Below are 54,495 nucleotides of genomic sequence, written 5' to 3'. Positions count from 1 at the left end.
CCGCACCGTCCACGCCGTCGTTCGTCGGCATATGGACCCGCTGTACGACGAGGTAAGGCCGGACTTCTGGTATCTCTATGCGCCGGCCGCCAACGTGCGAAAGCGGCTCGAGATCCAGGGTTATACCGCCCAGCTCTGCCGGAAGCTGTGGGAGCACGGCTACCGGGAACACCTTGAGAGCATCGAGCGAATGGCACTGACCTATGAGGAGCATGGCCTCACAGAGGAGTTGGCCGCCTGTCGCTCATGGACCTATGACAGCTGGCAAGAAGACTATTTTCGATCAGCGAGTACCCGATCGATCGACGCGTTGCTCGGACCCTCGGGCATGTTGCGCTATGAGATCAGCGACCCATTTGCCTGCTTGGCGATCCAGATTGACGCGCTTCAGCCGCAAGCTGTTTGGATGGACTTGACCGACCTCTACGAGGGCGAGTTCGACGCCAGCGTCTCACTCACGACCAATCTCGCCAAGCGTTACTCCGACGACCGTGAAGAGGACGGTCCGATCGGGAAGATCCTGATCCTGACCGAGGGCAAGTCGGACTCGAAGCTTCTAGCAGCCGCGCTCGCAGCCCTCTACCCAGAGTTTTGCGACATCTACGACTTCGTCGATTTCGAAGGGTTTAAAATCGAGGGCGGCGCTTCACCGCTGGCGCGTATGGTAAAGGCGTTTGCCGGCGTGAAACAACAGATTCGCATCCTCGCCGTGTTCGACAACGACGCAGCAGGCCACGAGGCCATGATGTCACTGTCCCGGGTACAATTTCCCCGCAACATCCGCTTGATGACATTGCCGGACATACCGTTTGCCCGTCGTTATCCGACAATTGGGCCCGAGGGGTTACGGCCGATGGATGTCAATGGCTCCGCCTGCTCGATTGAACTGTTCCTGGGCAAAGAGGCATTGGTGATCGCCGACCGGGCACTGAGCCCGGTTCGCTGGTCACAATGGAATGCGCGCGCCGAGCGCTACCAAGGCGAGTTGGACCGGAAGGACGCGGTCGCGACCAAATTCTTGGAACTTCTGCAGAGCGGCGACAGCCCGCGGCGCCTCCGAAAGCGCTTCCCCGAAATGCATCAGTTGCTCCAATCAATCTTCCGGGCGTTCGCGCCAGCGACGTAGGATCCCGATGGTCGGCTTCCGGCGCGGTTTTCGTATCGAGCCGGATTTTCCCTGGTAGGGCGCCAGGACACGCGCCGTTGAGGTATCGAACCAAACCCACGTGTCCGAGTAGCCGAATGCGCAGCCTTCCCCACTCGAAATCGGTCCATGGACCCAGCTTGCCGAGGCCGACCTCCTTCTCCGTTCGTTGGGCGGCCGCGAGCGCCTGCTCCCACACGGTGTCGAGGTTCTCCCCTGCCTTGTAGGGCGCGCGCGAATACTCGGCTCCAGGTACGACTTTGTGCCTGCCGTCCTCGATCGCGATGCGCAAGTTGCAGTGCCGGTTGTACCAGATCTGCCGCCACAGCAGATCCAGCGCCTCCACGATCTCGGAGAGGCGACGCGGCTCTTCCTCGTACTCGAACTCGGCTTGAAGCTCATCCAGCCACTCCGGCGCCTGCTCGTTCAGCAGCGCGTTCAGATTGAGCGAATAGATCGACCGATCACCGGTAAACAGGTCGGCCAGGTCAGGGTGCGGCCGACGCTCGTCCCCAATGGCCGCGCTGAAGTCGTGCTTGTTGTGCGTCACGAACGCGAACACGTCCCTACCGCCGCTTTCGTCCTCGGCCAACGCTCGGGCGTACAGCTCGATCAGGATCGCGTCGCCCATGCTGTTCTTCGGCTTGTGGAACGGAGCCCGCTTATCGACCGCCCGCTGCGCAGCCGCCAGCATGGTCGTGTCGTCCGTCTCTATGATCTCAGCTCCAGCGAACAGCGCCTCGATCCTGCCGATGGCGTCGTTCACGGCCTCTCCGAGGATGGCGATGCGGTGATCGACGTCGCTGAGTTGCTGCAGGATCTCGTCCCGGCCGTCATCGCGCCCGAACTGCTTTAGAGCGTCCTTCACCCGACGGAACGTGCTGGCGAGGCTCTGCCCGCTCTCCTTGATGATCCGCTCTTTGTTGCGGGCGAACTCGTCGATAACTTGCCGCGGGACGATGAAATGGATGACGTCCGCCTTGACCAACTCCTCGAGCGCGCTGAGCGTCGGACGTTGCCGATAGTCCTTTGCAACATCGAGCCAGACGCTAGTGTCAATCAGCAAACGCAGCTTGCACGAATCAAGCTCTTTGCCCACCTTCATCACATCTGACATTCCGCTTCCTTGATTTCGGCTATCCGAAGATCGATCGCCATATTGCTTCGATCCAGTCCTATAGCAGCAAGAAGATCGCTCAAGAGGTCAGTAGGACGACTTCAGGCATGCGGGTCGCTTGAGGAAGTGCTCGCGAGCGACCGCGATGCGCTCGCGCCAGTTCCCCATCACCGATGAAGGCCCACGACGTTGTACCACGTTGTTCCGGATGGCTTGACGAGCGCTAAGTTGCATGTCAGACGACATTTGGAACAACGGGGAACAACAATGTCAAAAATCTACACCGCGTCGAAGTCGCGTGCCCAGGGAAGGCCTGGATGGGTCGTCAGCTTCCGCCACCCACTCCGCAAGGACTCCCGGGGGCGTCCAGGCTTAAAGATGCGCCGAGGTCTTGGGACGGTTGACGCCGACGAAGCGGACGGTCTCGTAGAGCAGTTGAACTCAATCCTTAGCGATCAGTCATGGTGGAATGCCACTCGCCGTGCTGAGGCCGAGCGCCGCTTCGCGCCAAGCGTAGTCATGGCCTTCTTCGACGAGCTGCAGGCCGGTCAGCCAGATCCATGGGCCGCCCGGCAGGCTCACATTGCGCTTCCTGATCGCGAGGCTGGCTATGCGCGCGTCCTTTTCGTCGGCACTACCGGCGCAGGCAAGACGACGCTGCTACGCCACCTCATTGGTTCGGATCACGAGAAGGACCGCTTCCCGTCGACATCCACCGCCAAGACGACGGTCTCCGGCATCGAGATCGTTCTCGATGAAGGTAACTTCGATGCCGTCGTGACGTTCTCATCGGAACATGAAGTGCTGGCCAACATCGAAGAATGCGTCGCCGACTCGTGTGTGGCGGTGTTCGAGAAGAAGAGGGATGCGGACATTGCAGACAGGCTTCTGAACCATCGCGACCAGCGCTTTCGACTTGGGTACACGCTCGGCAGCTTCTCCAGCGCTGCGCCCATCTCCGTCGTCGAAGACGATTTCAGCTTCGACGATCCCATTGAGGACGTGGCCATGGACGTCGCGGAGGACGATGTTCCGGTGGACGAACGCGCAGCAAACGCTGAGCGCCTTCGCTTGTACGTCAAGCGTTTGCGCGACCTGCATGCCATCGTTGTAGCGAAGGTTTCGGCGGACCTTTCTGAGAACATCGATCAGCTCACCGGAGCCGACCGCGACTCCGCCCAAGAGCTGTTCGAGGGCGAGCTCTGGGAGGTTGAGGAGTTCGGGAACATCGTCCAGGATGTGCTTGCAGACGTGCGGTCCCGTTTCGAGTTTCTCGTTGAGGGCGAGCTAACGCGGAATCGAGCGGGATGGCCGGAGCATTGGACGATGACGAGCGACAATCGGGACGCTTTCATCCGCGCCGTTCGGTGGTTCGCTAGCAATTACGCTCCGCAGTTCGGCCGGCTGCTTACGCCTCTGGTGAACGGGATACGTGTGCGGGGGCCGCTTTACCCGACGTTCATCGAAGACAAGCCCAAGCTCGTGCTGCTGGATGGTCAGGGCCTTGGCCACACGCCGGAGTCTTCCTCTAGTGTGACAACCCAGATCACGCGGCGGTTCAGCGACGTCGACGTTGTCTTGCTGGTGGACAATGCCCAGCAGCCGATGCAGGCGGCACCACTGTCGGTCCTCCGTTCGCTGGCGACCAGCGGCCACCAGCAGAAGCTCGCAATCGCGTTTACTCACTTCGACAGTGTGAAGGGAGCAAACCTGCCTGACTTCCAGTCCAAGAAGGCCCACGTGATGGCGTCGGTGACGAACGGCCTCAGCAACCTGCGCGACGCCCTCGGCGGCGCCTCAATCGTCCGCGCTATGGAGCAGACGATCGCTAAGCGTTGCTTCATGCTGGGCGGGCTCGACCGACGGAGCAAGGATTTAAAGGGCTTCCAGGGCGAATTGCGTCGGTTGATCGAGCATTGCGAGCGGGCCGTCGAACCGCCTGCCGCACCTGCCGCGCACCCAATCTACCACTACGACGGCCTCCCGCTGGCCGTTCAGGCGGCGACACGCGCCTTTCAGCGGCCGTGGCTCGCCCGTCTCGGCTTGGCGTCCCACGACTCCGTGTCGAAGGAGCACTGGACCAGGATCAAAGCGCTCAACCGGCGCATCGCAGGAGAGTTGAGTGATGAGTATGACAACCTGCGTCCTGTGGCGGAGCTTGTCGCACGCCTGACAGAGGAAGTCTCGCGCTTCCTGTCCAACCCTGCAAGCTGGGAGCCACTCATCCCGGAGGAGGCTGAGGCTGAGGCCGCGCTCGACCTCGTGCGGCAGGTCGTCCACACTCGCTTCCACTCTCTCGCAGCCCGCAGGCTCGTGCAGGAGCAGATCGAAACATGGCGCTCTGCCTTCGAGCTTTCGGGCAAAGGCTCCACGTTCGAGCGGGCTCAAGAGATCCGCGACATCTACGAGGATGCGGCCCCGATACCAAATGCTGTCATGACCGATGTCTCCGCTGAGTTCATGGCGGAGATCCGCCGTATTGTGTCGGAGGCCGTCGAGCAGCAGCGGTCCTCTGCCGAAGCGACTGCCGCCTGATTGGCGTTGGGCAGTAAGATAGGCGGCTGCTGACTGGGCGTCATGGCGCCGCCGACGCGCTCCAACCGCCGGCTGAGCCGTAGATTTTGCGGATCATCGCACATCTCCTGGGAGCCGCCACCGTTTCGTAAGGGAGGTGAGCTTAGGCTTTCCTCTAACTCCCCATGAGGGTTGCTGACCGCTCGTTCGCAAGCCTAAAAAATCGTTGGCTATCTTTGGCGAAGGCTGGCAATGATTGTCGTCTTTTACACCTCGGAGCGGTCAATGACGGATGAGATTCTGACCCTCCCAGAGATGGCCCTATTGCTGAAGGTCGCCGAGAAGACCGTCTATACAATGGCTCAGAAAAATGAACTCCCTGCCTTCAAGGTGGGCGGGCAGTGGCGTTTTCAGCGCGCTGACATCGATCGTTGGATCGAAGAAAAGAAGGCGAATTCCCGCAAAGAGGGAAAGAGCTGAAATGGTCCAAACGTGCTTGAGCCAGACCCTTCTTTCTCAGGAGACGGTTCAAATGTCTTGCTCGCGCGGGTCGCATTGAGGGTGGTTGAAGAAATATGAATGCAGAGATCGATTTTGATCGACTGTTGAAATTGCGATTGGTCGTCGCCCGAATTGGTGAGATGGATCTCGCCAGATGGTGGAATACCCGCGGCCAGCTAGGGCGCCTTGGGGCTGCCACGATTCGGCGAGGGTTTCCCCGCACCCATTATTTTGCGCAGGCTCGCTCCGTATTCGCGGTCGCAGCATTTCGCTGCCGTGAAGTCTTCAATCCGCCACATAGTGTCACCCTCTGGCAACTTCCCGAAGCAGTAGAGGAAGAATTCGAGGCGCATTGGGAACGGTGGCTCGACAACGCAGACGAATGGAAGCCATTTTTTCTGGAACTGGAGACGTTGAAAGAAACTGAGCTGAAGACAGCGATCCAGTCATTCAACTTAATCACAGACGAAGAGTCCGAGTTGTTCTCGCGATTAAGGCGCTCGGCAGAAGGCCGCGCAGTGCCTTTGCCTGGGCCGTTCACCAGCACAAATCAGAACGTCGCATCGCTTGCGCTCGGATTCGCGCGTGGGGAGCCAGGCGCACTGGCCGTCCCATACGCGCGTCTGGACAACGCATGAAACCGCCGGCCCGATCCCACATTGCTTCGTCGTTCACCCTCATCAAGGGAGCAATGATCGACGAGACGTATGCGGTCTTTGCCGCATGGGATTTTGGGTTGTCAAAAAAGGAGAATCTCGAACGCCTGAGGCGCGAAAATTTCATTGGCGTTCGCACCGCTGCTCGGCTGCGAGATTTTATCTTTGTGCTGAATCGGCGGTTCGACCCAAATGATCGCGATCGCGCGCTTGTCCTATTGGCCCGAAGCGGCTGCCCCATTGAAGAATGGAAGCCAATTCTTCTGTGGCACATGACGCGGGACGAATTTTTGCTTCGAGATTTCCTCGTGAACTGGCTCTTCCCGACTTATACATCGGGCGCCTATCGCGTCCGCCCCGAAGATCTCTACGAACATATCCGCAGTGTCCGGCTTCGAGGTGGCAAGATTGAACACGTCTGGAGCGAGACCACGCTGAATCGCGTTGCCGCCGCTCTGCTCAAAATAGCGGTCGATTTTGGGCTGCTCCGCGGGAGTGTTGTCAAAGAATTTTCTGGCTACCACCTCCCTGAGCGGAGCTTCCTCTATTTCATCTATGCGCTTCGGGAGCAGACGCAAAGCCCACGCAAAGTTCTCGGCTCGGAAGACTGGCGGATGTTCCTGATGTTGCCCTCGGATGTAGAGCGGGAGCTCCTTCGCCTTCATCAGTATCGGAAGGTGGACTACCAGATCGCCGGCAGCATCATCCAACTCACGCTGCCCTGCGCCAATGCCTGCGAGTATGCGGAAAGGATGGTGGCATGAGCGATCTCATACACCGGATCAAGACGAGCCTCGAACCCATACTTGAGCTGGCTGACCCGCGTGAGCGCATAAGCGCTTACCACGATATGCCTTACGCGCTCTGCCGCTACGAACCCGACGAGGAATTCGAGTTACGCAAACAAATCACCCTGCTTGAGACCCGGCTCAAGCAGAAGGGAAAGCGCGTAAGCCGCATATCGTTGGCGCAGTGCCTGGATGAGGCAATGCAATCTCAAAGACCACTCGATGATTGGTTCGCAGCGGAACGCGAGCAGGGCACGGACACGATCGTCGAGACCGTGCATTCGGTCCTTTCGGAATACGCGCCCTTGGTTGACCTGGTGGCTGCGCGGATGCCTGACGATCCCGACCCGCTCCGCGACGTCGTCTTCATCATGCGGACGGGCGCCTTGTTCCCTGTCTACCGCACATTCTCGTTGCTGGAGCAGCTGAAGGGACGGGTCACCGTGCCAACGGTCTTGTTCTACCCAGGCGATCTGGACGGCGCTGCTGGGCTCCGATTCATGGGCGTGCTCGCTGCCGAGCATAACTATCGCCCGAAAATCTTTTGACGGGATTGCAGTGATGGCCAACGAACCGATCAAAAGTCTCTTTGCGAACGACATCCATCGTCGGATTGAAGAAGTCATCAAGGTCGACCAGACCAGCGACGATATTCTGCGCGACGAGATCAACGAGTACGTGGTTGTTGAGTTGCACTGAGAAGTGACCCGGGAGGGTTATAAGTTTTCACTGAGAATTGACCCATGTTTTCCTCGCCCCTGGCTGACAGTCAGGAGGCATCGGAGTGATCGACATGGACCTACTCAGTGTGATCCGCCGCTGGCATTTTCGGCAAGGCATCCCCATTCGCGAGATCCGGCGGCGGACTGGATTATCGCGCAACACGATCCGCAAATATCTGCGCGATGACGCGGTGGAGCCGACGTTCAAGGTTCCCAAACGGCCGAGCAAGCTTGATCAGTTTGCAGAAAAACTGACGACGTGGCTGCGGGTGGAATCTGGCAAGTCGCGCAAACAGAAGCGAACAGCCAAGCAGCTACATGCAGATCTGGTTAAGCTGGGCTACGAGGGATCATACAGCCGTGTTGCCGCCTTCGCCCGCTCGTGGAAGACCGAACGCCAATATGAAAAGCAAACCAGTGGGCGCGGCACATTCGTACCGCTGATCTTCCAGCCCGGTGAGGCCTTTCAGTTCGATTGGAGTGAAGATTACGCCCTTCTGAATGGCCGGCCTACCAAGCTGCAGGTGGCCCATACCAAGCTCTCCCACAGTCGGGCGTTCATCACGCGAGCCTATCTGCTGCAAACGCACGAGATGTTGTTCGACGCACTGACGCAGGCCTTCCGGGTGCTGGGCGGCGTGCCTCAGCGTGGAATATTCGACAATATGAAGACGGCTGTAGACCGGATCGGCCAGGGCAAAGTCCGACAGGTCAATGCGCGGTTCGCTGCCATGGCCAGCCACTACCTGTTCGAAACGGATTTTTGCAATCCGGCCTCAGGCTGGGAGAAAGGTCAGGTCGAGAAAAACGTTCAGGATGCGCGTCGACGGTTATGGCAGCCAATGCCCAACTTCCCAGATCTTGATGCCCTCAATGCCTGGTTGGAAGAGCGGTGCATCGCACAATGGGGAGAAATCCAGCATGGCGTCCTCCCCGGCACAGTTGCCGATGTGCACGCCGTTGAGATTATCAGCCTGATGCCGATGGGGCGGGCCTTCGATGGCTTTGTCGAACATACCAAGCGCGTGTCGCCGACCTGCCTGATCGCGTTCGAGCGCAATCGCTATAGCGTTCCTGCATCCTTTGCGAACCGGCCAGTGAGCCTGCGGGTCTATCCTGATCGGTTGGTCATCGCGGCCGAGGGGCAAATCTTGTGCGAGCACAACCGGATTATCGACCGTTCTCACCAGAAGCCGGGGCAGACGATCTATGACTGGCGGCACTATCTGGCAGTTGTTCAGCGCAAGCCTGGCGCTTTGCGCAATGGGGCGCCATTCCTCGAAATGCCCGAAGCCTTCCGGCAACTGCAGGGGCATCTGCTCAAGCGGCTCGGTGGTGACAGGGAGATGGTCGAAATCCTCGCCCTTGTTCTACAGCATAACGAACAGGCTGTGCTCAGCGCCGTCGAACTGGCCCTCGAAGCTGGGGTGCCGACCAAAACCCACATCCTCAATGTTCTGCACCGCCTGATCGATGGCAAGGCTCCACCGGCATCCCCAATCGATGCCCCGCAGGCCCTGCGCCTCGCCCAGGAGCCTGTTGCCGATGTCGAACGCTACGACACGCTGAGGGCGTTACGCCATGCGTCATGATCCGGCCAGCGCCGCTGTGGTTGTCATGCTACGTGGCCTCAAAATGTATGGCATGGCGCAAGCCGCTGGTGATCTGATCGAGCAGGGCGCGCCAGCCTTTGATGCTGCCGTTCCGATCCTCTCACAGCTTCTCAAGGCGGAGATGTCCGAGCGGGAGGTCAGGTCCATTGCTTACCAGATCAAGGCAGCCCGGTTCCCGGCCTACAAGGATCTGGCAGGCTTCGACTTTGCCGTCAGTGAGGTCAACGAGGCGCTCGTGCGTCAACTTCACCGTGGTGACTTTATGGATAGCGCCGACAACGTCGTACTGATCGGCGGACCAGGCACCGGCAAAAGCCACATCGCGACGGCTTTGGGCGTCCAGGCGGTTGAGCATCACCGCAAAAAGATCCGCTTCTTCTCCACCGTCGATCTGGTCAATGCGTTGGAGCAGGAAAAGGCCGCAAACAGAGCGGGCCAGTTGGCCGAGCGTCTGTTGCGCCTCGACCTCGTCATCCTTGATGAGCTGGGATATCTACCCTTCAGCCCTTCAGGCGGGGCCATGCTGTTCCATCTGCTCAGCAAACTCTATGAGCGGACCAGCGTTGTTATCACCACCAACCTGAGCTTCAGCGAGTGGTCCAGTATCTTTGGCGATGCCAAAATGACCACCGCCCTGCTGGATCGCCTCACGCATCATTGCCATATCCTTGAAACCGGCAATGACAGCTTCCGCTTCAGAGCCAGTTCCGCCGCCCCAAAATCCAGAAAGGACAAATCACCCGCTTGACCCTGCTCGTCGCAGGCAGCACATCATCCACGCCCACCCGGGTCACTTCTCAATGAAAATCCCGGGTCACTTCTCAGTGCAACTCAACACGTGGTGACCGATGCTATTCGGTCTCACTACACCAGTATTTTTGACGCGTTCCGAGAGACGCCAAACAAGCCGCACGAGGGTATTGCGATATGGGTGTCCGGATTCTTTGGCTCGGGCAAGTCCAGCTTTGCAAAGATGCTGGGTCTATCGATTGAAAACCGTGACGTGGCGGGAATCCCCGCCGGGGATCGGTTCGCCCAACGAGCCGGTGACAACAAGCTTCAGGTGCTTCTGAAGGCGATAAACGAGCAAATTCCAACACATGCAGTCATCTTCGACGTCTCGACCGACCGAGGCATAAGAAGCGGGAACCAGTCTCTCACCGAGATCATGTATGGGCTTTTCCTACAAAGCCTCGGCTACGCAAAAGATCTCGACCTCTCCGAGCTGGAAATCGCCCTTGAAGAGAAGGGGCAGCTTGAAGGGTTTGAGGCCGAATACGGGCGCCTCTTCAAGAAGGAATGGTCATACGAAAAAGGCAAAGTTGCTTTCGCCCTCAGCGAGGCCAGCCGGGTTCTACACAGCCTTGATCCAGAGACATACCCGATGGCCGATTCCTGGGTGAAGGCGGTCAAGAACAAGGCGGATATCTCACCGGGTAAGTTGGCGGAACGGGCGAATGAATTGATGAAGCGCCGGCGACCTGGCCAGGCGCTCATGTTCGTCATCGACGAAGTCGGCCAATTCGTCGCTCGTGACGTACAAAAGATGCTCGACTTGCAGGCCGTCGTTCAGAGCCTCGGCGTCAAAGGCCGCGGCAAACACTGGATCGTCGTCACCTCGCAAGAGAAGCTCGGCGAGCTTGTCAGTGGCCTCGACGACAAGAAGATCGAGCTTGCACGCCTCATGGATCGCTTCCCTCTGCAGGTTCATTTGGAGCCGTCGGATATCTCCGAGGTCACCAGCCGACGGGTCCTGTCGAAGAATGCCCCTGCGCAGAAGACGTTGGGAGAGCTATTTGACCAGCATCGCGGAAGGTTCACGGAACACACGCGTCTCACCGCCGATATCAAGCTGCCCGAGCTCGCGCGTGACAGTTTCATCGATCTCTATCCGCTGCTGCCTTATCAGATTGATCTGATCATCCAGGTCGTCTCGGGGCTTCGGACACAGGGCGGCGCGAGCAAGCACGTGGGCGGCGCAAACCGCACCATCATCAAGCTGGCCCAGCAGCTGCTCATCAACCCGGCCGTCAATCTTGCAGACCAGCCAATCGGCTTCGTAGCCAGGCTCGATCAGGTCTACGACCTCGTCGAGGGCAACATCGGCTCTGAGGTCCGGGCGAAGATCTCCGCCATATCCAAGGAACTTGAACATCCGCTCGCGCAGCCGGTCGCCAAGGTGATTTGCCTGCTGCAATACGTAAAGAGCGTTCACCGCACGGCGGAAAACATCGCGGCAGCGCTGCATCCCGGTGTCGCCGGGGATTCCCAGCTCGCCGCAGTGAAGGACGCGCTGCGTCAGCTCGAGGCTGCCAACAAGGTTCGCCTCGGCGACGACGGATATCGGATCCCGACGCCGGCGGAAGACGACTGGGAGCGCATTCGCAACGGCATCAGCCCCAAGCCGGGCGATGCACATCGAATCTACTCCGAGGTGCTGACCGCTTTCTGGCAGCCGCAGCCGACCCACACGCTCTTTGACACCAAGACGTTCAAAGCTGGCCTCTCCATCCATGGTCGAGAGGTCGTCGATGGCGACTTGACGTTCCACGTCCAACTCGCGGAAGTTGGCGCATCCTTCCAGACACTCGCGACGGAACTGCGCGCCCGCAGCCAACAGGAACGCAAGAGCGTGTTTTGGGCTGTCGCGCTCAACGACGCGATAGACCGAGAGACAGTCGAGCTCTTCCGCTCCAGGGAGATGCTGGCCAGGAAGGAACGCGAAGCCAAAACGGCGGACGAAACCGCGCTCATCGGCGAAGAGAAAATCCGGCAGAGACGCCACCAGGACGAACTCCGCCGGCTCATAAAGGCCGCCTGCCTGGCAGGCGGTGTCAGTTTCCGCGGCAATGACCGGAGCCCCGACGATCGGGCCGTCGACATGGGCAAGAGCGCGGCTGACATCCTGAGCGATGTGCTCCCGGAGGTATTCGATCGCTTCAAGGAAGCCGCCGCCAAGCCTGCCGACTTGAAGAAGGGCGTCGATGCGCTGTTTACTGCGGAGAACCTCCAAGGTCTTCCGTCGGTGTTCAGCACGCTCGGGCTCTTGCGCGACGAAAAGGGGAAGACCGTTTTCCGTGCTGAAAGTGGCGCCTTGGCCGAGGTGCTGTCACGGATCGAGGAGCGCGCCAATTACGGGGATACCGCGAGCGGCCGATTCCTCGCGGACGAACTGGCGAAAGAGCCCTTCGGTTGGGACTTCGAAGTTGTCCGGCTGCTTGTGCTCTCTTTGCTGCGTGCGGGAAAGATTCAGGCGACCAGCAAAGGCCAGACGATCGACTCCGCGACAGGGATCGAAGCCCGCGACACTTTCTCGAACAACAATTTCTTCCGTCAGGCCTCGTTCCGGCCGAAAAAGGGCATTGAGTTCGAGGAACTTGTGAAGGCATCGGAGGCCTTCCGGGACACGTTTGGAAGCGAAGTCCGCGAGCTCAATGCCGGCGCCATCGTGTCCGAGCTTCGCAAGGAGATCGCGCGACATGAGGACCCGGTTGCCTCAGCGCACGGCCAGCTCATCGCATCTCGCCTTCCCGGCGCTACGGTCATCGAGGGGGCCATCGGTCAGATGAAGGCCGTCCTGCGCGGTTCAGAGGACAACGCGATCGCCACGTTCAATGCGTCGCATCGCTCCATCAAGGACGCCATCAAACGCGCGACCGAAATTGAACAAGCACTCTCGGAGCCTCGCTTGCGGGACCTTGATCGGGCGCGAGAGGCGCTAAAGACGGCTTGGCCCTTCCTGCGCGGTGAGTCTGATGTGAGCGATGATCTCCGAGCCAAGGCGGCGGAGCTTGAAGATCTCTTGGCACGCGAGACCTTCTACCGGGAGCTGCCAACGATCGAGCAAAACGCGTCGGCGATCGACGCCGAGTACGAGCGTCGATTTGACGAAGCGTTGGCAGTTCGGATTGCGGCGTACACACAAGCGCTGGACCGACTGGCACATACTCCTGGCTGGGACGGCATCGACCAGGATCAGCAGCAGAGGCTTGCGTCACCCTTGGAGCGCGGAAAGACGCGGGACCAAGAGCGGGTGCCGATTCCTCAGCTCCGTTCGGAGCTGGATGCCTGCGAGGCTCGTCTGCAAGACGCCATCGCGGAGCTGCACCGCATCGTCGACGGCGATCGTGTCGCGACGGTGAGACTGGGCGGCTATTTCTCTGGAGGGGTCGAGACCGAAGAACAGCTCGATTCCGCCCTCGCCGGCATTCGGGAAGAGTGTTCACGCCTGATCGGCACTGGCAAAAAGGTGATCGTCCAATGATCGGCGCGCTCCATGGATAAGGCGAAGCGCAACGCCATTGAACGAGCGACCCAGCAAGCGCGGAAGCTGCTTGATGAGGATTTTTCGTCGCAGCTCGAAGGGACATTCGACGTATTGCGAAGCGGCGTCATCGCTCCGACCGGCGGCGCGCATCTTTCAGCCCGCCAGCAGTTTCAGCGGGACAAGATCGTCGCCACCATCGAACACAAACGTGCCGCTGGGACGGCCGTCGTGGAGGCGGTCACGGACTATGTGCGGGATTCCGCCTTCACGACGCTTAATCGCTTTGTCGCGCTCAAGATGCTGGAGGCGCGCCAACTGGTCCAAGAGTGCATCACGAAAGGCGAACAGTCCGCCGGTTTCAGAGAGTTCTGCGGAATGGCACCAGGGGTGGCCTTGCTCCCCGATGCCGCAGGCTATCGCCTCTATGTTGAGAACCTCTTCGACGAGTTCTCAACCGAGATAAAGGTCCTGTTCGACCGCCGCGACGCCGCGTCCGTCCTGTGGCCCAAGCGGCAGACATTTGAGGCGCTGCTGGCCATCCTCAACGCACCTGATTTATCGGGGGTTTGGGGTGAGGATGAGACGATCGGATGGGTCTACCAGTTCTTCAATAGCGGCGAAGAACGCAAGAGAATGCGCGAAGAGAGTCAGGCCCCGCGCAACAGCCGCGAACTGGCCGTGCGCAACCAATTTTTCACGCCGCGATATGTGGTGCAATTTCTTGTCGACAACACGCTTGGCCGCCTCTGGCTTGAGATGCATGGCGAGCAAACGCGGCTGATCGAGCTCTGTGAGTATCTAGTGCGCTCCGCAGACGGCCCTATTCAGGCACGCCCGCGGAAGGATCCGCGCGACCTCCGCGCCCTGGACCCCGCCTGCGGCTCGGGACACTTTCTGCTCTACACCTTTGATCTCCTGCTGGTGATCTACGAGGAAGCCTGGTCGGCTGGGGGTGTCGGTCCCATAAGTGAAGTGACGGAACGTTCGCTGTGCGAAGACTATCCGGAGCTCGCCGATCTGCGCCGAGCAGTTCCGAGGTTGATCGTTGAACATAATCTCCACGGCGTGGACATCGACCCGCGCTGTGCGCAGATCGCGGCCTTGGCGCTCTGGCTGCGGGCGCAGCGCGCTTGGAAAGATCTTGGCATTATAGCAGCCGATAGGCCGCGCATTCAGCGCACGCATATCGTGGTGGCAGAGCCGATGCCGGGCGACGCTGGACTGGTTGAGGAATTCGCTGCGCGGCTTGATCCACCGCTACTACGAGACCTGTTCAAGAAGATGGTCGGCGAAAGCCGCTTAGCAGGCGAGCTTGGTACGCTCCTTCGTGTGGAAGACGGTATAGCGGCAGAGCTGCGCCGGGCTCGCGAGCAATTTGTAAAGCAGCGTCAGGCTACCGCTTTTCTGCCAGGCATGGAGCCCGTGCCAAAACAGGGCTCGCTGGATCTCTCCGGCATCGATGACGACGGCTTTTTCCACGAGGCCGAGGCTCGCATCGCAGAGGCATTGTACACGTTCGCGGAGACTGCCACCGGCAGTGCAAGCGTCCGCCGGCGGTTGTTCGCGGGCGATGCAGCCCAGGGCGTCGCACTGATCGATTTGGTACGAACTCGGTTCGACCTGGTGTTGATGAATCCCCCCTTCGGGGCCTGTAGTCTCGGGGCGAAGGCGGAATTCGAGAAGAGCTTCCCGCGCACGAAGAACGACGTTTACGCCGCATTCGTCGAGCGCGGGATTGAGCTTCTCCACCCACATGGCCTGCTTGGCGCGATCACTTCGCGAACTGGCTTCTTCTTGTCCAGCTTTCAAAAATGGCGCGAGGAAATCCTGCTGAGGGAGGCACCACCTGTCGTCTTTGCGGATCTTGGCTATGGAGTGCTGGACAGCGCCATGGTTGAGGTCGCGGCCTACTGCCTCGAGAAGAGCAAGGAGGTGGTGGCATGAAGACGGTTTTCTTGCGAGCTGTGGAAGCCGATGACAAGGCGGCAGCCCTGCGTACAGCCATCACCGATCCTGCCGCAGCGTTAGGAAGAATTCGGTTCGATGTGGACACGGAGAGCTTCGAGCTAGTTCCTGGGGCGCCCTTTTCGTACTGGGTCAGTGAGAAGATACGACGTTTATTTGTCGATCTTCAGCCGCTTGAGTCTTCTGGGACGGTAGCGAGACGTACAAATGGTACCACCGATGACGGTCGTTGGATTCGAGCGGCATGGGAGGTGCCATTCCATTCGGAGCGTGACGATTGGAGTTGGGTTCCACACCTCAAGGGTGGTTCATTCTCGACCTACTATTCAGACGTACATCTGGTGATTCATTGGGATCGTCTGCGGCTGACTTATCCTGGGTATTTGGGTACGGTTCACAGGCCGGACGTTCGGCCCGCTTCATTGCAATATTTCTTTCGCCCAGGGCTCACTTGGCCGCGACGAACGAATGGTCTCTCTTTTCGTCTGATGCCTTCAGGCTGCATCTTCGGGGATAAAGGGCCCGCAGTATTTGTCTCGAATGATGCGCCAGATAATCTGTTAGCAATTTGCGCCGTCGTAAACTCAGCCGCATATTGTTCGCTTGTCGCGCTCCAGCTTGCGCGTACCGAGCTTGCCCAGTCATTCGAGGCAGGACTTATACAGCAGACACCTGTCCCCTACCTCTCGGAAGAGGAGCTTGCCGGTCTTTCTCGCCTTTCCCACCAAGCATGGTCTTTGAAACATAAACTTGATACCCGCACAGAGAACTCTCACGCCTTTGTGCTGCCTCCGTTACTTCAGGCCACGGGTGAATCGGTGGCCGCGCGAACCAACAATTGGGTTGAGCATGTGCGTTCGACTGAGGCAGGACTGGCTGCAATCCAGGCGCTGATCGACGTTCGCTGCTTCGACCTATACGGAATACACGAAGAAGATCGGCGCACTATCACTCAGGGCTTTGGCGCTCAGGCCCCCGAAATCGCCGAAGCCGAGACAGAGAACGACACCGAGGAGGAGACCGCGTCTGACATAGACGAGAATGACGATGGTGGGGGCAACGCCGATGCAATGAGCCTTGCGGCCGGATTCGTCTCTTGGGCGGTTGGGGTTGCGTTTGGGCGCTTCGACATGCGCCTCGCCATCGATGCGCCTGTCCAGCCGCAAGAACCGGATCCCTTCGAGCCGCTTCCGGTCTGTTCGCCAGGCATGCTTACTGGCGATCACGGCCTGCCGGTCGCGAACCAGCCGGAGGGATATCCAATTGCATTTCCGGGAAACGGCATTCTCGTCGATGACCGGGGACATAGGCATGACCTCGCCACGGCGGTGCGCTCAGTGTTTGATGAGGTCTTTAAGCCGAACGCCGATACGTGGTGGAATCAGGTTGCTGCCCTGCTTGACCCAAAGAATCACGATTTGCGGCAATGGATGGCGTCGAGTTTCTTCGAATATCACCTGAAGCGTTACTCCAAGAGTCGCCGCAAGGCTCCAATATATTGGCAGCTTGCGGTTCCCTCTGGCCAATATAGTGTTTGGCTCTATTCACACCGACTCACCCGCGATAGTCTCTTTCAAGTTCAGAACGACGTGGTGATCCCCAAACTCGCTCACGAAGAGCGACAGCTCATTAGCCTCGTTCAAACTACCGGTTCAAATCCCTCAGCGAAAGAACGCACGGAAATCGCCGAACAGGAGGCCTTCGTCGGAGAGCTTCGTTCTCTCGTCGAAGAGGTCAAGCGCGTTGCCCCGCTCTGGCAATCAGCGCTCGACGACGGCGTGGTGCTGACTATGGCGCCGCTCTGGCGACTCGTGCCGCAGCACCGGTCCTGGCAGAAGGAGCTGAAAGGCAGGTGGGACGAACTTGCGTCGGGGAAATACGGTTGGTCGCACGCTGCCATGCATTTATGGCCCGAGCGCGTGATTCCGAAATGCGCGACGGACCGTAGCCTCGCCATCACCCACGGACTTGAGGATGTTCTTTGGGCGGAAGGGGATGATGGGAAGTGGAAGCCACGACCAACTCCAAAGCGCCCTGTCGATGAGCTTGTCCGTGAACGGACCTCAGTTGCGGTCAAAGCGGCACTAAAGGAGCTTACCGAAGCCTCAGCACCAAGCGGTCCGAAGGAAAGAACAAGGAGATCATCGCCGTGACGATCTCCGAAGACACCATCAAGAACGCAGTTCTCCGCTATCACCGCGAGTACGACAGGTATCTGAAGCTCTCGGCGCGCGTCGCGGAGATCTGCAGGTTTGAGATCGTCGAGGGAAACGCGATCCGCGCGCAAGTGACCTATCGCGCGAAGAGTCCCAAAAGCCTTGAGGGCAAACTCCGTCGCTTTGCGGCGTCTGGAAAGAAGGATCTGCCGAGTGTGCAATCGGTATTTGACGCGGTACGCGATCTCGCCGCCGTGCGGATAGCCACCTACGAGCAGAGGCATGAGGACCAAGTCGTACAGTTGGTATGCAAGCGGTTCGTGGATTTGCGTGGCGCTTCGCCGAACAGCGAGAGGAAAGACAAGAACGCGGCTGACAATAGCAACTTCTACAGGGCCACGCATATCGAGGCTTTTTTACCAGAGACCGATGTGATCGGTACTTACGCGAATGTCTCGGACGTCCCTTGCGAAATCCAAATCTGCAGTATGATGGCCCATGTGTGGAATGAGGTCGAACACGACCTTGGCTACAAGCCCCTGACAGGTTCGCTTTCCGAGCAAGAGCGCAGTCTCCTAGTCTCGCTCGGATTCGCCGTTCGGCAGGGCGACATAACAATCGGCAACTTGTTCTCTGAAACCGAGCGGCGCCAGCGCGAACACGGTGGCGTTTTCACGGACGTCTATGACTTTGTCGCGCGAGTCCGCGGATGGTTTCCCGATATCGATTTTGGTCGAAACGCCGGCCCACTCTACGAAGCGCTACAGCCGATTCGATTAGTTTCCCCGGAAGGCATACGCCGATTGATAGCTGCTCCGGAGCCGATGACAGAGCCAGGGCAGAAAGCTCTCGATGAGTTCACCGCAAAGCTAGCGGTGAAAGGTGAAGCACGCTTCACGCTCGACAGGAATTCGTCTGATCTCCTGCTGGTTCTGCTTTTGCCGCAGCTTGCGAGGCACATCATTTCTTCGTCCGGCGATGCGGTGTCCGACGGCATTGCGCGCCTGCGCTGGTTCGCCTCCCGCTTTCAAGAATTGTCCAAGGTGGAAAGCGGAGGTCTCAGCTGATGCACCCCTTGCAAGACTATATTTCGAATCAGCTCGCCGAGAGGCTCAAAGCCAGGAAGGTAGTTGTCTGGTACGATGTTCGCCGCGAGTTCGCGTCGTTCATCGCTGAATTGCGGGGTAGCGCGCGGACCAGCGATGAGGCTGTGCCGGTGACCGTTAGCGGCACTGCGGCGCGGTTGACGGAATATGACGGCTCGATGTTCGAGCTTCGGACGGTCGTAGAGCCCTTTGTATGTGGGGATGCGCCGTCCGAGTGCATGATCGTTTACCTGCCCGGCTGTGAGCGTGATCGCCACGGCTCGGTCCTGATGGAACTGGAAAAGGCTGGCGACTGCTATGAGCCGCAGCTGAAGCGGCTCGCGCGCAATGTTCTGCGCCAGCGATACACCGACGGCGTCATTGATGAGATGCTTGCACCGGAGCGTGTGTCCTATGAGGACCTCGCGCGTGCATCGTCGGACACCTCGTCGACCGAGCCGCCATCGGTCTTGAAGTCGATCTTCCACAGCACGTCGGGGAACGAGGGCATCATCGCGGCATGGCTCGCAAGCGACGAGCGCGATGCCGAGATCGAGGCAAAAGAGGCGACTCGTGAGCTGGTGAAGCTTGTGCGTTCGAAGCTCGGGCTGGAGCTTCCTGACGACGCCGCATTGTCAAAGCTGCGATCCATCACCTTGCGGTATGGCCTTGCAGGTGAATTCAGATGTGATCTCAGCGGCACCCCCCCTTCGGTTCTTGACGCTATCCCAGCGCCGAAGTCCAGGGATGAGGAAGGAGCGGTTCGGGAGCTCGCCCATCAGCTTCGCTCGAGGTTCTCCGACGTCTATCCCGCGATGGCAGATCGCGTGGAGGCCGAGCTGGGGCTTTGCGACGCCGTCGTCCCCGCCGGGACTCTCGGGTCGATCGACACGTTCCGCTTTGAGGAACGCGTGCTGCTGGCCCATTGCGGCGACCTGGTCGCGGAGAGGAAGTTCGATCAGGCACTCGAAATCATTGGTGGGCGTGAGCATAGCTTCTGGCTAGATCGTGATGTCGGACGGAAGGCCCAGTGGGAGGCGTGTCGCCGCATGGCCGAGCTGGGGAGCCTCGGTGTGGCTGTGCGCGCCGCGGTCGGGAAAGCTGGTGGCGACGCCAATGCCTGGATTGGCGCATACGCAGCCAAAGACGGCTGGTTCAAATTGGACCAGGCTCAACGCCGCCTTGAGGCATGGGTCGCGAATCTCGACGACGAACCGGAGGAGCGTCCGCTGGGGGTGGTTCGGGGCGTCTACGAAGACGCCTGCCGCGCCATGGCCGATGGCTTTACGAGAGCTCTTGTCGCGGCAAAATGGACGGTCTCGCCGTCGTTGCACCAAACACGAATATACAGCGAGATCGTCTCGGAGCAGCCCAAGCCCGTAGCGTATTTCTTCGTTGACGCCATGCGTTTCGAGATGGGCGTCGAACTCTCCGAGCGGCTTCCAAAGTCCGTGGAAGTCAGCGTGCGACCTGCTGTCTGCGCGCTGCCGAGCATCACGCCGATTGGTATGGCCGCACTTCAGCCGGGGGCATCGTCAAGCTTCAGCGTTGTCGAGCAGGCCGGGATGCTCGGTGCAAAAATCGACGACGCTTTCCTTCCCGACCTAGCCGCGCGGAAGAAATTTGCCGCCTCGCGCGTGCCCAAGCTTGCCGATATGGCTCTGGACGAACTGCTCAGTCTCCAACCCTCCCGGCTTGCCAAGAAGATCGAGGACGCCCAGGTCATCATCGTGCGGTCTCAGGAGATCGATCATGCTGGCGAGCGGGGATTCACCTTCCAGGCTCGTCAGGTGATGGATACGGTCATCGACAATCTAGCCCGGGCCATCCGCAAGCTTGCCGCCGCCGGCGTCGAGCATTGCGTGCTGACCGCTGATCATGGGCATCTGTTCTTCCCATCGGACCGCGACGAGTCCATGCGGATCGACGCGCCGGGGGGCGACGAGATTGACCTCCATCGTCGCTGTTGGATTGGGCGCGGCGGCGCAACCCCGGCTGGTTGCGTTCGGGTCACCGCCTCGGCGCTCGGGTATGAATCCGATCTGGATTTCGTGTTTCCCATCGGTAGCGGGGTATTCAAAGCGGGCGGGGATCTTGCCTTCCACCACGGCGGCCCCTCCTTGCAAGAAATGGTCATACCTGTGGTGACCGTCCGCATGAAGGCGAGAAAGGCAGAGCATACGGCCGCAGGACCGGTGACGGCGACGGGCCTGCCTGTCGCCGTCACGAACCGCATATTCAGCGTGACGATCCAACTCGACGGTAAAAATCTCTCGCTCTTCCCGAACGAGTTGGTGGTCCGACCGCTCCTGATTTCAGCCGGAAAGCAGGTTGGCGGAGTGGGTATGGCCGTCGATGGCGACTTTGATCGCGCGACAGGTTGCGTGAGGCTTCAGGCCGGTAAGCCCGTCACGGTCGCGTTCCTGCTGAGCGACGAGAGTTCACCATCTCTCCGGGTGGTCGTTCAAGATCCGACAACGGACGCCGAGCTGTACCGTTCACCCACCGACATCCCGGTTCGCCTCGGAGTTTGAGCATGAGCAACGGATCACCACCGACCCGCGACGCACTCGACAATAAGGCGAACCAACTGTTCGCTGGAAAGGTCGTCCGCAAGGATCTCGTTCGGAAGGTTAAGGTCGGGGCGAACGTCCCCGTGTTCGTGCTTGAGTTCCTACTGGGAAAATACTGCGCCTCGTCAGATGAAATTGCGATTCAGATGGGCTTGCAGGTCGTCAATGACACGTTGGCAAACAATTACATCCGGCCCGATGAGTCTGCGAAGGCGCAAAGCAAGGTCAAGGAGAACGGAAAATACTCATTCATCGACAAGGTTAAAGTTCGCCTGGTGGATTCTGATTACTGGGGAGAGGGTGTTAATTTTAACAACAAATTTCTTCATATCCCTAGTCAGTACGTGCGTGATTACGAGCGCCTGCTAATGGGCGGTGTCTGGGCTCAAGTCGATATGCGGTTTGAATCTGACGAGGAGACGAGAGGGAAGAATCCGTTCTGGATCGACAAGCTGGTCCCTATTCAAATCGCGACGTTCGACCTTGATGAGTACCGCGATGTCCGTAAGCAGTTTACGACCGACGAATGGATCGATCTCATCGTCCGAAGCATGGGGTATGAGCCTGGCGAGATGTCTCGACGGCTGAAGCTGCTGTTCTTGGTGCGGTTGATCCCGCTAGCGGAGCGAAACTACAACCTCGTGGAACTCGGTTCACGTGGCACCGGCAAGAGCTATGTCGTCCAGGAGGTCTCGCCTTACACCGCTCTCCTGACGGGAGGGACTACGGTCGCCAATCTGTTCGGTCACATGTCTGGGCGCCAAAAAGGCATGGTCCAGATCTGGGATGTCGTCGGTTTCGACGAGGTCGCTGATCTCCAGAAAATGCCGAAGGAAGTCATCACGACGATGAAAACCTACTGCGAGTCTGGCACGTTCCAGCGGGGACAGGAGGCTGTCGCAGGGGACGCCAGCATTGCGATGTTCGGTAATACCAATCTGCCGATCGACGTTATGGTTCAGACCGGCCACCTTTTCGCGCCGATGCCGGACACCATCCGCGACGACATGGCGTTCATCGATCGCCTGCACTTCTATCTCCCGGGTTGGGAGATCCCGCAGATGCGGAACGACCTGTTCACAGATCACTATGGGTTTGTCGTTGATTATCTCGCCGAAGCACTGCGCGAGATGCGCAAACACAATTTCACGGAGATCAGCGACAGGTACTTTTCAATGGGCGCTCACCTCAACGCCCGCGATCGTAAAGCCGTCCGGAAGACGGTGTCCGGTTTCATGAAGATTCTGTTTCCACATGGGGACGTGACCCAGGAAGAACTAGCGGAAATTCTTGGATTGGCTCTTGAAGGGCGCCGCCGCGTGAAAGAGCAGCTCAAGAAGATGGGCTCCTTCGAATATTATCAGACATCGTTTAGCTACACGCTCCAGGAAACAGGGGAGGAAAGGTTCGTAGGCGTGCCGGAGCAAGGGGGACGTGACCTAATCTCCCTGGATCCGCTTTCTCCTGGGACTGTATACACAGCCGGCGTGACATCCGACGGAACGGTTGGACTCTACCGCTTAGAGGTTTCGATTTCGAGCGGAGCCGGGAAAATGAAGTTGGCGGGCGGAGTTTCGGGAGCGATGAAGGAATCGGTTCAACGAGCTTTCAGCTACGTCCAGTCGAAGAAGGCGGAACTCGGCGTTGGACGCGAGCTTGAGACGTCGGATATGCATGTCGAGGTGATTGACCTATTGGGCAATCGTGTAGAGGCAGAGATTGGAATCGCGTTTTTTGTAGCGGCCTATTCTGCACTTCGAAAAGCACCGGTCAGTCCAGCATTGCTCGTACTCGGTGACATGAGTGTGCAGGGAAACATCAAACCGCTTCGATCGCTCACAGAGCCCCTTCAGGTCGCGATGGACAATGGGGCAAAGCGGGCTCTTATCCCCATCGAAAACAAGCGAAGTTTCTTGGATGTCAGTGCCGACATCATGGAACGTGTCGACCCGATTTTTTATGGAGATCCCAAAACGGCAGCCATGAAAGTCATAGGCGGTGTTTAATTCGTGCGCGGCCTTCATGATCAAGGGGGTGGATGAGGTATACGGCGGCACTTGATCCCCAGGAACTTGCGCGACGTGTCCAAGCGATGTCGGACGAGGGGCTGGTTCGAGCCTTCGTGCTTGGCGAGCTCGAGCGTCGCGAAACCGACGCTGCAGCAGCCGAGATCGAGCGCCGCAATTCGGACTTGTAGCTTAGCGCCGCGCGCCGAGAGCGTGGGCAGCTTGCGGGGTCAGCGTGTAGACCGCTTCGCGCTGCGCACCTCGATTTTGATGGTCGACGCGGTACCCTTGGTAGTGCCGGCGAACGAGCCCTGCCTTCACCAGATCGGAGACTGCCCGACTGACACTGCATCGACCCGATCGGAGCACACGGCGCCGCACCTCGGCGTCGATGATCGCATGGGCCTCAGCGGGATCGGCCGGCAGATCACCACTGCGGGAGAGTTCGTCGCGCACAGCGGCTGTCGTCGCGCGGCGCTTGGGATCACGCTGCGCCATCGGGACCATGGCATCCGAGAGCCAGTCCCGGACAGGAACACGGCGATCGGCATCCTTCACGTAGGGACCCGCACGCCCAGATGGTCCCGCCGCCTTAGCGATCAGGTTGAGCACCATGAACGTGTATCGAGGGCGGTCTGAAATGCCGGCCAGGCGCTCAAGAACCGCCGGCAGATCTAGGACCGTGCTGCCTTCGTCGCACACAAAGAGATCCGGTTGAAACATGGAACATTACAAGCACATCGGGTGCTCAGTGTGAATCCCTATTCGCACCCTTGCGAGCGAATTTCCGGCTATGGCACTTCACCGGACGCGCCAGATTGGCGCTCGTTATCGGCAGGATATTTCCTGCCTCCCCGTCTTCTGTAGAGCAACAGCAGTGGCACTTTACCCGATTTCGCGGTGTTCCGGGTAAAGTGCCACTGGCGGCAAACGCCCAGATGACAGCCCCGCGAGCTCCTGGCTTGACTCAAGCGGTCGGGAGATAGAACGTATAGGGAACATTTCAACCGCTCCCGAGTCGCACCAATGCTATGCGCCAGTCTATCGTCCTCGAACATCTGCGAGCGCATATCGCGCAGATCGAAGGCGTGGGTGCGAGCCATGGCGCGATCCCATTCGGCCTAAGCGAACTCGACGGCCGGTTGCCAGCTGGTGGCATCGCAACAGGCGCTCTCCATGAGATCACAGGCAGTCCCGAACTCGGCGGCATATTCGTGATCGAGAACAGCAGGACCAGCGCCAACGTCGCCAGGCCGTAGAGGGTGAACCCAAAATCCAACACCCCGCGCAGCCGCTTCGGGCCATTCCAGTCCAAAGGCCAACGGATCAGCATCATCGGTCGTTTGCAGGTGCCGCAGGTTTGGAGGTGGGATGCCCTGGGCCAATGGTCGATGGGACACCCGCAATAGGGGCAGGCCGGACGACGCACCGGGAAGGCGGAAGATCGGGTCAGCATGAGGGCGCCTCGTTCGCCGGCGCCAGATAATAAGCGGCGATCGCATTTCCTTCCGGAATGCCTTCAACGGTGATCGACCGACCATGCAGATGGTCGATGGCGACCTCCACGATCAATCGCCAGCGCGTGCCGTCCTCGATTCGGAGCAGGGGTCCTCGAGCACTGGACTCGACCACGCCGGCAAGACGAAGCCACTCTCCCGTCATCCGATAGCCTTCTCAAGCTGTACTGCCAGGTCCTCGGCCGAGGGTCCGTTGAAGCATTCCATAACACAGTGGAGCAGTGGCCGGCCGTTCGACGTGAGGTGCTTTCCGTCGCACCTGAGCGGCCGGTACGCGAGCCGCTGACACGGCGCGTTCTTCCTGTTGCGGAACCCGCAGGGTGCGGCGAGCGGCAAAAGGGCCGGCTCGGTGATCGGATCGTCAACGATCGGCGCGAGCGCTGCGCCGAAAAGATCGTGCTGGATGTCCATGGCGCTGCCTTTCGTGCTTCTATGCCGACGCCGGATTGCCAAAGCGATTGGGTCGCTTCGCTCCCGGCTCGATGCAGAGCCAGAGCTGGGCGACGATGGAGATCGCCGCGGCGCCCATCAGGATGGGAGCGTTGGTGTCGAGGGGATCGCCCATCATTCCGAGCAAGCCGATCCAGATGGCGTTCAGGCCGGAAAGGCCGACGTCGTGGAGCCGCTTCACGGTGATCGCGACGCTGACCCAAAGCATGAGCATGGCCAGACCAAGCACCGCCAGTGTCTGGGCACTGCCATGCTGGAGGATAGCGACGGGATTGTAGTGGACGAAACCGAAAGCCATCGCCCAACCAACGACGATGAGGCCGACGAACGGCCCTCGTCCGACCCGCCCCTTCAGAGCGAACAGTACCTCGCCGATATCCATGGCCCCACCCCGCTATTTGGCCTGAGCGGCAGGCGCGACCGGCGCAACGACGCCGGCGGATGGTATCCGGCGCTGGGCGTCCAGGGCGAGCTTCCTGAAGGAATCGAGCAGGGCCAGGGACGTGATCTTGCCGATATCCGTCGAGGTGTAGACGCCACCGAGCGCCCCTACCCCGATGCTCAGCAGGAGGCCGCCCCCGACGACGGAGACATCCCTTTTGCGTGCGGAGCCCGTTGCGATTGCGGTCTGCACGCCGGTCTTGACGTTCACCAGCGTCAGCATCGTCTGGCTCTCGAGCGTCTTGGTCTTGAGCCCGACGGCGGAACCGAACGTACCGCCGATTCCACCTCCTCCACCCAGGCTGTTGCTATCGGAGTAGAGGACCTGAGCGGTGAGCAGGTAATCGGCCGCGCGCAGCGTCGCCTTGTTGTACTCCGAGCCGTTGGCGACGGTGCCGCCGGCGGCGAGCTGGCGTTCCCGCTGTAGCGCATCGAACGCCTGGCCGCGCTCGACAACCTCGAAACAGCCCGAACGCGCGGCCAGGAGCTTCAGCAACGGAAGCGGGTCCACCTTTGCCGTGGATCCGCCATTCTGCCGTTCCGCCAGCTGGACGAGCGCTTTCATGCCGGGTGGGAGCTGGTCTTCCACGCCGGCGACGCTGCGATCCTCGACCAAGGCGACGCTGCCGAGGGGCTGGCTGCACCGCGGCAGTTCGGAATTTTCATCGACGCCGGTACCGCCCTGCCCGACCCGCTGGGCGGTCGCAGGGGAAACGAGTAATGCGGTGGCCGCAACGGCCAGCAAATAGCCTTCCATCGGGTTTCTCCGTTCAAAGACCGCCCGCATCGATCGGGCGACCGCACGCGCAGTGGGGCGCAAGCCGGGAGGGCAGCGGAAATGTCGAGTTTGGTCGATCCGGGGTGCGGTTGATCCGGATGGGTGAGCCGCACCTTTCGTCGACTCACCCTGCCTCCCCTCTCTCCTGCCCCTCTCAGCTCCATCCGTCGCGGCGGCCCTCGCCGCTGTCGCGCAGCGAGCGGCCATCGAGCGCGGAGCGACGGATCTCCAGCTCGACCTCATCACCTTTGCGGCGGGTGCGGATGTCGCGCATGTCGATGTTGTTGCGCTTGGCATAATCCTCGGCCGCTTTTTCGCTGCCGAACTTGCCGCCCTCATCGAAATCCCAACCACTCATAGTCAGTCTCCAAATTGGCCCCGGCACCGCGCCGGCGGCTTCACACTACAAATCGAGGCCGAGGCTCCGCTCCGGCAGCGGCGGCAGAATGTCGCCACGGTCGGGCTTGAGGTCCGGCGGTTTCTTGAGATCGTCGACCTTCGCCAGCTCGGCTGGCCTGGCAGGGCCATTCGGGAGCGGAGGGAGGTCGGTCGGAAAATCCGGCAGATTGGACAGGTCGACGCCGTCGATCGGGCCGGGATCGAACTTCTCCGGGATTTTCGGTCCCTTCTTCCCGTCGATATCGAGGCGGCCGAGGGTTTCGAGAGCGGAGGTCTTGTTGCCGGGATTCATGTCGAGCTGGCGGGTGAGCTTTTCCTTGTCGTCCACCACCATCGTCAACTCGTCGCGCACACGCGTGACCCCGACGTTGAACAGGCGCTGGTTCGAGAGATTCCTCTCATGGCTGGACATGACGGTGATCGCCTTGTCGGTCGTGATGCCCTGCGCCATGTGCATGTTGAGCGAGTAAGCGAGGTCGAGGCGCGACAGCATCGGATCGCCCAGGTCGAGGGTGAGGCGCTCTCTTCCGGCGGTTTCGACGGTGACGCCGTTCGCGTCGACGGTGAGCACGCGGGCGAGCGCGGAATTGTGAAGTCCGCGGTCCTTGTCGTTCGCGGTCCACCTGATCTTGTCGCCTTCGCGGAGGTGGAGATCCTTCTTCTCGGTGAGCTCGAGCCGGTCGCGTTTCTCTGTCGGCGAGAGCTTCTGCGGGTCGAAGCGGATTTTCCTTCGGCCGTCGCTCAGTTCGACCTTGCCATTGGGCAGCACTTTGGTGACGTCGTAGCGACCCCGCTCAAGGCCGACATCCTGCGCGCCGCCCCGCCCGACGTCGAGCGTCTGGCCGGGGCGATAGCTGGAAGCGTAGCGCAATTCCTCGCGGGTGAGATTGACTCGCTCGAAGACGGTGAGGTGGATGCCCTCGCCCTTGACGGAGCCCTCTGTTGCAAGGCCGTCCTGTATGCGCTGATTGATGATGGCGCGCGATGCGCGTCCGGAGGCGAAAACGGCGGTGGCTTCACGATCATCGCTCGATAGGCCGAGCCACATTTCGGCGGCCGCTTCAGCCGGATTCATGCTTTCGACGACATTGTCGCCCAGCACTTTCATCGCCTCACCCGCCTTGCCGATATTGGCGAGGGCGGCCACCGTGCGCAGCGTGTCGGTGCGCTGGCGGATATTCTCGTCCATCCGCGCCATCGTGCCGCCGCCCGCCTGGATCATGGCGAAGGACTTGCCGGCGTCGATCGACGAGAGCTGCTGGCGGTCGCCGACCAGGACCAGCTTGTCCACGCCCAGCGCTTCGCTGATTTGGTGCAGCTTGAGCATGTCGCTGCTCGAGACCATCGACGTCTCGTCGACCACCAGCATGGTGCCGCCGAATTTCGCCCGGGCCGCGTCATAGCGCGGGGTGTCGCGCTCGCTGATGTACCGCTCGTTGGCCAGCGCGAACGATGCGATGGTCTGGCTTTTGATGCCGGCATCCGCGGCCAGGTCCGCGACCATCTTGTTTTGGAAGGCAAGGCCGGTGACGTCGCGACCCTCCGCTTCGGCCACCCGCGCGACCGCCTCCAGCATGGTCGACTTGCCGGCGCCGGCGACGCCTTGCACGGTGACGGTGCGGTCCGCCGACGAGACGATCAGCGTCGCGGCGGCGAGCTGCCCAGGATTGAGATCGCGTGTCGCGGCTGCCTGGAGTCGCGCCGGCGCATCGCTGGCCGCGATGATGGGCGACGCCTTGCCGCGACCCGCCTCCACCGCTTTCAGGATGCTCTCCTCGGTGCGCAGAGCCTCTTGCGTCGTCACCATGCGGATGCCCTTGTCGCCATCGCGCACGGCGCCCGGGATGAGCTGCCGGTTCTCCACCATCTGCGCGATGCGACGCTCGACGGTGTCGATCGTCACACCCTTCAGGCCGAGGTCGAGCGCCGTCTTCGAGACGAGATTGACGTTGAAGGCCGCCTCTCGCTCCGAGAGGATTCGGATGGCCGATGCAACCGCGAGTTGGGTTCGTGCCTCGGCCGGCGATTGGGTCACGCGCGCGAGCGCGCTGTCGACCAGCGGATCGTGCGGGCGAAGGAAGGTGCCGATCTTTTCACGCGCACCGCTGATGGCGTCGCTAACCGCGCGGAATCCTCGTTCCAATTTGCTGTCGGCGAGCGAGTGACCCGCGCGCGCTACGGCGGAGGCAACCAGTCCCTTGCCGTCGAATCCGAGCGCTGCCGCCTTGTCGATCCAATCCTTCTGCAGGCCGTCGCGATCCTCGACGTTCAGTTTCGGATCGCGCGTATTGGCCGTGACGGCGAGGCGTCCCTTGGGGGACACAATGCCGAGTTCGGCTGCCTTTTCGAGGATCTGTTCACGGCGCTGGCTGAACGCCTCGAGGACCGCCTTTGGCACCCCGGAAATCTCGAAGGTGCCGTGCTTGCCCTTGGCATCGATCTGGTAGCCCAGCTTCTCCAGACCATCCCGCAGAAAGGCGTGATAGATCGAGCCGATCGTGGTGTTGCTGCTCCAGATCTTGTCGGCATGGAGCGCCTGCCATTTGCCGTCGGGCATCTTCGTTAGATTGGCAATGACGGCATGGATATGAGCTTGCGGATCGAGCGCGCGGCTCGTGTCGTGCTGGAAGAGCGCGTAGACGAGATTGCCGGTCTGCACCGGCACCTTGCGGCCCTCGACATCCTTGCGGCCTTCGGCGAGGTTTTTCTCGACCCATGCCATCGTCTTGCGGACAGCCGCCATGTTGGCGTTGAGCACCCGCTTGTCGCCGGCGATATAGGCCATCACCGATGCCGACTTGGGCATGGAGAATGTGAGGTCTACGCCCGCGCGCCGGTTCTCGACCTGGGCGACCCCTTCGCCATCGGGGAGAATGCCGTTCAGGATTCCTTCGAAAGCGTCCTTTGATACCTCGCCTTGCAGGCCGAGCGCGTCGGCCCCCTCGCCCGCCCACATGCTGACTTCGGACGAACCGTCGGCGGTATAATAATTGTCCTTGAAGTCGTCCTTGGCGAAGTAGTTCGCAGCGCCGGATGCGGAGCGGACGGAGGCAACCGAGAGCATGGGCTAGATCCCCATGTCCATACTGTCGTCGTCGCGGCCGGGGGCGAAGGCCTGGCGCAGTTCTACGAGGGTCTGATCCTCGACCTGGGGCGCGCGCTGGGCGTCGCGGCCGTCGCGCCGATCATCACGATCGCGCGGCGCCGGCGTCTGCTCCTCGCCATTGCTGCGCGAGGCCGGCGCCTTGTCGGCGGCGTGGGTGGGCGGGGTCGATTGTTCGTCGGACGTGTCACTGCGCTGGGATGCCCTGCGGGCGGTCTCCTGATTCTCCTCTTCGACCGGATCGGACAGGATCCGCGCCGCCATCTCCTTCGCGATATTGGTGGCGTCCACCACCTCTTCCACGATCTGCAGTGCGCCATCACGCCCGCCTGCTTCGCCGCCGTCCCCATTAAAGACCTCCTCTCCGCGCCTGGACCGGACGGGCTGCAAATTGGGCCGCGGAACGAAACCCTCGGCGACCTGGGGATAGTCTTTCCATTCGAGCAAAACGGGGGCCGCAGGGAAGCCATCGGGGAATTTCACGAAGCCGTGCATCGACGGCAGGTTCGTGATGTCGTCGGCGATAACGAGGGGCTCGACCTGCTTGCGCGGGGTCAGGGTCGAGGCGTCGCGGGTGTTGTTGTAGCCATAGCTGTACGCCTCATCCATCTGGCGCACTTCACGGTTGCCAATATAGCGCGCGCATTGCTCGGCGGTGTCGAGATCGGCGGTCGCGAGGATCAACTTGGAGCGGGCGAGCGACGCGAGATTGCGGGCACCCTGTTCGCCGTAAACCTCGACCAGTTTCTCGAAGCTGTGGATTCCAAGGATCATCGCGCCGCCGAAGGCGCGAGCGGTCTGCAGGCCGTTCTCGATCGCGGGCAGTTTATGGAGTGCGCCGAGCTCATCGAACATGAACCAGGTGCGCAGCGAGCGGGTGCGCGGCATGGTCATGAGGCGGTTTATGCAGAGGTCCATCCAGAGCGTCAGCAGCGCCCGGTTCATCGCCAGATCGACGTAATTCGACGTGATGAACAGGATGCTGCCGGGCTTCTTGTCGCGGGTGATCCAGTCGCGGATCGAGAAGGGTTCGCCGTCGTCGGGCAGGAAGCGGAGAACCTGTGCGTTGGTGTTGAAAACGGCGCGGATCGATTCGGCCATGCGGGCGGCTTCAGGGGCCGTCAGCGGGTCGGCGATGGTGTTGGCGAGGAAGCGGTGAACGCGCTTCAGATCGGCCGTCATCAGATTCTCTGACAGTGCGAGATTGGTGGTCTGCCCGCGCTCCTGCAGGCGGATGCACATCTCGATGAACAGGGTCCGCGCGGCGAGCGCCCAGAAGGGTTCGGACGATCCGCCATCGGAGGGGATCAGGGCAGCGGCCGCGGCAGTAAATTCGCTGTGGGTGGTGCAGTCGTTGAAGATCGACCAGGCCGGGCATCGCAGGTCCATGGGATTGAGGATCGTGTCGCGCGCCGGGTCGTAGAAGGCTTCGACATAGGCGCCGGTAAGGTCGAAGATGACGGCGGTGTCCTGGCGGTCGCGCATCTGCCGGACCAGGCTGCGCAGTTCGGTGGTCTTGCCCGAGCCGGTGGTCCCGATCAGCATGGTGTGCGACTGCTCCATCCGGTGCGGATAGGGGATGCCGGCGAGCGAGTAGGGATGATGGATGCCGGCCGCTTTGCGCTCCGCGAATGGGAGTTGCAGAACCTTGGCCGGTGACATGCCGGGGAAGTGCTGGCGGGCTTCCTCTTCATACTTGGCGAAATTGTGCCGGCTGACCTCGGAATAGAGGATGTCGCGCGTCACCAGCATCGCCCCGCGCTCATGCCGTTCCTGCAGGATGCGCCTGCCCCGGCCCTGGGAGATATCGACGAACCAGATCGACAGCGGGATGGTCAGGAAAACCGAAACGAGGAAGGCGCCGAGCAACGCGCGCATGGCGACGGACCAGGCCTGCTGGACCTCGGGAATCTGCTGGACGACGGCCATGATCGTCCGAAGGATCTCGCCGCTGGGCAGCGTGACGTTGACGCGCTTGTTGGGATCGAGAGCGATCCAGTCCCAGAGCATCGCGTAGAGCTTCATGCAGACGAGCTGGAAACCATGCTCGTCGAGCTTCAGCGACAGGATGATGAACCACGCCGCCAGGAAGACGAAGAACCAGACGATGACGGGCAGTTTCGCGCCCGAAAACCACATCAGCATCTCATGGGTGAGAAGCTGGCTGCCGCGGGTGAAATTGCCCGAGTTGCGCTGGACCTGACCGCGCGCCGAATGGTGGGTCAGCGGGATGTTCTGCCCGTTGGAGCGGATGTCCTTACGCGCCATGATATTGCACCAGGCGCTTGTCGGTTTCGGCGATGATCCGGTCGCGAAACTCGGGGAATTGCTCGCGGATGATGATGTCGAGCGCGAGTTGCTGGAACTCGCTGATCCGCGCCAATCGGCGCTGGCTGGCCGTGATGAGATCATCCGATGTCAGGAAGGCGTCGACGGCGCTCCTGATGAGTTCGGATGGGCTACAATCGCGCTCGGCCGCGATGGCGACGACGCGATTGTATTTCTCACGATCGAGCCGGACCGTGCAATGCTTGAAAGCGGTGGTCAAACCGAGCCTCCTAGCAGGGAGGCTGGCGGGGTCTCAAAAAGTAGCCTGCTTATAGCGTGGGCCGGGCCACGGGGCAAGAAATCCGAGAAGGCCAAAACCGCGTGTTCGCTTGTGGCACGCACAAGCCTTTGGAATTACAGGATATTCGATCCCGCCGGAGCGCGTCCCACAACGTGCCACAGGTCATTTAGTCGGTAACTATTTGTAAAATAGCGGAAAAGATATGCACGCCAGTGCGTAAGGTGTGCTCCCAATCCTCAGAGATTGATCCTCTACCCTTGGTCGTCTGCTGGCGTTTCTGGACGAGGGTCGTTTCCGGGCCCGGCTGGGCTCAAAGCCGCCCTGCGGGCGGAACCGGCCGAAGGACCGGCGATGCCTCAGCATCGTTGGAATGCCGGTGGCGGGCGAATGATTCCGGGTTCGACCGGGCAGGATGCGAGCGAAGCGATGCCATCCCAGCGCGCTTGGGGCGAAGACCCAGCGCGCCCATCGACGGTGGCCCTGGCCACCGTCGGACGGCAGGGGATCGTTACCCCACCGGGCGGAGACAACGCGCCAGCGTTGGCTCCGTGAGATTGGTCGGCGGCGGCCCGAAGGGGCGTCGGCGGCCTAGCGAATAGAGCCCCGGTCGGCGGGCCGAAGGACCGCCGAGCCGCCAAGCTCAACTGCATCTTCCGGCCAACCAGATCAGCGGCTATAGTGTCAGCGTTCATAGCCCGATCAGCGTGAACCAAGAGGCCCCTATGGCACGCACATTGGAACAGGAAAGAGCGGCGCTCGAAGAGGACGCACGCAAGCTGGAAGAACGTCGAAAGAAGCTACTGGAGAAAGAGCGAGAGCAGGCGATTGCGACCGTCGACAAGTCGGGGCTGCTGACGCTCGAAGCCAAGCGACTTGGCGGCCTGATCGAGCGGATCAGGAAGCTGGGAATCGAAGAAGTCGAGAAGCGACTGGCGGCTTGAGGGTCCCGCCGCGACGTTCGTCGCGGCACGGGCATGAGGGGCTCGATGCCCCTCATGCCCGTAGTCCCAGGCAGCAAAAAAGGGGAGAGGCGCGAGGCCCCTCCCCTGTCGTTTCAGATCTCGTCGTCCATCTTACCGGGAACCGTGTGGACCACCCGGTCGATGAGCTGGGCCGGCAGTGCGCCATAGTCGCCTTCGTCGATTGTGATGTAGCCGATTTCCTCGTCCTCGATGACATGCTGGTCGAAGAAGCTGTGGAGTGCGCGGCGTTCGGCGCATGCGACGGCGGCGAGGTAAGCGGCGGTGTCGTATCCGGCGTTGGTCGAAGTGATCTGCATGTGAGCCTCCTGCTGTCTTGAATGACAGAGGATTGGCCGTCGTTGAGGGTGGCGCCGGGTCAGGGACGCGGGCGCAGCCCGCGCCGCGAAGCGGGGAGTGGGGGTGCCGATTTTGTCGTGGTTGGAGTGGAGCGAAGCGGAGCGGAGGCCACGGCAAAATTGGGGGCACCGCTCATCCTTGACGCGGCGTCGCCCTCAACGACATCCTGGGAAGTCTGTGAGAGATTTTATTCCTCTGAGGGTGGGGTGGTTACCCGGCCGCGAGGCTCTGGCGCAGCAGGGTTTCGAGATGCTCGGCGGCGCGTTGGTGGAGCACGCTACTGTCGCTTGTCAACTTCTCACCCGAGGGCATCCGGCCGCTTTCGACCGAATCCCTCAGCAGGTTGATGGCCGCGCGAAATGCGGTGGAGCCAGGCCCATCCCAGTAGGCTCGTCATTCATAAACGCCCAGGGCGGTGAGGCGCTCCGTTTCGAGGTAGGAGATGATCTCGTAGTCGTCGCTTTTCCAATGATAGTCGCCGTTGGAGATGTCGCCCAAAGTGGCCCAGCTGCCGTCGGGCCAGAGCGCGACATCGTCGCAGCAGCGTGTTGATTCGATGGTCATTATATCCTCCATTCATAAGGGACTGGTGTCGGGTCATGCGCGGCGCGTCCGGGGCAAGGACCGCACGCTTGCGGGCGGCCGCCCGGCGGGGAGCGGGGGAGCCGATTTTGCCGTGTGCGAGCGTAGCGAGGCGACGGTCAAAATTGGGGGAACCGCTCATCCTTGCGGCGGACGCGGGGCGCATGACATCATGGGAAGATTGGGGAAGCTAAGCCCATTCCAGCCGGGACGTTTCGTCGGAATCGGCCGTGGCGAGAAGCCGATCGAGCCGCTCGACATAATCGGCGAGGCCCTCGGCCGCGATGCGACGTTTTATGGCGGGATTGGCGAGACGCTTGCGCATCGCGGCGATGGCCATCTCACCGACGCTGTCGGGATTGAGGCCGAGGCTTTCGAGCAACGCGAACGCGTTGCCGGAGGCGAGGTCGAGTTCGACGCCGAGATCCGAAGTGAGTGCGACACGCATGTTGATCGTGCCGGCGCCCTCGTCGCGGTAGACGCTGACGCGGCGGACACGGAACTGGGCCTCCTCGAGTACGCTGATCACCGCGGTGTCGAAGTCGAAGATGCGCGCTACGCTGGCGAGCGCCAGCGGGCAGACGCGTGCCTCGAACCTGTAGGACAGGAACGCGTCGTCTGCCGCATCCGGGGCGAGCAGGACGGTGTTGGCACGGATGCTTTCCGCGCGCAGGAACGCCCGAAAGGCCGCGAGCTGGCGGGCGGTGATGACGGCGACCGGACCTTGGTGATTGTCGGCGTCGGTGGCGATGCGAAACACGATGGACATCTCGTCCTCCCTCGTTGAACCGCCTGGCCGCTCCCCCTTCCCTTTTTGGCGCGGTACAGATGGCGCACCCGAGAGGTGCGAACTCGACCGGAACGGTCAGGCCCCGCGGCGCGATGGGGCTCGACGCCCCTGAGCGCCGCATTTCCAACGCAAGAAAAGTAGAGAGGCCCCGGCCTGAGCCGGAGCCTCTCCGAAGGGCTCACGCCCGCCGTTCGATCCGCTGCTGCGAGAGCTTGACGATGTGCAGCGGAACCCCGGCCTGCCGGAGCTTCTGGGCGAGGTTCATCTGGATGCCCGAGCCTTCGCAGATCACCGCTTCGACCGGCTTGAGACCAAGGATGCGGTCGTTTCGGACGAAGGCTGCCCGGTTGCCCTGGCTGCGGTCGAGGCGGAACTGGATGACCTTCACACCGCGCGACGCTGCCCAAGCGTGGGCGACGGCATCGCAACCTTTCGACTGTGCGGTGGTGGCGAGGATCATCTCGGGGATGCGGGCCTTGATGGTGTCGAGACCGTTCCAGAGCAGGTCGCCATCCTCCCAGGCCTGACCGCCGGAGAAGGCGACGACGGGACCCTCGGGTGCGAACTGCTCGCGACGCTCCCGGGCGCGGGAGGCGAGATAGTCGCGGGCGTCGATCATAGAGGCGTTGAGCGCGCTCGACACCCGGCTGCCACGCACCGGCGAGAAGGGCTTGCCGGTCTCGACGCGGTACATTTCGGCGGCATGGTCGCGCATGCACTCCATCGCCTCGCGGCATCCCTGCAGCGTCTGGCAGAGGAGCTGGGTGTCCTCCAGCTCGGTCGCGTAGATCTCCGACGGATCATAGGCGCGGGCGAGTTCGCCGAGCTTCTTGGCTGCATCGTCCTCGCGGCCTTCGATGCGCTTGGCGACGACGTGGAAGCTGTTGGCGAAACCCCAGACGAGGTCAGTCGCAAACGGCTCCATGCGCGTGTCGCGCAGCACGTCGAACATGGTCTGCATCATCATCTCGACGGCGGCCCGCACCTGCTCCGGATCGGGCATGTCGAGCGCTTCCGGCGCATCGACGATGCTGAGCTTCGCCATCTCGCTATGCTCGATGAACGCGCCCTCGTAGGTTTCGGTCAGATCCTCGTTCACGCGCGCTGCCGCGATGTGGCTGGCAAGATCGGCGAAGTTGTTGAAAGAAGTCATCATAGCCTCCGAACAAGTCGATCTCTCATCCGGGATTGGATGAAAGATGAAGTCACATCGGATGAGCTGGCGGGCTTTTGTCAGGGACGCGGGGCTTGTCCCCGCGCCGCGCAGCGGGGCGTGGGGGAGCCGATTTTCTTGGGTCCGTAAGCGGAGCGAAGCGAAAGTGACGGGCCCATGAAAATTGGGGGAACCGCGCATCCTTGCACAAAAGGCCAGAGGCTCATCAGACTATGGCGATGAAGCTTGTCTGATACCGAGATGTTAGAGAGAGAATTCGATTTGCCCCGGCCGCGCTGCGGGCGGGTTAACAGCAAATCGGCTCTAGCTGTTCTGGTCGGAAACGCTGGAGCATTCCCCCAAAGGGACTGTCAGGTGAGAAGTCGCATATCCGTATCGAGGTACGGTTCGTACCAAAGTGTCGATCACGGTTACCGCCGCTCGCATGCCCGAGCGAATCCTCGGTCTGTCTGTGTTATGGTCGGAGTCGCGACAAGTGCCATGGCCGCCGAGCCCGGGATCGTTCGGACAGACCACCTGTCGAAACCGCTGCGCCACGAGGTCAGTTATGAACGAGGAAATGATCCGCGAGGCGGCGCGCGCGCTCGCAGCGAGGCTCAAGCACTTGTTGGATGAAAGCCTGGCAGGTGAGATCCGGCTGACCCGGGACGAGGCCGTGCTTGCGCAGGGTTTTGCGGAAGGCGTTGCGGACCTGCTGTCCCCCTCGAGCGGCGGAAAATAGGATGGCAGAAGGCTTGCGTGATGATCGGGAGGACGGCGCGACGCATATCGCCGGGATCTCCGAAGATGGCATCTCGGTGGTGATTGAAGGCGAGCAGCGCCTCATCGGCTGGTCGGCGGTCTCCGGCATCACCAGCGCTGTGTCGAAGCGCGACGACGACATGGTTTTCGTCGCGATTACGATCGACGCCGCGGATGGCGAGCGCTGCCTTCTCGTTGCCCAAGATGATCCGATATGGACCGAACTGGTCGAACTGCTCCATCTTTGCCTGCCCGTCGCACCTTTGGACGCGTGGGCAGCGGGAACAGCGGCGTTTCCTGGTGCCTACACGCTGTACCGGCGCCCGATCGTCGGACGATAGGGGCGGCGCCTGAGCGCCGCCCGATCGATCAGAAGAAATCGATCTTGTCGGCGATGATTTCGCAGCCATAGCGAGTGACCCCGTCGCGGTCCTCCCAGCTCGAATAGTGGAGCCGGCCGGTGATCGCGACGACGTTGCCCTTCTCACGGGTGGCGGCGCCTTTGCCGAGCCCATTGAAGCAGGTGACCTTGTGAAACTCGGTCTCCTTGGCGGTGTAGCCGGTGGCCTCGTCGACATAGGTCTTGCCGTCCTTGAGCTTGACGCGGTCGGTGGCGACGATGAGGGTGGTGACGGTGCCGCGGGTTTCGGGATCTTTGGCGACCCGGCCGGTGATGTTGACGTTGTTCATGGCGGTGCTCCTTGGTTGGTCCGACGGCCTTCCCGCCGGTGACACCGAAAGAGCGGCGTGCGGTGTCGCATCGCACTGGAGCGCAAGCGGAGGGGAACCCGCGTAAGGGAGCTGGCGCGGGCAGCCGCGTAGCGGCAACACGGGCGACCGTAAGCGGGTTGCGATGCGACGCCGTCTCGCCGCAGGTGTCACAGGAAAGGCGAAGGGAGGTCGGTGGGCCAATCAGGAGATCAGGCGCCTTGGACGTCCAACCTGAGCGGTGGTGCCGGGCGATGGTCTGAAACCCGCAGGCATCGCGATCCGTGTTCGCCTGCCCATTGGCGTGAGGCCGGAGGTCATCCGCCGACGTGTGGCGACACCGCCTGGAGAGAGGTACACGGGCAATGCCAAGGGCGCGATAGGCGCGTTCCGAGAGCGGCACGAGTGCGATCGCGGCACCGCCTGGGCGACAGGTTGGTCGCGGTGGCGACCCATCGATGCCGGATGGCCCATCCTGATAGACGCTGGGCGATAGGCAGGAGCAGCGCCGTCCCTTGCGTCAGAGCAATTGGTGGCAGCGGCAAGGGGCCAAGCGATTGCGCAAACGACGGGGCTTTGCCCCGTCAATCTCTGGAGAGCGGCTTTATATGGAGGCAGGCATCCAGCGCGGTGGCAAAGAAGCCCGGCGTGCAACGACCGAAGAGGAAGCTACCGGTCTTGTCGATCGGTCGCAGATCATGGCCGACCCATTCGAAGGCGTTGAGTTCGCCGGGGACCAGGCTCGAGCCGGTGTTGCCACCCAAGCCCATCGCCGAGGCGACAGGCGCCGGGATGGCGAGCGAGGATGCTGGTTTGTCGTCACCTTTCGTGGTGAGCGGCATGACGCTGACGCGGCGGCCGACGACGGCCATCACCATTACCGGGCGGGCCTTGACGCCCTCGTCGCGGCCCGCCTGCGCTTCACGGGCGAAAAGGAAGACGTAGTTCAGAACGTCGCCGCGTCTCGGCAGCGGGGTCGAGTTCGTCGTCCCACTTGTCGGCGGCGATTTCTGCGGCGCTTGGCCGGGCAGCTTCAAGGTGGGCCTTTTGCTCATCGGTGATCGTCTCAGGGGTTATGACCTCGCGATAGCCGTGGAGGGCTTCCAGCGCATGTTCCAGAAACTCCATGCTGACGATCGCAGCGCGTGGCCGCTGATGTTTTTGCAGGATCACCGGTTCGCGCTGGCAGTCATCGACGATCTGGCCGAGGCGGTTATGGGCGTCGGTCAGTTTGACCGCGGTGAAGTGGTCGAAGTTCCTTTCGGGCTCAGCAGATGCCATGTCCATGTCTCCTGGCCGCCTCATTGGTCTCGATCGCTGTGACCCCACAGCCAGAATCGCACAGACATCTCGGCGCGGCGCAATTTATATAAAATAGCCATTCTGGAAAGAATGGCAAGTTCTCGCTGGTCCGGCATGAACGCCCTATCGCCACGGGCATGCGATCACGAGGTAGTGATCGATAGGCTGCGCGGGGTCGTTTCCTGGCGCTTCCGCCACAAGGCGCTCTTCGAGATGGCAGACATAGAGCCAAGCGTCCGCGAGATCGCCCATAATATGGTCGTCGGCCATGGATGTTTCGCGCGCAAATTGATCGCCCAGGGCAGTCCAGTCGAGCGCCTCGAGGAACCGCTGGCGGCGGACAGCGAAGCGTTCGAGGGCCGCATGGTCACGCAGCGCGCGTGCGTAGAGATCAACGAGAGCGAGGCGCATGTCATGTCCTCCGGTCAGGGGGCAGTGAAGAAAAGGCAGGGTCCGCCTCGCCGGGAGAGCGAAGCGAGCCCTGCAGGTGGCCGCGCCCCGTGGGACTAGACGCGCGGGAGGGTGGAGCGGAGAGGCGCGATCATTCGACCGGTTCAGGCGTGCGCTGGCGACGTTGGCGACGCCCGGAGGCGGGCTGGTCGCCGCCTGTGAAAGCGTCGTTGGCCGAAGATTCACCGAGGCCATCGGTGCCGGCGCCGGTATTGGCGGGGACCTCCTCGCTGCCGGGGAGCGGCGGCAGGCCGTCATCGGCCGCGACCGCGTCGGTGGGTGCGTCGCGGCGCCGGGTCGGGCGCGACCAGACGATGTTGTACGAGCCGTCGTCCTGGCGGAAGGCGGAGATGTAGAGCGGCTTGTCGAGGCTCGGATCCTCGATCTTGCCGTTGAGGAACGTCTCGCCGGTCGCGTTGGACGCAAGTTCGAACAGCGCGCCGACCTGCACCCACTGGCGGGCGGCGGACAGCGCGAGGATTTCGAACTTGGGCGCGCGCGGATTGGCCGACTGGACGGTGCGCAGCGCGATGATCATCGCGACCGTGAGGGTCGAAATCTTGCCGGCGTAGGTGCCGCTGGCGTTCTGCGAAATGGTGCCGATGTTCATGGGAATTCTCCTGGATGATGCGCTCGAACCCCTTGTCCGAGACACCTTCCTCGTTCCCACTCAGCTCCTCGGCCGTTCGGCCGAGCAAGGCGCGTCAGCGCCGCTCCGGCGGCCGCCACTTCGGCGGCGACGGGATCGTTCCTGGCCGACGCTTGCGTTGATTTAGTGGATCGAGCCGAATATTCGCCGCTTGGCGGCCTGCTGATGCTTTCCGTCCTTAATCCCGACCGTCGCCTGCATCTCGGCCTGGAGCCGATCGGACAGGTCGTCGGGGATGATCGCATAGGGCGCGACGATAGCGATCGCGGCCTCGGGCGTTGCCAGCTCGCCCGGCTCGGTACCGAGCCAGATCGTCGCCTCGCCCTCCTCGGGCTCGGCCTCGCTGGGGGTGAACACCTGCGCGAAGAAGGTCTGCAGCGGCCGATCCCACCCGATCACGGCTCTGATGACCGCCGGCTGATCCGGCCTGGGCTTCAGTTCATGGCGGCTCATGCCGAGGTCCTCCGGATCCGGTGCGCGACGTGCCGCGCCGCGCCTTCGGCGCTGCTGATCGCCTTGCCCGCCGCAGCCGCGGCGTTCCTCGCCCCGGCCTGTCGAAGGAGTGTACGTGCTTCGCGTAATCGCTCAACCGCAATTGCGATGGCCTGGCCATGTTCGTGGGTTGCCGGTGTTATGTGGCGCATGATGGTCTCCTGCGTGGAAGATCGGCGGTGGCTGCAGGGCGTGGATCCGCGCTATGTGGCGGGCTGTTCGGGGAGTGGGCCCTCGACAACGAGCGGCGGCACCTTTGCGTCTGCAGCGTCGAAATGGGCGCGGATGGCTTCCATCAAGCCGAGCTTCTCGGCGGTTTCTCGGCCGATCATCACGCAATCGTCCTCATCGGCGGCGAACCAGGCCGGTTCTCCGTCACCGCTGAAGACGACGCGCTCGCCGCCCCATTGGCCGGCGTAGGAGCCGGACCACCGGGAATAGACGATGCGCTTCTCGCGGCACCACGCCTCGAGCGCCTCGAAGCGGCCAAAGGCGACTTCATGCGCGCACAGGCTGAGCGGCTCCCCGACGTTGCGATGCTCTGGCTCGAAAGGCTCGCCGTCCCATTCGATCGACAGGCCCTCGAGGGCGATGAGCTCTGTGAGCTCGGCATAGTCAGCGGCGGACATCGTGCCGCCCAGAACGATGGACGCAGAAACGCGATCGGCCATGATTTCCTCCGGAGCTAAGAGTGAGGTGACGCCCAAAGGGGCCGTGGGAGCGCGCGAGAGACGGGTTTTCGGATGCGGTCAGTCGTCCTCGGGCAACATGATCGTCATGACTCGGGTCGTGATCGCGGCGTTCGCCGGGTCCTCGGACCCATATTCCAGCGCCACATCATAATAATCGATCTTGAAGCGCACGATCTCGGCGCCGACGGTGAACTCGCCGCGGTCGCGCTCCGGGCCATCCTCTGTGCGGAACTGGTAGCTGCGCACCGCGGCCATCAGCTTGGCCTGGGCGATTATCTCCAGAGTTCGGCCCTCGCCGCGCGCGAGCCGACCGAGGCAGGTCCGGGTGACGACAATGCGGGCGTTGCGGTCGAGGCCTTGTCGGCAGCGATCATTGAGCGCTGCGATCTTGACTATGTCGTAAGTCATGGTGGTCATGCCGCCTCCATCAAGCCAGCGTTGAAGTGATCGAGCCATTCCGACATCGCGGGTCGCTCGCTGATCGGGACAAGCGCGGCAGCGTCCTGAAAGCGGACCAGTTCGGCCGGCGCGTCGCGAATGATCGCATCGATCTCGTCGGCGGCGAGGAGCTGTTCGGCGCGGATGAAATCCGTGATGCGGCCTGGCCGGGTTCGCGTCGATCGGCGCCAGAGTCCTTCGACCGTCCGCAGACGCGGCGCTGCGCGGGCTTCGATCAGAACGATGATGCGCAGGCACCATGTCGGGAGGGCTCGCACTTCGTCGGGGCGCATAGCGCCGCAGAAGCAGCTGGATTTCGGCGGGACGGGGAGACCTTCGGCCTCGATCCGCCCGACGCATTGGTCGCGGGTCCAGCCCCAATCCCGCAGCGGGTAGCGGCAATCGAAGAGCGCGTTCGCGATTGTCGATGCGTGGGCGTAGCGGCGTGTGTCGGCCGGCGAGGCATCATATCCGATCAGCCGAACGACCTTCTGGCCGCGCGCCCAGGCTTGTTGCGCGGGTTCCCAAGCTTTCAGGAACGCATCCTGCGGGGCCACCTTCCATTTGAGGCTGCAACTATCGCGTCCCAGGCTGATGCTGGGCAAGGTCGCGTTCGTGAGAATGCTCGACAGCAACGAGTAATAGGGCGGCCAGTGCTTGAAGCGCTGTGGTATATAACGGACGACCTCATAGCGGATTCCCCGCGCGCGCATCCAAGCGGCGATCATCGTCTGATATTCGTAGGTCTCGGGCTTCTCGGAGCCGGTATCGGCGCTCAGGACAAGGTCCGGGGCCTCGCCGCGTGCGGCAAGTTCGATCAACAGGGCGGTACTGTCGACGCCGATACCATAAGCGAGAACGACCGGAGGTGGCTCGGCAACGCGGATATAATCCGGGCGGTGGGGGAAACAGAGGTCGTTCACCCGCTCCGCGGTGGTCGGGAGCGGCATGCCGTGGGGAATGAGGCTGGTCATCGGCCACTCCGGAACTTGAGCGCTTCCATCGCTCAACCCCGGACTTCCCCCTCCTCTCTCACCTCGCCGTAAGACGCCGCCGGTCGGGCAAGGCGGCAAACAATGGCATTCCCGGCCTCGGGCTTATGTTTCGTCGCCCGGCTGCCCCATCAGCACAACGAGGATGCTGGGCTTTTCGAGCATCGCGCTCTTGCGGCTGTCATAGTCGCGGCGGTCCTTGTGGCCGATCGTGAGGACGTCGAAGACGGGAGATCGACCGTTGTCGGCGTTGGGCACGGTCCAGCCCGCATCGTGGAACTGGACGTCGACGAAGCGGGCCGGACCGCCCGTGCGGTGAGGACCGAAATAGAAGGTGATGCGCCTGCCCTCGGATGTCTTGGCGCTGATCGTGAAGCCGCCATCGGGAATGTCGATGGGCAGCGTCGGCACGCGGTTGAAGCGGGCGAAGCCGATCTTCTCGGCGTCTTCGCTGGTCATGATGGGAAGCGTGGTGATGTCAGCCATGGGAAATATCCTCGGTTCAGAAATGAAGGGGAAGGCTTGGGTGATCGGCCGGGAGCTCCTTCGGATAAGGTAGGCGGGGCAAACTGCGCCCGCGGCGGCGAGCCTGGCGGGTGAGCTCGAAGCAATATGTGTAGAGCCCGGCCTGGCGATGGCGGACCAGATGACGCTCGCGCTGCAGCCGCCAGAGCCATGCCGCTGGATCCTCGGCGTTGCCGGGACGCGGCATGCCGAGCCGGACGAGCTGGTCGACCGCGCCTTCGTGGCCGCGCTCGCCCAGGCGGATCTTTGACAAGGTGCGTCCGGAGACCGTGACGCCGCCGGCGCGCAGCACGGTTCGCGGCCTCGTGACGCCGCGGTGCGCGCCGCTGAGCGCGCCATAGATCCGGCCGATATGACCGGCCTGGGGATCACTGTACGAAACTACGGCCTCGATGCCCGGGCGCTCGCGGCGCAGGTGACGAAAGGCCCGGCTGACGAAAAAGCTCTCGCCATTTTGCGGAACGCTGTCGGTCAGAATGAGGCGTGCGAGGACGCAGCCGCGCGCCGCTTCATCGAAGCCGGTATGGCGTGTGATGACGGCGTCGGTCGCGGGGACAGCGAAGACGGCGACGCCCTCGAGGGTGGCGCCGCGTCCGAACAGGCCGACGGCGACCTGAGCGGCGGGATAGCTCGGCAGATAATGGTGGCGGGCAATGAAGGCCCGCGCAACGTGATGGTCGATCACTTCGACGCTATAGGCCTTGGGATCGATGACTATGAGATCGTGCGCCCATAAGGCGCGACGCTCGCGCCATCGCTGGCTGCGGGTCGTTTCCATGTCGGGGATCCTCGAAATCTATAGAAGACGGAGCTGAACCGCGTGACTGTCGATCACGGCCCTGGCGAAGCGCGCGGCGCCGGCCTGGTCGGCGCAGGGGAAGAGTTCGTGGCCGGTGAAGAGCTGGAATGTGCCGTCGAGCTCCATCGCGCATAGCCAGCGCTGGCACCCATCGATCTCGACCATGGCGAGAGCGATGCAGCGGCTTGCGCCATAGGGCCGGGGCTGAACCGGATCGCCCGGAAAACCGGCCAGCGTCCAGAAGCGCCATCCAAGCGGCGCCTGCCGATCGACATCGGCGGTGATCGTCAGACCCCCCACTGCGGCGCGAATCCGGCTCATTTTCGGCGCCTTCTGGCGCCGATTGCCATCAATTCCTCGAATCGCACCATAATGGAGCTTTCGGTCGGGTAGCGTTCGGCGAGCCCGTGCCTGCGCAGAATCGGACGGCGGGCAGCGAGGATGGCCGACGCTTCGGCTGCGGTCGGCAGGCGCGGTGGCCAACCTTTCACATAGCGTAGCCCGGAGGGCATCGCCGCCTCGATGCGCCGGCGTTCGGCCTGGTCGGCCTTGGCGCGGACGATATCCGCGCGCAGAGCGCGTGAAAGCAGGTGCGGCGCGACGTCGGAGAGCCAGCGCGAAGGCTGGAAGGGAAAGGTCGAACGCGCTTCGATCCCGACCAGTTCGCGGTAGACGGCGCTATTGGGCGGGGCCGCGGCCGATGCCTGCAAATCGTGCAGCGATGCGAAGATGCAGTAGCGGCATGACAGCCGGGTGGCCCGCCAGACCGAATAGGCTTCGTGAAGCAAGAGGCCGAGTATGTCATGGGCGCGGAAGACGTCGGCCGTGGTCCAATCGACGATCGGATGCCAGAGCGACATGGCCGTACCATAGCGATTGCCTGGCGGGGCAAAACGCGTGTCGGCCTTGGCGACCGCGGTTTGGGCGCGGTTGTGGCTTTCGTCCCGGCGAATGCCAACAACCGAGATCACGTGCTCGCCGCGCAATGCGCGCGCGATGGCCGGGCCGATCGTCGCGATCTTCATCTCGCTCTGACAGAATTTGAGCGAAGCGGAGGACCATGGCCCGATGAGGTTGTAGGTCTCCAGGGCTTCGTAGCGCCGCTTGCCGCTTTCGAACCGCTGGATCCAGCGATCGACAAGGTCTCCGGCCGCGCGGCGCACGACGGTCAACGGAACGCCGCCGGCGGCGGCGATCGCCTCGACTGTCGCTGGTGTCGAATCCCATTCGGCACGTCCGAGATCGGCATGGATGGCCATGCGGCGCTGGCGTGGATGGCCGATGAGGTCGAGGTACAGATTGACGGCCGCCATCGCCGCCGTCGAATCCTTGCCGCCGGACAGGTTGAATACGACCCAGGCGCCTGCTTTCAGCGCCTCGATAATGTCGGGTGTGATCGCGATCTCGGGCAGCGCCCAAATCCCGAGAGGCTGGCGGAGATCCGGAGCCGTCATGCCGCCTGCTTCCCGCGCCGATCGACGCCAAGCGCGTCCGCGGTCAGCTCGTCGATTTGAGCCGCAAGCGCCTGATAGCGGCCGGTGAGTTCGCTGACGCTGGTGTAGATTGCTGCGTCGTTGGGATTTGCCGGGACCCGGAGCAGGACCGGCAGGATAACAGCTGTGATCTCCGGATAGAGTCTGCGAACGATGATGGCTTCGATGCGCTGCGCGACCAGATCAATCGCGCGGCCCCCATTATAGCGGGCGGGGCCTGGTCGCAGTTCGAGGTGCGACAGCGGCGCAATGACTTCGCTCAGACGGGCGAGGCACTCGCCGGCACGGCCGTGACCGAAGTTCGTTCGGTAGGATATGAGCGACTGACGTTCGGGGGATAGCTGGTCGAACGGGATATACAGACGATACGCAAAGTCTGGATGGTGCCCCGCCGCACGGGTTCGCGTTGCTATGATCTGCATGGCGGTCTCCGATCATGCGAATAGGCGCGACGGCTCGGCCGCGGGAATGGTGAGGCCGAGTTCGCGTTGCAGACGCGCTGCGAAGCGGTCGGGTGCGAGAAGGTCGCGGACGGAGGCCCAGCGGTTGCGGTCGCCGATATGGTCGCCGCGCCCCTTCACCTTGCGGTATGCGATCTCGTGGTCGGGGCCGAGGGGTCCGAGCGAAAGGCGGACCCAGACCTCCTCACCGTGGAGCGTGATGTCGCCCGAGACCGCCGGGCCGCCCTTGTCGGAGCGGACGTCGTAGGTCCCCTCCGCAAGGCTCAGGGCCTCGGCCAGGCGGCGCATCGCAGCGCGGCCTTCGGAATGAAACACGCGCTTGGCCGGTTCGTCATAGGCCACGCCGCGATAGGCGAGCGTCTTGAGCGCAGGGTGCCGGCGGATCTCGGCGATCGCGTCGAGGCATGCGCGTCGCAACGCCAGATCGGCCGGCTTCGCCTCGCATACGGTGGCAAGCCGGCGCGCCAGCAACACCACTGCGGGGTCGCTTTCGAAGTCCTTGCCGGCATTGCGACAGTCGGTGATGGCTGCCTGGATGGCGTGAAGCGTGGCGCCGATCGTGGTCAAGGCGCTGGGTTCGAGCGCCTGTTGATGGCGCATCGTGATGTCGTACGGCATGGGCGAAACCTCCGGTCTCGAGCGCTTCTTCGCTCGACCGGCTCGCTCCCCCTCCCCTTTCTGTTCGATCACAGGTGCCAGGCTTGGGACGCGGTGACGTCAGACCCTCGGCAGGCAGTGGTCAGCAATGGTTAACGCGGTTACGCTAGATTCCATCCAAAATGGAGGAGATCGCCTTGGGCATCGACATTATGGAATGCCTGCGGGCCGGCGTAACGGATCTCCGCCTGCCCGGGACCCCGATGGTCGGCCTTGAGAATGAGCGGAAGGCTGGCCCCAGCTCGACCGCTGTGATGTCGGTCATCGGACCCATCCAGGTCGATCTGTTCGTCGCGGCCGTGAACGCGATCGCCGTCAAACGGGTCGAATTGCAGCTGCCGGAACAGGTGGATGTTGAGACAAAATATGTTCTGGCGCAGCCTTGGCGGTTTGATGGCATGGTGGACGCAGTGCGTTGCCACCGAGACGGACTGCGTGGCGAGCGTGTCAAATTGACCCGGATTCACCTGCCCGGCCTGCCGGATATGTATAGCATGGTCGATGGATGCCACCGGGCGTTTGCGGCCCGCGAATTCGGCGATCTGGTCATGCCGGCGGATGTTCAGGCAGAAATATTCTGCGACGTGTCGGCGTTCTGTATCGAGGGCCGCGTGCTAATGCACGAGATCGACGGCGAGCGTCGGCCGGTATCGCCGAGCCACTCCTCTGGATCGTCCCTCGCTCCCGATGCGCCAGTTCTGACGCTCGACATCATCTATGTGCTGCAGGCGCTAGGGATCCGTATCTTTCCCACACCCCACAAAGCGAGGCTCTACATGAGCGATGCCAAGGCCACACCCACGGCCTCGCTGCAGCAGGACCTGGTCTAGCGCGTCCCGCCGTCAGCTAAAGCCGACTGCTCCTGCAGGATTCGGACCGCACGTTTCAGGCCCTCGTCGCCGGTTTCGTTGACGATCTCGACGTCCGGCTTCTTGGCTTTGATGGCAGCGATGATGCTTGCAGCGAGCCTGTTCTTCAGCGGGTAGGTGTAGACCTTCCCATCTTCGATGGTGATGATCCTGGTGCGCTGTTGGCGGCAGAGCACCTTGATGTTCTCGGCCTCGTCCATCAGGCGGGCGACTTCACTTTCGAGATCGGGCTCCAGCTCGGTCCCGTGAAAGGCGCGCACGGGGCGGTTGGCCTTCAGCCAGGCATTGACTTCGGCCTCGGTGGTCGAGCCGACCTGATGATAGTCGTCCATGCCGCCGTGCCCGCGATTGGTGGCGTGGAAGGCCAACCTGCCGTCAATCCAGATCTCGGCAGTGTAGCACGGCGTTTCCTCGGAGAGCTCCTTGATGATTTTGAGCTTTCGCAATTCGATCAACATGAGGGGGTCTCCATGGTTGGGGCCGCAATATCCCCGGCCTCGCAGCGGGCGAGAGATTCGATGGTGGCGTGATCAGCGACGTCGGCGGCCCGGGCCGGGTCCGATCGCGCGCGCGATATGGCCGGCATAGACACCGCACGCGGCCCAATAGGCTGCGACCGGCGGCTTCCGGCTGAGCCAGCTCTTTTCGGCGCGTTGGCGTGCGTCGCGCTGGATATCGAGAAGCACGGCCTGCAGGGCGTGCCGGGCGGCGGGGTCGAGCGCGCGGAGGTAGGCGACTGACGGCAGACCGAGGATCGGGTTGCGAACCTCGGCCCGGTTCGAGCGGCCGGTCATTGGAGCTGGCCCATTATCGAGCGCATGTCGAACGAGTCTATGTCGAAAGCGGCCTGGCGATTGTCGACCACGAGCGCGAGCGCGCCGGGCTTCACCCAGATCTCGCTCGCCGATAGAGTGAAGGTCGCGCCTTCTGCCGCGAGCAGGAGCGCCTCGCCGATGGTCTCGGCGATGCCCTGCGCCGACGGCGGGGGGACAGCGTTCCCGGTCCATTCGCGTTTCGTAGCGTCGGAACCGCCTTCGAGCTGAAATCCGAATCCGGCGGCCAGCACTTCGTCAAAGGATTTGCAGCGATCGAGGATGTGCTGCGGGAATGACTGCTCGGGGTCGAACAGCCCCTGGATCGAGGCCAGCTCCATCGAGGTGAAGGGTCGGTGCCAGGTTTCGTCGAGGGCGATGATGCGCGCGACCAGTCGGTCGTCGGGGTTGGGAAGCGCGACCGGCTCGTCGTCGATCGGCACGTCGCGCGGTTCGGCAACCGACCACGGCCCGTTGTTATTCTTGGCGAAGGCCGGCACCGCGCCCGTCGGCTTCGACCAGTCGGCAACACCATAATGGCCCTGCGTCACATATGAGTCGCGGTCGGGTCGCATGAGACAGACAGGCCTCGGGTCCGCGACCGACAGCGCGCCGGATCCGACGCGATCGGATGTCGTGACCACGGGTGACGGCCCCGACGCCGGCACGACGCGCATCTTGTTATGGTGCTGGCCAAGGCTGGTGCCGGCATATTTCGGATCGGCGACGACGAAGGCGCCCATCCCGGTGGTGCTGGCGCCGATGACTGCGTTGGCGACCATATCGTAGCCGGTGACGCGGTACTTGCCGTTCACGTGGCGTCCTGCTGGCGCGCGCGGATCCGCTACCGACAGTCCACCTGCAGGTCCGCCGGGTCCCGCGACCGTCGGCGACGGATCCTTGAATCCGACGATGCGATAGGTGTTATTGAAACGAGGACGGCCGTCGATGCGCGGGTCCGCCACCGAGTTGGGCCCCGATCCGACCCACATGTTCGCGGTGACGACGCCTGCGGGCTGGAGCCAGGTCTTGACCCCGCATTGGACGCTGGCGGGATGGCCATCGATGCGCGGGTCGGCAACGCAATGCGCGCCGCTTGTCGGCCTGGATGAGCCGGTGACGACGCCCTTCGTTGTTTCCCAGCCCAGGACGCCGAGGACGTAGCGATGCGTCGCCAATCCATAGGTCGGGCGAGGATCTGCCACCGAGAAGGCCCCGTTGGTGGGCCCGCTCTTGCCCTGGATCACGCCGGACGCGGCGCCCCAGCGGACAACGCCAAGCGTGCTGTCGCGATCACGCTCGCCATAGCGAGGGTCGGCGACCGAGTAGCTGCCATTGGTCGGCAGCCCGCGCGAGCTGATGACGCCGACCGTGCCGGACCATCGATTGACACCCAGGAAGCCCGAACCCTCGCGGCTCGAGATTGCCCGCGGATCGGCGACCGAGAAGCGCCCCTGCCCGGGCGCCCGCGCGCTCGTGATCAGCGGACCGCGATCGTCCCACCGGCAGACGCCGTAAGCGTTGTCGCGCAGCGCCATCTCCGGAATGATGCCAAAGTCGCGCAGCACGCCGTTCTCGACGGCGAGGCGGTTGAGCGAGCGCCAGTCCTTGCCGGGCTCGACGAAGGCGAGGCGGACCCAGGTCTTCCACTGCAGCGCCGGGACGCGGTGCATCACACCGGCGCGAGGATCGCCCGGAAGCGGTAGCTTGCCGATGACTTCGCCAACACCGCGGAGGCGGTGTTCGCGGGGTTGGTAGATGTAGTTGGGGAGCTTCTCGGGATAGCGGGCAATCAGGAGGAAACGCTTGCGGCTTTGGGCCAGATTGCCGATCACGCCGCAATCGTGCGTATCCTCGTTGACGCTGTAGCCGAACGAGCGGAGCAGCGCTTCGATCTGGTTGAGCAGCCACCGGCCACGGGTGGCGATGCGCGGAACATTCTCGAAGATGATCGCCGCGACCGGATCGTCGCGATAGGCCTCGAGGAGCAGCCAGATTCCCCGCAGCGTGAGGGCGTTGAGCGCCTGATATTTGTCGGTCAGGCTGATCGACTGCGACAGCAGGCTGCTGAAGCCCTTGCACGGGAAGCTCGCAAAGGCGACGTCGAGTCGGCCGAACACCTCGCGGATATCGTCGGGAACGGCTTCTCGCCATTCAGGGCCGGGATCGCGTCCGTGGAAGGCGCGATATTGGTCGCGGCTGAACAGGTCCATGACCGTGCCCTTCACGCCGGTCATGTGTTCGAAGTTGGTGATCGCGCCGGGATCTACGTCGATGCCGCCGGCACATTCGAAGCGGCCGCGCAAGTTGCCGACACGCGGATTGGCCATGTTGAAGCCTTTGGCGCCGGCGCCGATCCCGCACGCGAGATGGCCATGGCGAAAGACGCGCTCGGTGATGGCGTGTGGTTGCAGCATGGGAGGGCTCCTCTGGTCGCGGGAGCGGCTCTCAACTGCCCCTTCGCTTGCCCTCGGCCTTCCCCCTCCCCTCGATCAGGCGGCGCGACGGTCGCGGTAGATGTCGGCGGCCCATTGCTCGATCCACGGCGCTGTCAGCTCGTCGTGATCGAGATCACCGGATTCGATGAGGGCGCGGATCTCGCTGCGCGCCTGCGCGATCGCGGCCTCCCAGGCATCGCTCGGACTGGGGTCGGGCATCGCCGGTGCGCGGACGGGAAGCTGCCGGGCAGATTCAGACAGGCGGGCGCGCTGGGTGTGGAGCCAGTGCTCCATATGATCCGCCACGAGCTGGTCGGACTTGGAGATGCGCCGCTGATGGGCCTCGCGGCGCGCACTGACGCCGTAGGCCTGGCTGTCGAGCGAGGCGATGCGGTGGGCAAACGGCAGGAGGTAGGGGATCGCCGGGCCTTTGACCCCGAATGCGTGAAGGCGGACGCCCTTCGGCAAAACACGATCGAGATGATCGATGACGGCGATCAGGCCTTCGGGGCCGTCGATTTCCCGTCGGCACATCGAGCCGACGCCGATGATCGCGCCAGGCTTCATCATGCCCCAGAGCGCGTCGATGCAGCGCTCATAGTCTTCGGGAAGGCGGCCCTGGATCACGGGCATCAGGGTGTCGGTTATGCCGAGATCCGCGGCACGCTGCCGGCAATCGCGGTTGGCGCGGATGGTGCGGGACAGCCGGTCGATGACCTCTTCGCGATCGCGGGCGACGCCCTGCTCGACACAATAGTCGAGGCTGGCCCACCACCGGAACGGGAAGGCGGCGGCGAGCGCGACATAGGAATCGACGGTCCAGGGAAAGCCGCCGTAGACTGACATCGCAGCATAACCAGCAGAATCGAGCACGAGGCTGTGAAGGCTATGGGCATTGGCGAGATGATGAAGCTTCCAGCCCGTCCATTCGCGCCAGCCTCGACGCGTCGACCATATGGACAGGCAGTTCGCGGAGATGAGCACCGGCTGTTGCAGGGCACGTGCCCGGGAGAGGAGCGGACCTTCGCACAGATGCGGCAAGCCGATGATGATCTCGATCGACATCAGATCAGCTCGGCACCGATCGCGGCGAAACTGTTGACGATGTTGCCGCTGTCGTAGCGGGCCGCATCGACCAGCGCGCGAACGTCGGGACCGTCATATTTGGCCCATCCCAGATGATCGACGCTTGCGACGCGGCGCCCGATCAATCCCGTCTTGCCCGCTGGGACCCAGGCCTCGTGGGTGCCGAAGGCAGCGGTGACGACGATCTCGCCGATCACGGCCTGATAAGCTGCGCGGCGGCGCATGACGTAGCTGTCGCGTGGCGCGACAGCTATACCTGTGAAGTCGCCGTAGGGCTGCGGGTGCCAGTTGCGGGCGATATCATGCGCAAGCTGAAGCGATGCCGCCATTCCGGGCCGTCGCAGGAGCTTCAGCTCAGCTTCGAATGCGAGGTAGACCAGGCTCCAGTCGACATCCTCCTCATAGTGGATTCCCTCGAGGCGCAATGCGCCGGGCATCGCCTCCTGTCGTTGCGCCGACAGGATCAGGCCACCGTGGGATGCTGTGCTGACATGCCAGACGCCGGGCAGGATTTGATCGGCGGTGGCGATGCCGCCCCAGATGGACGCGACAGGCTGCGCGGAAGATTCGAAGGACATCGCTCATCTCCGGAAGTGATTTGCCCGGCCCCCTCCCCCTCATCTCTTCCCGTGGGCGTCGGCTTGACGGCGCTGATTGTTCCCGTTACGTTCCGTCCGCTAGGAGGTGCGCCATGAAGAAGACCGTGTTTCACGATCGTTTCGATCTCGACATCACCCTGCGCGATGCGTCGCTTGATGCTGACAATCGCCCCACGCGCCGCATGATCGCGAACGCGGCTATCGGCATGCATGTCGAGGATGCCTATTATTCGGTGCGCGAGGTGCGCGAAGCCGTCAGCTGGGTCCATGAGGGCATCCCGGCGGGCAAGGCGAAGCTCACTGCGATCCTGGCGAACGACGGCGCCGATGATTTCCAGCGGTGCATCTATTTCTGCCTTGCCGGTCGCGGCGTGGTCGGGATGCTCGACGATCTGATGTGGCTCGAGGATCTGCTCGAGCGGCGCGGCCGCGTGGCTGGAGAGATGCAGCGCCTCAAGGCGCGGGTGATGCCGCTCACAAACCCCTATGTGGCAGACGCGCCGGATGGTCCGTTGGTCGCACAGTCTGGCGACTTCACGCAGGGTCCGTCGTGGTGGGAGGATCCGACGCTTCTGGTCTGACCGGCTCGGAAGCGGCGGGCGCCTTTCCATCGGCGGAACTGTCCGGCTCCCCCTCCTCGGTGACGATCAGCCAATCATCAGCGAACCAGTCGGCACGCCGGGGCGGATAAGGCTGTTCCAGCGTATCGCTGCCTTGGCGATAGCGCAGGAACGGCTCGGCAATGCCGCCGGCGCGGGGGACATAGATGTAGAGCAGGCCATTGTGCCAACCGCCGCGACGGGCACGCGCACCAACCTGAATCCGGTCCAGCGCTTCGGACAAGGTCACCGCTCGCACGCCAGTCGCTCGCCATGGCGCCATTTCGATGGGGCGATCCATCGGCCGGCAAGGGCCCCTGCCCTTTTCGCTTCGGCCTGTGTGAAAGCGGCTTCGTAGCGCGACGCCCGCTCGGGATCGCGGCGCAGATATTTGCCTTCGGGAACAGCAAGGCCGGCGCGGATCATCATCTCCCCAAGATCCTCGCCATCAACCGTCACCACCGCAACCGGGCGCCCATAGCTTGTGCTGGGCGTAAGCTGGATGATGGCGGTCTTGTCGCGCAGGGCTCTGGCGGCGAAATCCTGCGCGGTCTTGCCGCACTGCCAGCAAGCATTGGCGCGCTCGCAAAGCTGCCTGCGCTCGAACGCGTCGACCCCGAGCAGGCGGAAATCGACCGCGACCGTGTCACCGTCGAGCGCGCGCGCCTCGGCCTCGAACGTCGCACGCTCTGGTGGCTGGGGCGCGGCACTGCAGGAGGCCATCGCGAGGCCGAGAAGGAGGATGTTCCGTTTCACGACACCATCTCCACGACGACATTCTCGTCGCGTCCGGGCGAAGTCGAAACGCGAAAGGGCTGGAGTGGGTCGCAGGTCCGGATGATGCTGACCGGTCTGGTCTGGGCATAGAAGATCCGGGAGGCGACGCGCAGCGCATTTTCGCGACTGCAAAGGATATCGCGCTTCGGCGATATCGGAGCGGCAGGCAAACCAGCAAGCATCGTAAATCCTCTTCAAGGAGGCATGTTACAGGAGGGACGGTTCAAGCGAAGATGGTCTTGTGAACCTTGGTCACAGGAACGATCGACCAGCGCCGTTCCATGAAGCGACTGATCCGGTAACTACACAGCGTATCCGGATCGCGAAAACTCATGCGGCGGCCACGCTTTTGGACGATGAATTCGTCGCCGACATGGCCATCGGTGAATGTGAGGGCGTCGGCCAGCTTGACCCGATCGCCATCCTCAACCTTGCGCGTGCGTTGCTGCAGCTTGGCGAGGCACCGCCGGCGCCAGTCGAGAGCGTTTTCATTGTCGGTTGAGGTCAGCAGGTTGAGGATGTTCTCGGGGCAGCCATCCTCGCATGGTCCCATGCTTTCTTCCAGTCGGGTAGGATTGGTGCTGCTCAGAGAGTCAGCCCTGATCCCCCCGCCGAACCGCACGTGCAGCTTTCACTGCATGCGGCTCTCCGCTGCGATAATACCATCCATATTCCGGCTATCGGGCA

61 protein-coding genes and 1 pseudogene (1 of these 62 only partly in view) are annotated in these 54,495 nt (G+C 62.3%); 23 read left to right on the top strand and 39 right to left on the bottom strand.

What is annotated here, in order from left to right:
* Positions 1 to 298, top strand: a pseudogene (locus LQ220_RS20040) (HEPN/Toprim-associated domain-containing protein); its annotated part reaches 68 nt to the left of the window's first position; the annotation flags it as partial.
* A 562-nt stretch (positions 299 to 860) separates the two neighbouring features.
* Here LQ220_RS20040 and LQ220_RS20035 read toward each other — a convergent pair.
* On the bottom strand, positions 861 to 2,249 hold the full coding sequence (locus tag LQ220_RS20035) for a PIN domain-containing protein (RefSeq protein WP_230189926.1): 1,389 nt from the start codon (positions 2,247 to 2,249) through the stop codon (positions 861 to 863).
* A gap of 531 nt (positions 2,250 to 2,780) precedes the next feature.
* On the opposite strand from LQ220_RS20035, the gene LQ220_RS20030 reads away from it, so the two are divergent.
* From LQ220_RS20030 to LQ220_RS19960, 15 genes are all read left to right on the top strand, one after another.
* Entirely contained in the window at positions 2,781 to 4,796 is a 2,016-nt protein-coding gene (locus LQ220_RS20030; RefSeq protein ID WP_230189900.1) for a hypothetical protein, read from the top strand.
* 264 nt (positions 4,797 to 5,060) lie between these two features.
* A complete protein-coding gene (locus LQ220_RS20025) occupies positions 5,061 to 5,255 on the top strand; it encodes a helix-turn-helix domain-containing protein (protein WP_230189899.1) in 195 nt (64 codons plus the stop codon).
* Positions 5,256 to 5,350: 95 nt separating this feature from the next.
* Entirely contained in the window at positions 5,351 to 5,914 is a 564-nt protein-coding gene (locus LQ220_RS20020) for a BrxE family protein (protein WP_230189898.1), read from the top strand.
* On the top strand, positions 5,911 to 6,696 hold the full coding sequence (locus LQ220_RS20015; RefSeq protein ID WP_230189897.1) for a BrxA family protein: 786 nt from the start codon (positions 5,911 to 5,913) through the stop codon (positions 6,694 to 6,696). Before LQ220_RS20020 ends, LQ220_RS20015 begins: the two co-directional genes overlap by 4 nt.
* The gene (locus tag LQ220_RS20010) at positions 6,693 to 7,268 is read left to right on the top strand and encodes a BREX protein BrxB domain-containing protein (protein ID WP_230189896.1); all 576 of its coding nucleotides are present in this window, start codon (positions 6,693 to 6,695) and stop codon (positions 7,266 to 7,268) included. Before LQ220_RS20015 ends, LQ220_RS20010 begins: the two co-directional genes overlap by 4 nt.
* Positions 7,269 to 7,281: 13 nt before the next feature.
* A complete protein-coding gene (locus LQ220_RS20005) occupies positions 7,282 to 7,419 on the top strand; it encodes a hypothetical protein (protein WP_230189895.1) in 138 nt (45 codons plus the stop codon).
* A gap of 94 nt (positions 7,420 to 7,513) precedes the next feature.
* Positions 7,514 to 9,034: an IS21-like element ISRsp3 family transposase gene (gene istA, locus LQ220_RS20000; RefSeq protein ID WP_032490240.1), complete on the top strand. Its 1,521-nt coding sequence runs from the start codon at positions 7,514 to 7,516 to the stop codon at positions 9,032 to 9,034.
* Entirely contained in the window at positions 9,024 to 9,803 is a 780-nt protein-coding gene (istB, locus tag LQ220_RS19995) for an IS21-like element ISRsp3 family helper ATPase IstB (protein ID WP_006955904.1), read from the top strand. The genes istA and istB overlap by 11 nt, the downstream gene beginning before the upstream one ends.
* A 90-nt stretch (positions 9,804 to 9,893) precedes the next feature.
* Entirely contained in the window at positions 9,894 to 13,319 is a 3,426-nt protein-coding gene (brxC, locus tag LQ220_RS19990; RefSeq protein WP_230189894.1) for a BREX system P-loop protein BrxC, read from the top strand.
* A gap of 12 nt (positions 13,320 to 13,331) precedes the next feature.
* Positions 13,332 to 15,266 (top strand): BREX-1 system adenine-specific DNA-methyltransferase PglX, encoded by a 1,935-nt coding sequence (locus LQ220_RS19985; RefSeq protein ID WP_230189893.1) that lies wholly within the window; start codon positions 13,332 to 13,334, stop codon positions 15,264 to 15,266.
* Positions 15,263 to 17,440 (top strand): BREX-1 system adenine-specific DNA-methyltransferase PglX, encoded by a 2,178-nt coding sequence (locus tag LQ220_RS19980; protein WP_230189892.1) that lies wholly within the window; start codon positions 15,263 to 15,265, stop codon positions 17,438 to 17,440. Before LQ220_RS19985 ends, LQ220_RS19980 begins: the two co-directional genes overlap by 4 nt.
* Entirely contained in the window at positions 17,437 to 18,510 is a 1,074-nt protein-coding gene (locus tag LQ220_RS19975) for a RelA/SpoT domain-containing protein (RefSeq protein ID WP_230189891.1), read from the top strand. The genes LQ220_RS19980 and LQ220_RS19975 overlap by 4 nt, the downstream gene beginning before the upstream one ends.
* A 257-nt stretch (positions 18,511 to 18,767) precedes the next feature.
* Positions 18,768 to 21,062 carry a PglZ domain-containing protein gene (locus tag LQ220_RS19970; protein WP_230189890.1) on the top strand — a complete coding sequence of 765 codons (2,295 nt, stop codon included), beginning with the start codon at positions 18,768 to 18,770 and terminating at the stop codon, positions 21,060 to 21,062.
* A 2-nt stretch (positions 21,063 to 21,064) separates the two neighbouring features.
* Positions 21,065 to 23,107, top strand: coding sequence for a protease Lon-related BREX system protein BrxL (gene brxL, locus LQ220_RS19965; RefSeq protein ID WP_230189889.1), 2,043 nt, complete (start codon positions 21,065 to 21,067; stop codon positions 23,105 to 23,107).
* A gap of 32 nt (positions 23,108 to 23,139) precedes the next feature.
* Entirely contained in the window at positions 23,140 to 23,298 is a 159-nt protein-coding gene (locus LQ220_RS19960; RefSeq protein ID WP_230189888.1) for a hypothetical protein, read from the top strand.
* Position 23,299: 1 nt separating this feature from the next.
* Here LQ220_RS19960 and LQ220_RS19955 read toward each other — a convergent pair whose 3' ends face one another.
* A complete protein-coding gene (locus LQ220_RS19955; RefSeq protein ID WP_230189887.1) occupies positions 23,300 to 23,830 on the bottom strand; it encodes a hypothetical protein in 531 nt (176 codons plus the stop codon).
* Positions 23,831 to 24,138: 308 nt separating this feature from the next.
* Between LQ220_RS19955 and LQ220_RS19950 the strand changes: the two genes are divergently transcribed.
* A complete protein-coding gene (locus LQ220_RS19950) occupies positions 24,139 to 24,366 on the top strand; it encodes a hypothetical protein (protein WP_230189886.1) in 228 nt (75 codons plus the stop codon).
* A gap of 190 nt (positions 24,367 to 24,556) precedes the next feature.
* Here LQ220_RS19950 and LQ220_RS19945 read toward each other — a convergent pair whose 3' ends face one another.
* From LQ220_RS19945 to LQ220_RS19910, 8 genes are all read right to left on the bottom strand, one after another.
* Complete coding sequence (locus tag LQ220_RS19945; protein ID WP_230189885.1) at positions 24,557 to 24,769, bottom strand: DUF5818 domain-containing protein; 213 nt, start codon at positions 24,767 to 24,769, stop codon at positions 24,557 to 24,559.
* Positions 24,766 to 25,035 carry a hypothetical protein gene (locus LQ220_RS19940; RefSeq protein WP_230189884.1) on the bottom strand — a complete coding sequence of 90 codons (270 nt, stop codon included), beginning with the start codon at positions 25,033 to 25,035 and terminating at the stop codon, positions 24,766 to 24,768. The genes LQ220_RS19945 and LQ220_RS19940 overlap by 4 nt, the downstream gene beginning before the upstream one ends.
* A 19-nt stretch (positions 25,036 to 25,054) precedes the next feature.
* Complete coding sequence (locus LQ220_RS19935; protein ID WP_230189883.1) at positions 25,055 to 25,456, bottom strand: DUF805 domain-containing protein; 402 nt, start codon at positions 25,454 to 25,456, stop codon at positions 25,055 to 25,057.
* Between the two features lie 12 nt (positions 25,457 to 25,468).
* Positions 25,469 to 26,272, bottom strand: coding sequence for a CsgG/HfaB family protein (locus tag LQ220_RS19930; RefSeq protein WP_230189882.1), 804 nt, complete (start codon positions 26,270 to 26,272; stop codon positions 25,469 to 25,471).
* 175 nt (positions 26,273 to 26,447) lie between these two features.
* Positions 26,448 to 26,651 (bottom strand): hypothetical protein, encoded by a 204-nt coding sequence (locus tag LQ220_RS19925; protein ID WP_230189881.1) that lies wholly within the window; start codon positions 26,649 to 26,651, stop codon positions 26,448 to 26,450.
* A 45-nt stretch (positions 26,652 to 26,696) separates the two neighbouring features.
* Positions 26,697 to 29,756: a MobF family relaxase gene (gene mobF / locus LQ220_RS19920; protein WP_230189880.1), complete on the bottom strand. Its 3,060-nt coding sequence runs from the start codon at positions 29,754 to 29,756 to the stop codon at positions 26,697 to 26,699.
* A 3-nt stretch (positions 29,757 to 29,759) separates the two neighbouring features.
* Positions 29,760 to 32,063: a type IV secretion system DNA-binding domain-containing protein gene (locus LQ220_RS19915; RefSeq protein WP_230189879.1), complete on the bottom strand. Its 2,304-nt coding sequence runs from the start codon at positions 32,061 to 32,063 to the stop codon at positions 29,760 to 29,762.
* Positions 32,053 to 32,343 (bottom strand): hypothetical protein, encoded by a 291-nt coding sequence (locus tag LQ220_RS19910; protein WP_230189878.1) that lies wholly within the window; start codon positions 32,341 to 32,343, stop codon positions 32,053 to 32,055. The genes LQ220_RS19915 and LQ220_RS19910 overlap by 11 nt, the downstream gene beginning before the upstream one ends.
* A gap of 372 nt (positions 32,344 to 32,715) precedes the next feature.
* Between LQ220_RS19910 and LQ220_RS19905 the strand changes: the two genes are divergently transcribed.
* Positions 32,716 to 32,916, top strand: a complete 201-nt coding sequence (locus tag LQ220_RS19905; RefSeq protein WP_230189877.1) for a hypothetical protein — start codon at positions 32,716 to 32,718, stop codon at positions 32,914 to 32,916.
* A gap of 170 nt (positions 32,917 to 33,086) precedes the next feature.
* Positions 33,087 to 33,305 (top strand): hypothetical protein, encoded by a 219-nt coding sequence (locus LQ220_RS19900; RefSeq protein WP_046194718.1) that lies wholly within the window; start codon positions 33,087 to 33,089, stop codon positions 33,303 to 33,305.
* A gap of 113 nt (positions 33,306 to 33,418) precedes the next feature.
* On the opposite strand, the gene LQ220_RS19895 is transcribed toward LQ220_RS19900, so the two are convergent.
* The 4 genes from LQ220_RS19895 to LQ220_RS19880 form a co-directional block, all read right to left on the bottom strand.
* A complete protein-coding gene (locus LQ220_RS19895) occupies positions 33,419 to 33,643 on the bottom strand; it encodes a hypothetical protein (RefSeq protein ID WP_046194719.1) in 225 nt (74 codons plus the stop codon).
* Between the two features lie 433 nt (positions 33,644 to 34,076).
* Positions 34,077 to 34,247: a hypothetical protein gene (locus tag LQ220_RS19890; RefSeq protein WP_230189876.1), complete on the bottom strand. Its 171-nt coding sequence runs from the start codon at positions 34,245 to 34,247 to the stop codon at positions 34,077 to 34,079.
* Between the two features lie 208 nt (positions 34,248 to 34,455).
* Complete coding sequence (locus tag LQ220_RS19885) at positions 34,456 to 35,034, bottom strand: hypothetical protein (protein ID WP_230189875.1); 579 nt, start codon at positions 35,032 to 35,034, stop codon at positions 34,456 to 34,458.
* 199 nt (positions 35,035 to 35,233) lie between these two features.
* Positions 35,234 to 36,211 carry a DUF2493 domain-containing protein gene (locus LQ220_RS19880; RefSeq protein WP_069067124.1) on the bottom strand — a complete coding sequence of 326 codons (978 nt, stop codon included), beginning with the start codon at positions 36,209 to 36,211 and terminating at the stop codon, positions 35,234 to 35,236.
* A gap of 565 nt (positions 36,212 to 36,776) precedes the next feature.
* Between LQ220_RS19880 and LQ220_RS19875 the strand changes: the two genes are divergently transcribed.
* The gene (locus LQ220_RS19875) at positions 36,777 to 36,950 is read left to right on the top strand and encodes a hypothetical protein (protein ID WP_230189874.1); all 174 of its coding nucleotides are present in this window, start codon (positions 36,777 to 36,779) and stop codon (positions 36,948 to 36,950) included.
* Between the two features lies 1 nt (position 36,951).
* Positions 36,952 to 37,311 (top strand): hypothetical protein, encoded by a 360-nt coding sequence (locus LQ220_RS19870; RefSeq protein ID WP_230189873.1) that lies wholly within the window; start codon positions 36,952 to 36,954, stop codon positions 37,309 to 37,311.
* A 28-nt stretch (positions 37,312 to 37,339) separates the two neighbouring features.
* On the opposite strand, the gene LQ220_RS19865 is transcribed toward LQ220_RS19870, so the two are convergent.
* From LQ220_RS19865 to LQ220_RS19790, 16 genes are all read right to left on the bottom strand, one after another.
* On the bottom strand, positions 37,340 to 37,660 hold the full coding sequence (locus LQ220_RS19865) for a single-stranded DNA-binding protein (RefSeq protein ID WP_046194724.1): 321 nt from the start codon (positions 37,658 to 37,660) through the stop codon (positions 37,340 to 37,342).
* Positions 37,661 to 38,262: 602 nt separating this feature from the next.
* Positions 38,263 to 38,556: a hypothetical protein gene (locus LQ220_RS19860; protein WP_230189872.1), complete on the bottom strand. Its 294-nt coding sequence runs from the start codon at positions 38,554 to 38,556 to the stop codon at positions 38,263 to 38,265.
* 43 nt (positions 38,557 to 38,599) lie between these two features.
* The gene (locus LQ220_RS19855) at positions 38,600 to 38,959 is read right to left on the bottom strand and encodes a prevent-host-death family protein (RefSeq protein ID WP_230189871.1); all 360 of its coding nucleotides are present in this window, start codon (positions 38,957 to 38,959) and stop codon (positions 38,600 to 38,602) included.
* Between the two features lie 144 nt (positions 38,960 to 39,103).
* Positions 39,104 to 39,391, bottom strand: a complete 288-nt coding sequence (locus LQ220_RS19850; protein ID WP_230189870.1) for a hypothetical protein — start codon at positions 39,389 to 39,391, stop codon at positions 39,104 to 39,106.
* Between the two features lie 130 nt (positions 39,392 to 39,521).
* Positions 39,522 to 40,040 (bottom strand): DUF736 domain-containing protein, encoded by a 519-nt coding sequence (locus LQ220_RS19845; protein ID WP_230189869.1) that lies wholly within the window; start codon positions 40,038 to 40,040, stop codon positions 39,522 to 39,524.
* 162 nt (positions 40,041 to 40,202) lie between these two features.
* A complete protein-coding gene (locus LQ220_RS19840) occupies positions 40,203 to 40,532 on the bottom strand; it encodes a hypothetical protein (protein WP_230189868.1) in 330 nt (109 codons plus the stop codon).
* The gene (locus LQ220_RS19835; RefSeq protein WP_230189867.1) at positions 40,529 to 40,723 is read right to left on the bottom strand and encodes a hypothetical protein; all 195 of its coding nucleotides are present in this window, start codon (positions 40,721 to 40,723) and stop codon (positions 40,529 to 40,531) included. The genes LQ220_RS19840 and LQ220_RS19835 overlap by 4 nt, the downstream gene beginning before the upstream one ends.
* A 51-nt stretch (positions 40,724 to 40,774) precedes the next feature.
* Positions 40,775 to 41,242 carry a hypothetical protein gene (locus LQ220_RS19830; RefSeq protein WP_230189866.1) on the bottom strand — a complete coding sequence of 156 codons (468 nt, stop codon included), beginning with the start codon at positions 41,240 to 41,242 and terminating at the stop codon, positions 40,775 to 40,777.
* A 78-nt stretch (positions 41,243 to 41,320) separates the two neighbouring features.
* A complete protein-coding gene (locus tag LQ220_RS19825; protein WP_230189925.1) occupies positions 41,321 to 41,671 on the bottom strand; it encodes a DUF3768 domain-containing protein in 351 nt (116 codons plus the stop codon).
* Between the two features lie 5 nt (positions 41,672 to 41,676).
* Positions 41,677 to 42,651, bottom strand: a complete 975-nt coding sequence (locus LQ220_RS19820; protein ID WP_230189924.1) for a hypothetical protein — start codon at positions 42,649 to 42,651, stop codon at positions 41,677 to 41,679.
* Between the two features lie 147 nt (positions 42,652 to 42,798).
* Complete coding sequence (locus LQ220_RS19815; protein ID WP_230189865.1) at positions 42,799 to 43,179, bottom strand: hypothetical protein; 381 nt, start codon at positions 43,177 to 43,179, stop codon at positions 42,799 to 42,801.
* Positions 43,180 to 43,195: 16 nt separating this feature from the next.
* On the bottom strand, positions 43,196 to 43,996 hold the full coding sequence (locus tag LQ220_RS19810; RefSeq protein WP_230189864.1) for a hypothetical protein: 801 nt from the start codon (positions 43,994 to 43,996) through the stop codon (positions 43,196 to 43,198).
* 18 nt (positions 43,997 to 44,014) lie between these two features.
* Entirely contained in the window at positions 44,015 to 44,338 is a 324-nt protein-coding gene (locus LQ220_RS19805; protein ID WP_230189863.1) for a transposase, read from the bottom strand.
* The gene (locus LQ220_RS19800) at positions 44,335 to 45,471 is read right to left on the bottom strand and encodes a phosphoadenosine phosphosulfate reductase family protein (RefSeq protein ID WP_230189862.1); all 1,137 of its coding nucleotides are present in this window, start codon (positions 45,469 to 45,471) and stop codon (positions 44,335 to 44,337) included. Before LQ220_RS19800 ends, LQ220_RS19805 begins: the two co-directional genes overlap by 4 nt.
* A complete protein-coding gene (locus LQ220_RS19795; protein ID WP_046194740.1) occupies positions 45,468 to 45,932 on the bottom strand; it encodes a hypothetical protein in 465 nt (154 codons plus the stop codon). The genes LQ220_RS19800 and LQ220_RS19795 overlap by 4 nt, the downstream gene beginning before the upstream one ends.
* A gap of 12 nt (positions 45,933 to 45,944) precedes the next feature.
* Complete coding sequence (locus LQ220_RS19790; protein WP_230189861.1) at positions 45,945 to 46,589, bottom strand: hypothetical protein; 645 nt, start codon at positions 46,587 to 46,589, stop codon at positions 45,945 to 45,947.
* Positions 46,590 to 46,750: 161 nt separating this feature from the next.
* Between LQ220_RS19790 and LQ220_RS19785 the strand changes: the two genes are divergently transcribed.
* Positions 46,751 to 47,458, top strand: a complete 708-nt coding sequence (locus LQ220_RS19785; protein WP_052730436.1) for a hypothetical protein — start codon at positions 46,751 to 46,753, stop codon at positions 47,456 to 47,458.
* Here LQ220_RS19785 and LQ220_RS19780 read toward each other — a convergent pair.
* The 5 genes from LQ220_RS19780 to LQ220_RS19760 all read right to left on the bottom strand — a co-directional run bounded on the left by LQ220_RS19780 (position 47,455) and on the right by LQ220_RS19760 (position 52,411).
* On the bottom strand, positions 47,455 to 47,955 hold the full coding sequence (locus LQ220_RS19780) for a hypothetical protein (protein ID WP_230189860.1): 501 nt from the start codon (positions 47,953 to 47,955) through the stop codon (positions 47,455 to 47,457). The genes LQ220_RS19785 and LQ220_RS19780 overlap by 4 nt on opposite strands.
* Before the next feature lie 72 nt (positions 47,956 to 48,027).
* Entirely contained in the window at positions 48,028 to 48,291 is a 264-nt protein-coding gene (locus tag LQ220_RS19775) for a hypothetical protein (RefSeq protein ID WP_046194743.1), read from the bottom strand.
* Positions 48,288 to 50,726 (bottom strand): DNA cytosine methyltransferase, encoded by a 2,439-nt coding sequence (locus tag LQ220_RS19770; RefSeq protein WP_230189859.1) that lies wholly within the window; start codon positions 50,724 to 50,726, stop codon positions 48,288 to 48,290. Before LQ220_RS19770 ends, LQ220_RS19775 begins: the two co-directional genes overlap by 4 nt.
* A 75-nt stretch (positions 50,727 to 50,801) precedes the next feature.
* Positions 50,802 to 51,812 carry a hypothetical protein gene (locus LQ220_RS19765; protein ID WP_046194745.1) on the bottom strand — a complete coding sequence of 337 codons (1,011 nt, stop codon included), beginning with the start codon at positions 51,810 to 51,812 and terminating at the stop codon, positions 50,802 to 50,804.
* A complete protein-coding gene (locus tag LQ220_RS19760; RefSeq protein WP_230189858.1) occupies positions 51,812 to 52,411 on the bottom strand; it encodes a hypothetical protein in 600 nt (199 codons plus the stop codon). Before LQ220_RS19760 ends, LQ220_RS19765 begins: the two co-directional genes overlap by 1 nt.
* A 113-nt stretch (positions 52,412 to 52,524) precedes the next feature.
* On the opposite strand from LQ220_RS19760, the gene LQ220_RS19755 reads away from it, so the two are divergent.
* Complete coding sequence (locus LQ220_RS19755) at positions 52,525 to 53,013, top strand: hypothetical protein (protein WP_069067196.1); 489 nt, start codon at positions 52,525 to 52,527, stop codon at positions 53,011 to 53,013.
* Here the strand turns inward: LQ220_RS19755 and LQ220_RS19750 are convergent.
* The 4 genes from LQ220_RS19750 to LQ220_RS19735 are packed head-to-tail and all read right to left on the bottom strand — an operon-like array spanning position 52,967 to position 54,361.
* On the bottom strand, positions 52,967 to 53,281 hold the full coding sequence (locus LQ220_RS19750; protein ID WP_069067195.1) for a hypothetical protein: 315 nt from the start codon (positions 53,279 to 53,281) through the stop codon (positions 52,967 to 52,969). The two genes, LQ220_RS19755 and LQ220_RS19750, sit on opposite strands and share 47 nt — an antisense overlap.
* A complete protein-coding gene (locus tag LQ220_RS19745; RefSeq protein ID WP_230189923.1) occupies positions 53,278 to 53,754 on the bottom strand; it encodes a thermonuclease family protein in 477 nt (158 codons plus the stop codon). Before LQ220_RS19745 ends, LQ220_RS19750 begins: the two co-directional genes overlap by 4 nt.
* Positions 53,755 to 53,783: 29 nt before the next feature.
* The gene (locus LQ220_RS19740) at positions 53,784 to 53,990 is read right to left on the bottom strand and encodes a hypothetical protein (RefSeq protein WP_230189857.1); all 207 of its coding nucleotides are present in this window, start codon (positions 53,988 to 53,990) and stop codon (positions 53,784 to 53,786) included.
* A 41-nt stretch (positions 53,991 to 54,031) separates the two neighbouring features.
* Positions 54,032 to 54,361 carry a hypothetical protein gene (locus tag LQ220_RS19735; protein WP_354958255.1) on the bottom strand — a complete coding sequence of 110 codons (330 nt, stop codon included), beginning with the start codon at positions 54,359 to 54,361 and terminating at the stop codon, positions 54,032 to 54,034.
* Positions 54,362 to 54,495: the final 134 nt, after the last annotated feature.

The organism is Sphingobium sp. CECT 9361 (genome assembly GCF_918741285.1).
Lineage (GTDB): Bacteria > Pseudomonadota > Alphaproteobacteria > Sphingomonadales > Sphingomonadaceae > Sphingobium.
This window is presented reverse-complemented; position numbering and strand designations above follow the sequence as displayed.

Excerpts from the sequence above, each read along its gene's own strand:
- LQ220_RS20025 (WP_230189899.1), top strand. The coding sequence starts at position 5,061 with ATGACGGATGAGATTCTGACCCTCCCAGAGATGGCCCTATTGCTGAAG.
- LQ220_RS19790 (WP_230189861.1), bottom strand. The coding sequence starts at position 46,589 with ATGCCGTACGACATCACGATGCGCCATCAACAGGCGCTCGAACCCAGC.
- LQ220_RS19755 (WP_069067196.1), top strand. The coding sequence starts at position 52,525 with ATGAAGAAGACCGTGTTTCACGATCGTTTCGATCTCGACATCACCCTG.
- LQ220_RS20020 (WP_230189898.1), top strand. The coding sequence starts at position 5,351 with ATGAATGCAGAGATCGATTTTGATCGACTGTTGAAATTGCGATTGGTC.
- LQ220_RS19835 (WP_230189867.1), bottom strand. The coding sequence starts at position 40,723 with ATGCGCCACATAACACCGGCAACCCACGAACATGGCCAGGCCATCGCA.
- LQ220_RS19960 (WP_230189888.1), top strand. The coding sequence starts at position 23,140 with ATGAGGTATACGGCGGCACTTGATCCCCAGGAACTTGCGCGACGTGTC.
- LQ220_RS19735 (WP_354958255.1), bottom strand. The coding sequence starts at position 54,361 with ATGGGACCATGCGAGGATGGCTGCCCCGAGAACATCCTCAACCTGCTG.
- LQ220_RS19745 (WP_230189923.1), bottom strand. The coding sequence starts at position 53,754 with ATGGCCTCCTGCAGTGCCGCGCCCCAGCCACCAGAGCGTGCGACGTTC.
- LQ220_RS19845 (WP_230189869.1), bottom strand. The coding sequence starts at position 40,040 with ATGAACATCGGCACCATTTCGCAGAACGCCAGCGGCACCTACGCCGGC.
- LQ220_RS19940 (WP_230189884.1), bottom strand. The coding sequence starts at position 25,035 with ATGGACATCCAGCACGATCTTTTCGGCGCAGCGCTCGCGCCGATCGTT.
- LQ220_RS19770 (WP_230189859.1), bottom strand. The coding sequence starts at position 50,726 with ATGCTGCAACCACACGCCATCACCGAGCGCGTCTTTCGCCATGGCCAT.
- LQ220_RS19915 (WP_230189879.1), bottom strand. The coding sequence starts at position 32,063 with ATGGCGCGTAAGGACATCCGCTCCAACGGGCAGAACATCCCGCTGACC.
- LQ220_RS19810 (WP_230189864.1), bottom strand. The coding sequence starts at position 43,996 with ATGGAAACGACCCGCAGCCAGCGATGGCGCGAGCGTCGCGCCTTATGG.
- istB (WP_006955904.1), top strand. The coding sequence starts at position 9,024 with ATGCGTCATGATCCGGCCAGCGCCGCTGTGGTTGTCATGCTACGTGGC.
- LQ220_RS19780 (WP_230189860.1), bottom strand. The coding sequence starts at position 47,955 with ATGTTGATCGAATTGCGAAAGCTCAAAATCATCAAGGAGCTCTCCGAG.
- LQ220_RS20030 (WP_230189900.1), top strand. The coding sequence starts at position 2,781 with ATGGCCTTCTTCGACGAGCTGCAGGCCGGTCAGCCAGATCCATGGGCC.
- LQ220_RS19970 (WP_230189890.1), top strand. The coding sequence starts at position 18,768 with ATGATCGTTTACCTGCCCGGCTGTGAGCGTGATCGCCACGGCTCGGTC.
- LQ220_RS19900 (WP_046194718.1), top strand. The coding sequence starts at position 33,087 with ATGGCACGCACATTGGAACAGGAAAGAGCGGCGCTCGAAGAGGACGCA.
- LQ220_RS19880 (WP_069067124.1), bottom strand. The coding sequence starts at position 36,211 with ATGATGACTTCTTTCAACAACTTCGCCGATCTTGCCAGCCACATCGCG.
- LQ220_RS19930 (WP_230189882.1), bottom strand. The coding sequence starts at position 26,272 with ATGGAAGGCTATTTGCTGGCCGTTGCGGCCACCGCATTACTCGTTTCC.
- LQ220_RS19885 (WP_230189875.1), bottom strand. The coding sequence starts at position 35,034 with ATGTCCATCGTGTTTCGCATCGCCACCGACGCCGACAATCACCAAGGT.
- LQ220_RS19740 (WP_230189857.1), bottom strand. The coding sequence starts at position 53,990 with ATGCTTGCTGGTTTGCCTGCCGCTCCGATATCGCCGAAGCGCGATATC.
- LQ220_RS19905 (WP_230189877.1), top strand. The coding sequence starts at position 32,716 with ATGCCTCAGCATCGTTGGAATGCCGGTGGCGGGCGAATGATTCCGGGT.
- LQ220_RS20005 (WP_230189895.1), top strand. The coding sequence starts at position 7,282 with ATGGCCAACGAACCGATCAAAAGTCTCTTTGCGAACGACATCCATCGT.
- LQ220_RS19765 (WP_046194745.1), bottom strand. The coding sequence starts at position 51,812 with ATGTCGATCGAGATCATCATCGGCTTGCCGCATCTGTGCGAAGGTCCG.
- LQ220_RS19865 (WP_046194724.1), bottom strand. The coding sequence starts at position 37,660 with ATGAACAACGTCAACATCACCGGCCGGGTCGCCAAAGATCCCGAAACC.
- LQ220_RS19890 (WP_230189876.1), bottom strand. The coding sequence starts at position 34,247 with ATGACCATCGAATCAACACGCTGCTGCGACGATGTCGCGCTCTGGCCC.
- LQ220_RS19980 (WP_230189892.1), top strand. The coding sequence starts at position 15,263 with ATGAAGACGGTTTTCTTGCGAGCTGTGGAAGCCGATGACAAGGCGGCA.
- LQ220_RS20010 (WP_230189896.1), top strand. The coding sequence starts at position 6,693 with ATGAGCGATCTCATACACCGGATCAAGACGAGCCTCGAACCCATACTT.
- LQ220_RS19805 (WP_230189863.1), bottom strand. The coding sequence starts at position 44,338 with ATGAGCCGGATTCGCGCCGCAGTGGGGGGTCTGACGATCACCGCCGAT.
- LQ220_RS20035 (WP_230189926.1), bottom strand. The coding sequence starts at position 2,249 with ATGAAGGTGGGCAAAGAGCTTGATTCGTGCAAGCTGCGTTTGCTGATT.
- LQ220_RS19945 (WP_230189885.1), bottom strand. The coding sequence starts at position 24,769 with ATGACGGGAGAGTGGCTTCGTCTTGCCGGCGTGGTCGAGTCCAGTGCT.
- LQ220_RS19985 (WP_230189893.1), top strand. The coding sequence starts at position 13,332 with ATGGATAAGGCGAAGCGCAACGCCATTGAACGAGCGACCCAGCAAGCG.
- LQ220_RS20015 (WP_230189897.1), top strand. The coding sequence starts at position 5,911 with ATGAAACCGCCGGCCCGATCCCACATTGCTTCGTCGTTCACCCTCATC.
- mobF (WP_230189880.1), bottom strand. The coding sequence starts at position 29,756 with ATGCTCTCGGTTGCCTCCGTCCGCTCCGCATCCGGCGCTGCGAACTAC.
- LQ220_RS19875 (WP_230189874.1), top strand. The coding sequence starts at position 36,777 with ATGAACGAGGAAATGATCCGCGAGGCGGCGCGCGCGCTCGCAGCGAGG.
- LQ220_RS19830 (WP_230189866.1), bottom strand. The coding sequence starts at position 41,242 with ATGGCCGATCGCGTTTCTGCGTCCATCGTTCTGGGCGGCACGATGTCC.
- istA (WP_032490240.1), top strand. The coding sequence starts at position 7,514 with ATGGACCTACTCAGTGTGATCCGCCGCTGGCATTTTCGGCAAGGCATC.
- LQ220_RS19850 (WP_230189870.1), bottom strand. The coding sequence starts at position 39,391 with ATGCGCCTCGCTCTCGTTGATCTCTACGCACGCGCGCTGCGTGACCAT.
- LQ220_RS19820 (WP_230189924.1), bottom strand. The coding sequence starts at position 42,651 with ATGCCGCTCCCGACCACCGCGGAGCGGGTGAACGACCTCTGTTTCCCC.
- LQ220_RS19860 (WP_230189872.1), bottom strand. The coding sequence starts at position 38,556 with ATGGTGATGGCCGTCGTCGGCCGCCGCGTCAGCGTCATGCCGCTCACC.
- LQ220_RS19825 (WP_230189925.1), bottom strand. The coding sequence starts at position 41,671 with ATGACTTACGACATAGTCAAGATCGCAGCGCTCAATGATCGCTGCCGA.
- LQ220_RS19840 (WP_230189868.1), bottom strand. The coding sequence starts at position 40,532 with ATGAGCCGCCATGAACTGAAGCCCAGGCCGGATCAGCCGGCGGTCATC.
- brxL (WP_230189889.1), top strand. The coding sequence starts at position 21,065 with ATGAGCAACGGATCACCACCGACCCGCGACGCACTCGACAATAAGGCG.
- LQ220_RS19815 (WP_230189865.1), bottom strand. The coding sequence starts at position 43,179 with ATGGCTGACATCACCACGCTTCCCATCATGACCAGCGAAGACGCCGAG.
- LQ220_RS19800 (WP_230189862.1), bottom strand. The coding sequence starts at position 45,471 with ATGACGGCTCCGGATCTCCGCCAGCCTCTCGGGATTTGGGCGCTGCCC.
- LQ220_RS19785 (WP_052730436.1), top strand. The coding sequence starts at position 46,751 with ATGGAGGAGATCGCCTTGGGCATCGACATTATGGAATGCCTGCGGGCC.
- LQ220_RS19955 (WP_230189887.1), bottom strand. The coding sequence starts at position 23,830 with ATGTTTCAACCGGATCTCTTTGTGTGCGACGAAGGCAGCACGGTCCTA.
- LQ220_RS19895 (WP_046194719.1), bottom strand. The coding sequence starts at position 33,643 with ATGCAGATCACTTCGACCAACGCCGGATACGACACCGCCGCTTACCTC.
- LQ220_RS19870 (WP_230189873.1), top strand. The coding sequence starts at position 36,952 with ATGGCAGAAGGCTTGCGTGATGATCGGGAGGACGGCGCGACGCATATC.
- LQ220_RS19795 (WP_046194740.1), bottom strand. The coding sequence starts at position 45,932 with ATGCAGATCATAGCAACGCGAACCCGTGCGGCGGGGCACCATCCAGAC.
- LQ220_RS19925 (WP_230189881.1), bottom strand. The coding sequence starts at position 26,651 with ATGAGTGGTTGGGATTTCGATGAGGGCGGCAAGTTCGGCAGCGAAAAA.
- LQ220_RS19855 (WP_230189871.1), bottom strand. The coding sequence starts at position 38,959 with ATGGCATCTGCTGAGCCCGAAAGGAACTTCGACCACTTCACCGCGGTC.
- LQ220_RS19760 (WP_230189858.1), bottom strand. The coding sequence starts at position 52,411 with ATGTCCTTCGAATCTTCCGCGCAGCCTGTCGCGTCCATCTGGGGCGGC.
- LQ220_RS19935 (WP_230189883.1), bottom strand. The coding sequence starts at position 25,456 with ATGGATATCGGCGAGGTACTGTTCGCTCTGAAGGGGCGGGTCGGACGA.
- LQ220_RS19950 (WP_230189886.1), top strand. The coding sequence starts at position 24,139 with ATGCGCCAGTCTATCGTCCTCGAACATCTGCGAGCGCATATCGCGCAG.
- LQ220_RS19775 (WP_046194743.1), bottom strand. The coding sequence starts at position 48,291 with ATGACCGGCCGCTCGAACCGGGCCGAGGTTCGCAACCCGATCCTCGGT.